A 57,671-nucleotide genomic window follows, 5' to 3' on the forward strand; every position below is an offset into this window, starting at 1 on the left:
TTGATGAATATTGTAGAACAAAACTGGGATTTGATATTAAATAAGATGAAACTTGAATACTGCTCATCTAATATTTCTTATACTACTTGGATTGCGCCTTTGACAGTTTATGAAGTAAAGGACAATACCGTTTATATTCTCGTCCAACTAAGGGCAAGCCTTGAACATATCGAAGAAAAATATCTTCTTCCTTTTAAAGTCTGCATTGCGGAAGTAACCGGAATTGAATTTGAAGTTGCTTTTGTTACAGACAATGAAGCGGTTATTCAGGAAAAAAAGGAAAATATTATTAAGAAAAACCGTGTTAACGCGATTTATGAAAAAGCGAACCTGAATCCAAAATATACATTTGATACTTTCGTAGTCGGAAGTAACAACAATTTCGCGCATGCCGCTTCACTTGCAGTTGCGGAATCACCCGGAGAGATTTACAATCCTCTCTTTATATACGGAGGCGTCGGATTAGGTAAAACTCATCTTATGCATTCCGTCGCTCATTTTATACTTGCAAACGATCCGTCTAAAAAAGTATTGTACGTTACAAGTGAAACTTTCACGAATGAATTGATCGACGCTTTGAAAGCCGGTAAAACGGGAAGTGAACTTGCCATGACAAAATTCCGTGAAAAGTACAGAAATAACGACGTTCTTTTAATCGACGATATTCAGTTTATAATAGGAAAAGAAAGTACACAGGAAGAATTCTTCCATACTTTTAATCATCTTCATGTATCGGGAAAACAGATTATCATATCAAGTGATAAACCCCCGAAAGATATCGAGACACTTGAAGCCCGTCTTAGGACAAGATTTGAGTGGGGACTTATTGCCGATATCTCGTCGCCTGATTATGAGACAAGAATGGCAATTCTAAGAAAAAAAGAAGAACTTGACGGACTTGAAAAATACCATATTCCGGACGATGTTATGCAATATATTGCCAATAATATCAAATCGAATATTCGTGAATTGGAAGGCTCTCTTAATAAGCTGATCGCTCTTTCTAACCTTGAAAATAAAAAGATCGATATCCCGCTTGCGGCGGAGGCGTTAAAGGATATGATCTCTCCGGATAATAACCGAGAGGTGACGCCTGAACTTATCATTGATATTGTATCTGAACACTTTAATATTCCGATTTCAGAGTTAAAAGGAAAGAAGCGAAATGCAGAAATCGTCCTTCCAAGACAGATCATCATGTATCTTTGCCGTACTCTGACGGATACGCCTCTTAAGGCGATTGGCGCTATCTTAGGCGGAAAAGACCATGCTTCTGTCAATCACGGCGTTAAGAAGATCGAAAACGAATTAAAAACCGATGAAGCTCTTAATAATACCGTCAACATTATAAAAAAGAAGATAAATCCGATATAATTGTGGATAACTATGTAGATTACTTCTTAAAAACTATGGGAAAAGATGTGAATAACATAATATCGACCTGAAGAGGTTCAGATTTATACCCACACTTTCCTCATCGTTTCAACTCGAATCCCACACAGTTATCACAAGCAGAAAACCTTGATTTTTCAAGGGGTTGAGATGGTTTTCAACTTATTCACAGCCTCTAATACGACGAATGCGGAATTGATTTTATATAAATCTATATTATTTCGTGCGCGTCTGACTTTTCCACACAGATCGAAAGGAGTTACTTTTTTATGAAAATCATATGCACAAAACAGAATCTGGCAAAAGGAGTGAGTATCGTTTCCAAAGCTGTTCCGTCAAAAACAACGATGCCAATTCTCGAATGTATTTTAATAGACGCATCTACAGACGTCATTAAACTTACAGCTAACGATATGGAACTTGGAATCGAAACGTCTATAGATGGAGAGATCATTGAAAGAGGTATTTTGGCTCTTAACGCAAAAATATTTGCAGAGATCGTCAGGAAACTTCCCGACAACGAAATTATCATAGATACACAAGGCGATAATCAGGCGCTTATCACAGGTGGAAAAGCAAAATTTAAAATCGCATCACTTCCGGGAGATGAATTTTCTTATCTTCCGAACATTGAGAAAGATGATTTTATAACAGTGTCGGAGTTTACACTAAAAGAAGTAATCCGTCAGACGATCTTTTCGATCGCCGACAGCGATACGAATAAAATGATGACAGGAGAACTTTTTGAAATCGAAGATAATATTTTGAAAGTCGTATCACTTGACGGTCATAGAATTTCAATCAGAAAAATAGAACTGAAAGATTCTTATGCGCCTAAAAAGGTAATCGTTCCCGGAAAAACACTTCAGGAAATCAGTAAGATCATAGGCGGGGAAGCAGAAGCCGATGTAGATATTTCATTTACGAAAAATCATATCGTATTTGAATTCGACAGGACGATCGTAGTATCAAGACTGATAGAAGGAGAATATTTCCGTATAGATCAGATGCTCTCAAGCGATTATGAAACGAAAGTAAAAATAAATAAAAGAGAGCTTCTTGAATGTATCGACCGCGCTACCTTGCTTATCAAAGAAGGAGACAAAAAACCGCTTATTATCGATATCAGAGACGAATCAATGGAATTTAAAATAAAATCACAGGTCGGTTCAATGGATGAAGATATTATGTGTATCAAAGAAGGCAAAGACCTTCTTATCGGATTTAATCCGAAGTTTTTGATCGAGGCGCTCCGAGTGATCGAAGATGAAGAAGTAGATCTTTATTTCATGAATGCAAAGGCGCCGTGTTTCATAAAAGACGAGGCACAAAGTTATATTTATCTTATTCTTCCTGTAAATTTTAACGCAGCAGTATAAAAGGAGTAAAATATGGAATTTTTTCATTTGAGAGCCGGAGAAGAATTTATCCGGCTCGGACAGGTTTTAAAAGCAGCCGGATTTGTTGAGAACGGCGGGCAGGCAAAAGAAGTAATACAAGACGGATTTGTCAGTGTAAACGGAGAAGTTGAGACGAGAAGAGGTCGTAAACTGTATCCGAACGACGTTGTATCTTACGAAGAAAATGAGTTGACGGTCAAACAATAAAGGGTGAATCCGAACATTGAAAAAAATGTAAAAAGCGTGTAAAATAAATTAGATGGGAAAGTTATGGTTATCAAATCTTTGAAGCTTAAAAATTACAGAAATTATGATCTTCTTGATCTGAAATTTGATCCGAAGACAAATATTCTGTATGGTGATAATGCTCAGGGAAAAACGAATATACTGGAAGCTTTATATTTATCGGGCACAACAAAGTCTCACAGGGGAACGAAAGACAGAGATGTCATTCAATTCGGGTATGATGAGTCACATATAGAGACGATCATTGAGAAAAGGAACATAGATTTTCAGATAGACATGCATCTTAAGAAAAACAGTCCAAAAGGGATTGCCATCGATAAAGTTCCGATCAGAAGAGCAGGTGAACTTTTCGGGATCGTTCATTTTGTGTTCTTTTCACCGGAAGACCTGAACATCATAAAAGAAGGACCGGCAGGGAGAAGAAGATTTATTGATCTGGAACTTTCACAGCTCGATAAAATTTATCTCAATAATCTTTCTAACTATAATCGAATCATTAATCAGAGAAATTCCTTGTTAAAAGATATATACGGACAGAGAAATCTGATAGAGACATTAGATATATGGGACATGCAGCTTGCGGAATATGGAAAAAAAATATTAGAGCGGCGTAAACAGTTTATAAAACAGGTCAATGATATTATTGCCGATATTCATTACAAGCTGACGGGAGGAAAAGAGCGGATCACATTGACATATGAGAGCAGTCTCGGAAATATAACGTTTGAAACTGCTTTGAGCAAATATAGGGAACGTGATCTGCGAATGAAGAGTACGACAGTCGGTCCGCACAGAGACGATATCTGTTTTACGACAGATGCGGGACTGGATATTCGGAAATTCGGTTCGCAGGGACAGCAAAGAACAGCGGCTTTATCGCTGAAATTATCTGAAATTGAACTTGTAAAAGAAGAATTAAATGATACGCCTATCCTGCTTCTTGACGATGTATTGTCTGAACTGGACAAACATCGGCAAAACTATTTATTGGATAGTATCGATAATATACAGACGATCATAACATGCACAGGGCTGGATGAGTTTGTCAATCACAGATTTTCTATTAACAAGATATTTCACATAAAGAACGGACATGCAGTAAATGCAAATTAGGAGGGTATTACATGGGTGCATCAAGTACAGAATTTGACGCGGAATATGGAGCGGATCAGATCCAGATACTGGAAGGTCTGGAAGCCGTAAGGAAAAGGCCCGGTATGTATATCGGCAGCACTTCTACGAGAGGACTTCACCATCTTGTATATGAGATCGTGGATAATTCCGTAGACGAAGCTCTGGCGGGATATTGCGATGAAATACAAGTAAATATTAACAAAGATAATTCTGTTACAGTGTGTGATAACGGAAGAGGTATTCCGGTCGGTATTAATCACAAAGCGGGACTTCCGGCAGTTGAAGTTGTATTTACTGTACTTCATGCAGGAGGAAAATTCGGCGGAGGAGGATATAAAGTATCCGGAGGACTTCACGGAGTAGGTGCATCTGTAGTAAACGCACTTTCGGAATGGCTTGAAGTAGAAATATATCATGACGGTCAGATATACAAGCAACGTTATGAAAGAGGAAAAGTTGTATATAAATTAAAAGTGGTCGGCGAATGTGAACCTGATCGCACAGGAACGACGGTTACGTTTTTCCCGGATGCAGAAATATTTGACGATACGGTGTTTGATTATGATACGTTGAAACAGCGTTTCAGGGAAATGGCGTTTTTAACAAAAGGTCTGAAGATTGTATTAAGAGACTGGAGAGGCGAAGAATTACGAGAGCATACGTTCCACTATGAAGGCGGAATCAAAGAGTTTGTCACATATTTGAATAAAAGTAAAACTCCGCTTTACGAGCAGATCATTTACTGTGAAGGGATGAAAGACGGCGTTGCAGTGGAAATTGCGATGCAGCATAACGATTCTTACAGTGAAAATACTTATGGTTTTGTAAATAATATTACAACGCCGGAGGGCGGAACTCATATCGAGGGATTCAGAGGCGCTCTTACAAAGACGTTTAATGATTATGCAAGGAAAAATAAACTGCTTAAAGATAGCGAACCGAATCTTTCCGGAGACGATATCAGAGAAGGGCTTACTGCAATCGTAAGCGTGAAGATCGAAGATCCTCAATTTGAAGGTCAGACGAAACAAAAGCTTGGAAACAGCGAGGCAAGAGGTGCGGTAAACAGTATTCTGTCTACTCAGCTTGAAATTTTTCTGGAACAAAATCCAAGCGTTGCCAAAATTACGGTTGAAAAATCAGTTATGGCTCAGCGGGCAAGAGAAGCTGCAAGAAAAGCAAGAGATCTTACGAGAAGAAAATCGGCGTTGGAAGGAATGTCTTTGCCGGGAAAACTTGCAGACTGTTCCGACAAAGATCCTGTAAATTGTGAAATATACATCGTAGAGGGAGATTCCGCCGGAGGTTCGGCGAAGACGGCTCGTGATCGTGCCACACAGGCAATCCTTCCTCTTCGAGGAAAAATTTTGAATGTAGAAAAGGCGCGTCTCGATAAAATATATGCAAATGCCGAGATTAAAGCTATGATAACTGCATTCGGAACCGGAATTCATGAAGACTTTGATATTTCAAAATTAAGATATCATAAAATCATTATTATGACCGATGCCGATGTAGACGGAGCACATATAAGCACATTGCTGTTGACGTTTCTTTATCGTTTCATGCCCGATCTTATCAAAGAAGGTTATGTATATCTTGCACAGCCGCCTCTTTATAAGCTGGAAAAAAATAAAAAAGTATGGTATGCATACAGCGACGAAGAATTAAATCAGATACTTACAGAAGTAGGACGAGACAGTAATAATAAAATTCAGAGATATAAAGGTCTGGGTGAGATGGATGCAGACCAGTTATGGGAAACAACAATGGATCCTGAACATAGAATTTTGCTGCGTGTAACGATGGATGAAGAAACGTCATCTGAACTCGATCTCACATTTACGACTCTCATGGGAGATAAAGTAGAACCAAGACGCGAATTCATAGAAGAAAACGCAAAATACGTTAAAAATTTGGATATATAGCACTTTACAGCGACTATTCATGGAATTGATTGAGGTAAAAAATCAGGTTTACTTGATTTTTTACAGAAAAGCAATTCTATGGTTTGGCATTGGAAATGCCAAACCGGTAAGAAAATCAAGGAACGAAGATTTTCTTACCGGATAGGAGCGGAAGCAAACTAAAAGTAATTCTATGAATTTAATCAGTAAAAAGGAGATAAAGAATGGAAGATAATATTTTTGACAAAGTCCATGAAGTCGATTTGAAAAAGACAATGGAAACTTCCTACATTGATTACGCGATGAGCGTTATTGCGGCAAGAGCTCTTCCGGATGTAAGAGACGGACTGAAGCCGGTGCAAAGAAGAATTTTGTATTCCATGATCGAGTTGAATAACGGTCCGGATAAACCGCATCGTAAATGTGCCCGTATCGTCGGAGATACAATGGGTAAATATCACCCTCATGGAGACAGTTCTATATACGGGGCTTTAGTAAATCTTGCACAGGAATGGTCAACAAGATATCCTCTTGTTGACGGTCACGGAAATTTTGGTTCTGTCGACGGAGACGGAGCTGCCGCGATGCGTTATACAGAAGCACGTTTAAGTAAAATTTCAATGGAAATGACGGCGGACATCAATAAAGATACGGTTGATTTTGTCCCGAACTTTGACGAGACAGAGAAAGAACCTGTTGTACTTCCGTCAAGATTTCCTAATCTTCTTGTAAATGGTACGTCAGGTATCGCGGTTGGTATGGCAACAAATATTCCTCCGCATAATCTGCGTGAAGTCATCAATGCCGTTGTAAAGATCATAGACGATCAGATTGATGAAAACGGAGAAACTTCGATGGAAGATATTCTTCAAATTATCAAAGGACCTGATTTCCCTACAGGGGCAGAGATACTCGGTACGAGAGGAATAGAAGAAGCATATAGGACAGGCCGCGGAAAAATCAGAGTAAGAGCTGTGACAAATATCGAGCCGATGCAGAACGGAAAAAACAGAATTATCGTTACAGAACTTCCGTTTATGGTAAATAAGGCACGTCTTATTGAAAAAATAGCAGAACTTGTAAGAGACAAAAAAGTAGATGGAATTACGGATTTAAGCGATCAGTCAAGCAGGGAAGGAATGCGTATCTGTATCGAACTTCGCCGTGATGTAAATCCAAATGTTATCCTAAATCAACTTTATAAACATACACAGCTTCAGGATACGTTCGGAGTGATCATGCTTGCACTTGTAAATAATGAGCCGAAAGTCATGAACATTCTAGATATGCTGAAATATTATCTAAAGCATCAGGAAGAAGTTGTTACAAGAAGAACAAAATACGATCTGAATAAGGCGGAAGAAAGAGCTCATATTTTGCAGGGATTGCTCATTGCCTTAGATAATATTGACGAAGTAATCAAGATTATTCGTGGATCGAAAAATGTTCAGGAAGCAAAAGCAGAGTTGATCTCTCGATTTGATCTTTCAGAAGTGCAGGCACAGGCAATCGTGGATATGCGTCTGCGTGCTCTTACAGGTTTGGAAAGAGAAAAACTGGAAGCGGAATATGCTGAATTGATGAAAAAAATCGAAGAATATAGGGCAATTCTTGCGGACAGAAAACTTCTTCTCGGAGTTATAAGAAAAGAAATTCTTGTTATTTCCGAAAAATACGGAGATGAAAGAAGAACTCATATCGGCTATGATGAATTTGACATTTCGATGGAGGATTTGATTCCGAGAGAAAATGTTGTCATTACTGTGACAAATATGGGATACATTAAGCGGATGAGCATGGATACGTTCAAGAGCCAGAACAGAGGTGGCAAAGGAATTAAAGGAATGCAGACGCTTGAAGAAGATTTTATAAGAGAATTATTTGTTACAACGAGCCATCATTATATTATGTTCTTCACAAATAAAGGTCGTGTGTACAGGCTGAAAGCATATGAGATACCGGAAGCTGGAAGAACGGCAAGAGGAACGGCTGTTATTAATTTACTTCAGCTTATGCCGGATGAAAAAATTACGGCGACAATTCCGATCAAAGAATATGAAGACGGAAAGTATCTGTTTATGGCAACAAAGAAAGGTCTTGTTAAAAAGACTCCGATCCAAGATTATATGAACGTGAGAAAGACCGGACTTGCGGCAATCTCATTAAGGGAAGACGATCTTTTAATCGAAGTAAAAGTAACAGATAATGCACAGGATATTCTTCTTGTTACAAAATATGGACAGTGTATCCGGTTCAACGAAAAAGACGTTCGTTCCACAGGCCGTGTTTCTATGGGTGTCAGAGGAATGAATTTGAGCGATAATGATGAAATCATCGGTATGCAGATGAGCAGTCAGGGCAAAGATATGCTGATTGTTTCGGAAAAAGGTATGGGAAAACGTACAAGCATGGAAGAATTCACAAAACAAAATCGCGGCGGAAAAGGCGTGAAATGCTATAAGATTACAGAAAAGACCGGAAATGTAGTCGGTATGAAAGCTGTAGATGAAGAAAGCGAGATCATGATCATCAATACAGAAGGAATCGTAATCCGAATGAAATGTTCTGATATTTCTCAATATGGAAGAATAACATCAGGAGTAAAATTGATTAATCTTCCTGAGAAAGAAAAAGTGGCAAGTGTAGCAAAAGTAAGAACAGCTTCAGCGGAAATTGACGGTGAAGAAGTTGAAATCAAAGAAGAGGACGACTCGCCGGAAAATACATCTGAAATTATAGTGGATAATTCAGAAGATAACGTATCAGATGATGTGGAAAACAAATAAAAACAGAGAAAACATTGTTGATAAATAGTTTAATCTGTGTGAAAAGATCGATAATGAACTGATTTTTCAATCGTTAGAAGTTTGCGATAAATAGATTGAAAAAAAGTTCATTGTCGGTCTTTTTTTGCGGCGCTGCGAACAGAAGTACGGATGATGTTCTATTAAGAATACGATGTAATAATGGGTGATGATATAGAATAAAATAATTTATAAAAAGTATTAAAGTAAAAAGGTAATACGTAAAAAGAAAGGGAGCGGGACAACTGGGAAAGAAAGTTTTGTACATGGCAGTGAATTTTATGATCCGTGCGGTGATAGGAATGGCGCTTATTTTTTTTATAAATCAATACGTTATTCCACCTGAATCTTCAATTAATGTAGGTTTGAATGCAGTCTCTTTTTTGACATCGGGAATGCTTGGAATTCCTGGGGTTGGACTGCTTTATGGGATTGTTTGTTATCAGATTTTGTGAGTTTTTTACAAAAAACAGCAGATTTAAAATTTGTTGTAGACAAAATAGAATCTGCTGTTTATAATGCATTTTACCGACAGAGATCAACTGTTGGAACATCTGTTTTTGAGGGAAAGCAGATATTCAAAAATCCGGGAGTAAAAAAGACCGGATATCGTATATTTTTATTCGTGCTGTATAGTTCACGGCAAAATTCAAATTATGACGGAAAAACAATATAAAGGCATTGCAGGTAATTTTTTGATTTGTGATGTGCAGAAAGAATATGCGGAACATTTATTAAGCATATTAGTAAAACGTTTCGGAATGCGTTTTCAATTTCATTTTTTCAGTAATGTGAAAAAGATAGAGCAGTTTGCGGAAAAAGCAGAGATAGAAATTCTTTTGATTGCGGAAGACTGCGTCTCTGAAATAAGGGGGAATGTAAAAGCAAAAAAGAAATTTATATTGTCAGAAAGTATGAAAAAAGAGGAAAAACAGGGAGAAACGACGATATTCCGATATCAGTCGGCAGATGAGATTCTTAAGATCATTCAATCGGGGATAGGAGAAGAAGAGGCGAAAGCCGCACATAAGCCGCAGAAAAAAACAGAAGAAAAATATGATGCGGTTCAAAGTGATTTTACTGCTCCAAAAAGAAAAATAGGAATACGTGACGAACCTGAAGAAAGCGGTCTGATCGGTATCTATTCTCCGATACACAGAATCGGAAAAACAGAGTTTGCACTTTGTTTAGGCGAAAAAATATCGGAAAAAGTTCCGACTCTTTATATCAACATGGAAGGATATTCGGGAAATGATTTTTATTTCAAAGGTGAAAAAAATCAAGATTTAGGAGATCTTCTGTATTACTTAAAGCAAGAGAGAATTGATTATGGTTTGAAAGCAAGCCTTATGACAGGGCAATATAAGCAATTGGATTATATCATGCCTATCTCAAATGAGAATGATCTAAGAGAAGTGACGAAGAAAGAATGGATCTATTTTTTGGATACGATTATGGACCAATGCATATATAAGGCTGTAATCCTTGATCTTGGTGATTGTGTTTCGGGGCTTTACGACATATTGAAAAAATGTAGTCGTATATATACGCCTTATATACAAGATGAAATTTCTATGGCAAAAATGAGGCAATATGAAGAAAATTTAAAAACAGCAGGATATTCGGACATATTAAAACGAACCATGAAGCGACAGATGAGAGTGAAGTGACATAGTATGATATCTGCAGAATTGATGTATGAGAAAGTTATGCATCGCATGGATATGACAAAAGAAACAAAGGAAGAAGAACTTCAGGAAATTATAAGGACTGTATTAGAGGATGAGTCTAAAAAAGAATTTATCCCCTTAAGTGAAAAAATCAGATTGAGCAGGGAACTGTTTAATGCTTTTCGCAGACTGGATATATTACAGGATTTGATTGAAGATGACAGTATTACAGAGATTATGGTGAACGGAACGGAGAACATTTTTTATGAGAAAGAGGGAAAGTTATATCGGACAAACAGACATTTTTTCTCAGAGTCAAGATTGTGCGATGTGATACAGCAAATTGTAGGAGAGGCAAACAGGTATGTCAATGAGACTTCACCTATTGTCGATGCAAGATTAGCTGATGGATCTAGGGTAAATGTTGTATTAAAGCCAGTGGCAGTGAACGGACCGATCATGACGATCAGAAAATTTCCGTCAAAAGCGATTAAGATGAATGATCTGATCAAAATGGGAAGTTTAACGAAAGAAGCGGCAGAGTTTATCAGGAAGATCGTCCGTTCAAAATATAATATTTTTGTGAGCGGTGGAACAGGAGCCGGGAAAACAACTTTTTTGAATGCAATGTCGGATTTTATCCCAAAAGAAGAAAGGATTATTACGATAGAAGATAATGCAGAACTTCAGATTCAGGGAGTTGAAAACCTTGTCAGACTTGAAGCGCGTGAAGCGAATTTGGAAGGAGAAGGAGCAGTTACGATTCGTGATCTGATCAAATCGGCTTTAAGAATGAGACCGGATCGCATTATTGTAGGTGAAGTCAGAGGAGAAGAGACTGTAGATATGATTTCATCGGCGATGCTGAACGGACACAGCGGATCAATGTCAACCGGTCATGCAAATAACCCGAAGGACATGCTTCACAGAATTGAAACGATGATGATGATGGGAATAGACCTGCCTTTGCAGGCGATTCAAAGGCAGGTTGCATCGGCTCTGGACATTATTATTCATCTTGGAAGAATCAGGGATAAAACGAGAAAAGTTCTTATGATTGAAGAGATACTCGGATATGAGGATGGGAAGATACAGACAAAAACATTATATGAGTTTAAGGAGGTGGGAACAGAAAATGAAAAAGTTAAAGGAAGCATTATGAAGGTTGCTGAACTTGAAAATACCGGAAAACTTGTGGCTGCAGGATATTAAAAAAACAGAATACATTTTTTTGGCAGTAAAGTCGATAGCGGTCATCCTTTTGATCACATATGTATTTTACGAATCTTTTCTTCCGATATTTTTTATGATTCCCATATGGGTTATATATGCAAGAGACGGACTTCGTGATTTGTGCCGTAAAAAAGAAAAGGAATTCAGAGTTCAATTCAGTAATGCGATACAGGCAATGGGAGCGGCATTGAAAGCGGGATACTCTGTAGAAAATGCGATAAGAGAAGCAGAAAAAGATCTCGCACCTATGTATGAAGAAAATGTAAGGATCAGAAAAGAATTTAGAAAAATGGTACATCAGCTTGATATGAAAATGCCGGCAGTCAGCGTGATGGAACAGTTTTCCGAAAGAATGAAACAAGAGGATACAGAAGATTTTGTCACTGTATTTTCATCTGCGAAGATGAGCGGAGGAGACAGTATTTCAATCATACGAAATGCAGTAAAGATTATAAGCGGGAAGATTGATACGGAACAGGAAATCCAAACGATGTTCGCTTCAAAAAAATTAGAATTTGAAATTATGTGTGCAGTTCCGTTTTTTATTATTTTATACATGAAGCTGACATTCGGAGAATTTCTAAGTGTTTTATACGAAAATGCAGCGGGGAGGTGTTTCATGACAATTTGTTTAATCGTATATATTGCAGCGTACAGCTTTGGAAGAAAAATCATTCATATTGAGGTATAGGCTATGAACAGAGCAACAGTAAATAAAATATTCCAAAAGCATCCTGTTTATGTTAAAGCAGGGATGATCGCGGTCATTTCGATTATTATTTTCGGATGTGTATATAGTAAAGATAATGGGAAAAAGCTTGAAAAAGATGAGAAAGGAAGGGAAATATTAAGACGGAATGAGAGCGGAAAAGATGAACTCAAAAACATGAAAGTAAAGATTGATGAAAAACAGGAAGACATCAGTATTTCGGTTTCAGGGAAAAAATATGATGAAGAAGAGCTGAAAAATGCATTTTCAGAAGCTGAAAAAGAAGTTGAACAAGCTGTTCTCGGAAAAAATAAAAGTTTGGATGAAGTAAGATCGGACTTGAATCTAATCACATCTGTTCCGGAAAAAAATATGAAAGTTTCATGGGAACTGGATCGTTATGACGTTATGGATATACAGGGACATTTACAGCAGGATAATTTATCGACAGAAGGAACATTGATAAAACTTACAGTGATTTTAACATATGAAGATGAGGAAGAACGATATGAATTTTATGCAAAAGTATTTCCGTCGGAATTAAGCGCTGATAAAGAAGAGATGAGGCAGCTTCAAGAAAAGGTTGAAGAAGCTGATAAAAAGACAAAAACAAAAGACTATATCGTTCTTCCCGAACAGGTAAACGGAAAAAAAGTTATATGGGCATATGGAGTTCAGACGAGAGCATATGGAATTCTTGTTATGGGAATCGGATTTGCAGTTTTTGTGATTATATCATCATCACAAAAAGAGAAAGAAGAAAAGAAAAAAGAATTCAGAGAAATGAAACTGGACTATCCGCAAATTATTAATAAATTTAATCTTTATATCAAATCCGGAATGACGATCAGAAAAGCATGGTTTAAAATTGCCGGAGAATATGAGAAAGATCAAAAAGAGAAAGAACAGATATCCGCTAAAGCGTGCGGCAGGAAAAAAGCTTATGAAGAAATGGTTAATGTAATGTATAAGATCAGCGGAGGAGCTTCTGAGGGAGAATGTTATGAGGAATACGGTATAAGATGTAATCTGTCCGAATATCGAAAATTCGGAATGATGTTGTCTCAAAACTTAAGAAAAGGAACGAGAGGACTTACAGAATTACTTGAAAGAGAAGCGGAGGATGCGTTTGAGCAGCGAAAAAATCTGGCGAAAAAAGCAGGAGAAGAAGCAGGAACAAAATTAATGATTCCGTTATTTTTAATGTTGATCATTGTTTTTGCGATTGTAATTGTTCCGGCATTTTTCTCAATCAGAATATAAAATCCGAATAAAAGATAGCAAGTAAGAGAAAAAGCAAAGTTTAAAAAGTCGGGAAAAAATGCCGTAGGAAAGGAGAAAATATGGAAAAAAAGATTATGAAAATAAAAAGCTGTGTAATTTCCGGTCAAAGAAACTTAAAAGAAAATATTTGCAGATTTTTCACGGAAAGAAAATATATATCGGGAATTACAGTGATAGAACTCGTGCTGATATTAGTTATTGTCATAGCGCTTCTGTTGATCTTTAAAACAGAACTGATCAATCTGATCAATTCGATTTTCGATAAGATCACATCTGAAAGTTCAGGCATTTAATTAGAAAATATGAAAGTAAAGAAAGCAGAAATAACGGCATTTTTAAGTCTTATAGTTGTTCTTCTTATTTCGTTTATATTTGGAATTATAGAAATTACTGTGATACAGACAGAAAAGAATCTTAGCAGGATATGTGCTGACGGAGCAATATTTTCCGTATTCGGAGAATATGAAAGCCAACTGATGGAAGCGTACCATATATTCGGACTCGATGGGAGTTATGGAACAGGAGAGTTTAATGAAGATAAGATAATAGGCAGGATGCATTATTACAGTAATAAAAATATAGATTATAAGATAAACGGGATTCAATATCTTACTGACAACAAGGGACAGGCTTTTAGGGAACAGGTTCTTACATATATGGAGCAAAAATATGGAATAGGACTGATAGAAGATCTGGCAGGCAGGACATCTGTATGGGAAGAAGAAAGCATACAAGGAGAAGAAATCCGGCAGGTGGAAGAAACGATACTTGATGAGTTTGAAGAAATAAAATCATCTGGACAATCAGAGAATGAAGGAGCGGATGAAGAAGAAACAGAATCTGAAGATTTGGCAGAGTTAGAAGAAAATCCCTTTCAATGTTTGGAGCAGATAGAAAGAACAGGAATTTTATCTGTTGCAATGCCGAAGGATATGCCGCTTTCAGGGCGTCAGATCGATCTTGATCTGCAGGCTTCAAAAAGGAGTCTGCAGACAGGAAGAGGCAAGTTTCCTATGAGGAAAAATACAGATAAGGCGAAAGAAAAATTGTTGTTTAACGAATATATTATGCAGAACTTTACGCAGGCTTCCAAAGAAAATATTTCGGAATATCCAGACTCAGACGAAAAGAACAGATCTCTTGATTACGAGATTGAATATATTATTTCGGGAAAATCTTCTGATAAAGAAAATCTGGAAAGTGTCGTTACAAAAATATTTTTCATAAGGATGGCTTTAAATTATGTTTATCTTATGGGAGATTCTGTGAAAAAGTCGGAAGCAATGGCATTGGCAGCGACAATTTCAACTTTATTATTAATTCCGGAAGCAGCGGAAGCTGTAAAACAACTGATCCTGTTAGCATGGGCGGCAGGAGAAGGTGTTATAGATATAAGATCTCTTCTTTCAGGAAATAAAGTTCCGCTAGTAAAAACATCGGATAACTGGCAGTTGACGCTTGCGTCATTATTCACACTGGGAATAGGAGATGACGGTATTTCAGGTGCGGATGCAGAAGAAGGAATTACATATAAAGAATATTTGAGGGCATTTTTGTTTTTACAACCGGAAGAGGAGACAACAATGCGTACGATCGATCGTATAGAAGAAAATATGCGGTTAGAACAAAACTGTGAAAAATTTAGAGCAGATCACTGTGTAACGAAGTGTGAGATAAGAAATAAGGTTGAAATATTCGGTGATCTTGCGTATACATTTCCGTCATATTACGGGTACGAATAAGGTTATCTTTGGTGCAGATGCTCTTTCTCTCTCCCGCACTCCCTCATGCGGAAAAATCATCTTATAAAAAAATGAAAGGAAAAGTCGGTTGCGATGAGTAAATACAATACGAATAAAAATAAATACTTGGCAAAATCTGAAAGAGCATCTGTACCAAAGATAACCAAAAAACAAAAAGGAAGCATTACGATTGAAGCCGCATTTGCGATTCCGTTGTTTCTTTTCGCAGCACTTTGTCTTATATGGATGATCGAAATACAGAGCATTAAAATAGGCGTAAAACAGGCTGCTTATAGTGCTGCTAAAAGTGCGGCGGAAGATACAGCAGTCATTCCGGTTCTAAATACAATCAAGTTAAAATCAGATATTATTCGTTTACTTGGAAAAGAGAGAATTGAAAGAAGTATCATTGTTGATGGAAGTGAAGGAATTTCTTGTTGGAATTCATATTTATCCTCGAAAACAGGAGAAATGAATATTCATGTTAAGTATGAGGTGAGAGTTCCGCTTCCTTTATTCGGAAATCCATCGGCAAAGATGGAAGAAACATTCAGAATCCATGGATGGACAGGGTATGGAAAGGACAAAAAAACCGAAGATTCGGAAATTGTTTATATAACAGAAAAACAATCGGTTTATCATGAAGATTATCATTGTTCTTATTTGCAGTTGTCTATTAGATTTGTTCCTTATGAACAGTTGGAAGAAATACGCAATGAAAACGGCGGAATATATTATGCCTGTGAAAAATGTGTATACGGTGATGCATCGACCGGGGTGTATATTACCGAAAATGGAAGTAAATACCATAATTCATTAGGATGCAGCGGGTTAAAAAGAACGATCAGAGCAGTGAAAAAAACGGAAGTACAAGGTATAGGAGGGTGTTCGAGATGTTCAGGGAAATAAATGTTGCAGGTTTTGTGTTGAAGAACGGATGGGTGTTCTGCCAGATTACATTTTTGATCTACATGATAATACTTGCCGTCATGGATATAAAAAGAAGACAAGTGCATCTTGGATTTTTGTTATCAGGAATTATATGGGTAATTTTATCGGTAATATGTGAAAGGACAGTTTCAACAGGAGAGATTATCGCAGGCATACTCGCAGGAGCATTTTTTCTTTTAATTAGTAAATTAACAAAGGAATCTTTTGGTTACGGAGATAGTATTTTAATAGTTATTATGGGAGCATTTCTTGGCTTTTGGAGTCTTATGTCAGTACTTTTTATGGCGTTTTTTATGGCAGGATTGTTTTCGGTTATTATGCTTCTAAAAACAAAATTTCATAAAAAATCAAAGTTTCCGTTTATTCCGTTTTTAATGGCAGCATATGCAGGAGGGATCATTTTGAATGGATACTAAAAAGATGAGATGGGTGAGTGGAAATTCGGTAATAGAAATGTCATATATAATGCCGCTATTTTTCAGTCTTTTTGTAATTATCATTCATACGGTGTTTTATTATCATGATAAAGCGATTATAGGAGGCGCTGCGGCTGAGTCTGCCGTTATGGGAGCGCAGTATGTCAGAAGATATGATAAAAATTATGATATAGAAGCATTTTTTCAAGAGAAAATTCACGGGAAATTAATTTATATGACAGATGTTAATGTTATTGCAGAAGTAAATAAAGAGGAAGTTCAAGTATTTGCAGAGGCGAAAAGATCATTTATGAAAACAAATGTAAAACGTACGGCTGATATTGTAAATCCTGAAAAAAAGATCAGATTGCTAAAATAAGACAGTAAAAAGCGGAGTTGTTTTAATTGAGAAGAAAAAGCGGAGTGGAAAAGAAAATGCAGATTACATATCAGAATGAATGGGAATATACCAATATACATGTAGATCTTCCTATTCCGTATGAGGAAGATTATCAGATTAAGATGATACATTATAATAAAATAAAGGGAATGCTGCCGGTACAAGGTATCGGACGCGACGGGCAAAGCCGATATACATTTCGTCTGGAAAATGGAATGAGTATGGATAAAATTTATGAAGAAGCAGAAATAAGCGGAAAAGAAATTGAAGATTTTATGGAACAACTTTCTGTTATAACAGAACAGATAAAAATATTTTTTCTGAATAATAATCATATTATTTTGGATCCGAAATTGATTTTTAAAAAGGCAGAACAATACTATTTCTGTTATCTGCCGATTATAAAAAAAGAAAATGAACCGACAATGTGTGAAGCGTTTCATGAACTTACGGAATACTTTGTAAAACATCTTGATTATAAAGATACAGAAGGTGTTTTTCTTGTTTCAAAAATACACAGGGAAACATTAAAAGAAAATTATGACCTTAAAAAGGTGATAGAAACTTGTAAAAAAGACGTAAAAAAGCAGAAACAGGCAGAAAAGCAAAAAAGAATACGAAAAATAGAAGAAAAGAAGAAAAGAGACGAAGCACAGGAAAACATTTCGGAAAAAGCAATATTTTCCCCTGCGGAAGAGCGGATAAGTACAGATAAAATATCAGAAATATGTAAAGAAGAGCAAATCTACATGAAGGAAAGCACAGTAAAAAAAGTAATAAATAGAATAAAAGGTGACAGATGGGGAAAGTGGGATGATTTGATTACGGAAATGGATGGACACAGCACATCGGGTATTTTATAATTAAAAAAGAAATATATTGTAGTAGAAAAGAGGACTTGACGTGAGAAGAAAACCCGAAGCTTTTTGTACAACTGTTTTGATAGTTATTAATGTTGCAGTATTTTTAATCTTGTCAATGTTAGGAGATACGGAAGATGCAGCCTTTATGCTTCAGCATGGGGCGATGTATGAACCGTTTATTACAGAAGGACAGGAATATTATAGAATATTTACGTGTATGTTTCTTCATTTTGGAATTACACATTTAATGAATAATATGGTAATGCTCGGAGCATTAGGTTGGAATCTGGAACTTGAAATAGGAAAGCTTCGTTTTATTATAATTTATTTTCTCAGTGGAATCGGAGGAAATATACTTTCTTTGATTGCAGCAATTTCTGCAGGAGAATCTGCGGTTTCTGCAGGAGCTTCGGGAGCGGTCTTCGGACTGATGGGAGCGCTTCTCTATGTAGTAATTGCGAACAGAGGAAGATTAGGACAGCTTTCGGGAAGAGGAATGATTTTTATGGTTGTTCTGAGTCTTTATTTTGGGTTGACGAGCAGCGGGGTTGATAATATGGCTCATATAGGGGGGCTCATATGCGGATTCATTTTTGCTGTTATTTTATACAGACCGAAAAAAATACATTATAACGAATACTGATATTCGATCAGACCGGCAATGTTATAGTGAAAACAGTTCCGGTTTCATCAGAAGAAGTTACGATTAAAGTGCCTCCGTGAGCTTCTATAATCTTTTTTGAAAGAGCAAGTCCCAGTCCGGTTCCATTTGTTTTATATGTGACGAACGGATCAAAAATAGTATTAACGATATCATCGGAAATTCCGCATCCGTTGTCGGTACAAGAAATTACAATAGAATCAGATATTTTTTCGGCACAAAGAAAAATAGATCCTTTTGAGTCGGTAAAAGTTTTTTCAGAGACAGCGTCTTTTGCATTTTGCAGAAGATTTAAAATAACTTCTTCAAATTTTATCTTATCACCTGTATAGTTGTCGGAATTAAGTGATATTTTTGATGTGAACTCAATATTTGAATTTATCGAATCAAGTGACATTGCAAAGGAAACGGCAATATTTTTGAGAAGTTTTTCCAGTGAAAAGACAGAGTGGTGCAGCGTACTTCCGTTGTTGAAATCTGAAAGTTCATTGAGCAGGTTACACATAAATTCAATATCTTCGATTGCCTGAGACCAACCGTGAAAGTTAATAACTTCAGGATGCTGTATCTCTATAATCTGCAGAGCAGAGGATACGAGAGTCAGAGGGTTTCTGATTTCATGGGAAATCATGGATACAATCGTCTGATGGTTTTCAAGGAGTTGTGAAACGATTTGTTTTGCCGTTTCGTTTTCACTTGTTAATTGGTTCATTTTGTTAATATTGATATTAGTAAGCATAAATATTTTCTCGCTTTCATACTGAAATAAATATGCGAAACAGTGTACGCATAAATTAAGTCTAGCATGAGAAAAATTCTTGTTCAATATAATTCATACGACGAAATTCGACAAAAAATGCAACAGAAAGTATACTACAAAATAAATAGGAATTTTTGATAAAGTTTTTCTTTTGTGGTAAAATGAGGTATATGTAATCATAATAAACAAAGGAAAAGAGGCGTTATTTTATGAAAGAAAAAGATTGTATTTTCTGTAAGATTGCGGCAGGTGAAATTCCGTCTGCAACGCTTTATGAGGATGATGATTTTCGGGTAATACTGGATCTTGGACCGGCATCAAAAGGTCATGCATTGATTCTTCCGAAAGAACATTACCGCAATTTATATGATATTGATGAGGAAGTAGTTGCAAAAGCGATGATTCTTGCTAAAAAGATGGTAAATAAATTAACAAAAGTTCTTGATTGCGACGGATATAATATTGTTCAAAATAATGAAGAGTGCGCAGGTCAGAGCGTATTCCATTTTCACATGCATCTGATACCGAGATATAAAGGGGATCAAGTCGGTCTTGGTTGGAAGATGGGAGAGTTGTCGGAAGAAGATAAAAAAGAAATTTTGGATAAAATGAAGTAAACCGGAGAAATTATGTTAACAGGTAATCGTGAATACAACGAGATTTATAAAAAGTATAAAAATCTCGTCCTGAAAGTTGCGTATATTTATTCAGGTGATAATTACGATGCGGCAGAAGACATAACTCAGGATACATTTCTTAAACTATACATAGGATTTGAAGAGCTGAAAGATGGAAATGTTTCGGCATGGTTATATACAACAGCAAAAAATTCTGCGCTGAATTTTAATAAGAAGTTCAAAAGGGAAGTGCTGTCTGAAGATGATGAATTGTATAAAAACAAAGAGCAGTTTGGAGAAAGCTTAGAAACGGAATTTATAGAGAAAGAGGAAGTTTTATACAAAAAGCAATTCCATGAGAAAATAATGGCAGCATTGTCAAAGAAGAATCCAAGATGGTATGAAGCAATCATACTTGTTTATTACATGGATATACCGCAGGTAAAAGTGGCCGAAATAATGGAAATTAGGAAAGAAGTCTTACATGCTTTGCTGCATAGGGCTAAGAAATGGATACGTAAAAAGTTCGGTGCGGAGTATGAAGAGATGCAGGATAAAGATGGTAGAATTCCTTAGAAAATAAGCAGCAGCTACTTCTAAGATAGTTGCTGCTTAAATAAGAGTCAGGATGAATGTTTGGATAAACGCTTGGAATAATATATTGTTTTTGAAAACATTTATTTGGATGCCTGAGTGATCATAGAGATGATCGTGTCAATCGAATCTTGTTGGTTGGAATTACGCATTGCATCGACGTATGAACCACGTTTTTCAAACAGTTTATATACAGTGGAAGTAAGGGTTTCTTTTGTAAGATCTTCTTCCTCTAAAACCATACTGAATCCCTGACGTTCAAAAGAGCGGGCGTTTAATATCTGATCTCCACGGCTTGCTTTGGCAGAAAGCGGAATCAGAAGGTTTGGTTTCCTAAGAGCAAGGAGTTCGCATATTGCGTTTGCACCGGCTCTGGAGATGACAATCTCGGATAATGCAAAAATGTCGCGAAGCTCATCTTTTACATATTCAAATTGACAGTATCCTTTTGTGTTTTTTAAAGATTCATCGGTTTTTCCTTTTCCGCATAAATGAATGATTTGGAAATCTTTCAGCAGACATGGAAGGCTCTCTCTGACCGCATTGTTTACAACAACAGAACCAAGACTTCCGCCGATTACGAGGATAACAGGTTTATCTGCAGTGAATTTGCAGAGATCCATTGCTGCGATTTTATTGCCTGAGAGAAGTTCCTGTCGGATCGGAGAACCTGTAAGGACGGCTTTCCCTTCCGGAAGGCAATCCAATGTTTCAGGAAAATTACAGCATATTTTTGCTGCGGACGGAATTGCGATTTTATTAGCAAGACCGGGAGTCATATCTGATTCATGAATAATCACCGGAACTTTACATTTTTTTCCGGCGAGTACAACAGGAACAGATACAAATCCGCCCTTTGAAAAAATGACATCGGGTTTTAAATTTTTAATCAGTTTGCGGGCTTCTCCAAAACCTTTAATAACACGGAAAGGATCGGTAAAATTTTGTAAACTGAAATAACGGCGAAGCTTCCCGGAAGAAATTCCGTGATATGGAATGCCAAAAGGCTCGATCAGATCTTTTTCAATACCGTTATAAGAGCCGATATAGTGAATATCAAAACCAAGTTCCCGAAGTTTTGGAATTAAGGCGATATTAGGAGTTACATGTCCGGCAGTTCCGCCGCCGGTTAAAATGATTCGTTTCATAAAGTTACCTCCGGTAATAGTAGCACATGGCTAAAGCTAATTTCATCTTAACCTTATTTGGTGAAATGTCAAGGAAAAATATAGGACAGAAAAAGGGGTAAGGAATGAAAAAACTGAAAAAATTATCACTGAAAAAAGAAATAGAAAGAGAAGCAGAAGCACTTGAAAAAGAAGTTTCAGGACGAAAAGATCTTGACCATATAACCGTATCTGAAGATATGGAAGAAGCTTTGTTTCAAAAAATACAAGATTATGAATATGAAAAACGGGCAAAAGTTGTATATCGTAAAAAGAAAAAGAGTTATGCAATAATTGCTGTTGCGGCTGTGTTTATTCTTGTATTTGGAAGCGTGATGACTGGAGTAGGAAGTAAATCATATTGGAAAGTATGGTGGGATAGGGATGTGGGGGATGAAAAGGCATCTGTTATCAATGTGGATGATATGAATTCACAAAAAACTGAAGATTTAGATGAAGTTCATATTTATAAGAAAATTAGATCAGAATTAGGAATACTTCCGGTAAGATTAGTTTATAGCCCTGAGGGAATGGAAATTGAAAAGTATGAGTTAAATACCGATTTACAAAAAGCTATGTTATTGTATAAGTATAAAGAACAAACAGTAAAATATACAATGTATATGAATAATGCAGATTCTTCTTTTGGGGAGAAAGAGACCGATAAGTTAACAGATGAATTTTTAATCATTTCAGATAATGGAGTAGAAATCAAGGTAAAAGAATATGAAGAAAAGGATAAAAAAGTAAAAAGATATGAGGCAGAGTTTGAATATGCAGGCGCTCAATATGAGATTAAAGGAGTAGTTGAAAAGGAAGAATTTGAAAAAATTTTAAAAAATTTATATTTTTCTAAGTAAAACGCGTAAGTTTTTTCCTATTTAGTTGTTTACTTAATAGAGAAGCAAAAAAAGAGTAGAACATCAAAGAGGAATGAGAAAAGTTATGAAGAGACGTATTTTATCTATATTAGGAAGCGCTGTTCTGTTATGCGGAATCGTTGCAGGGTCTGTGACAAATGTCAGTGCATCAGGAAAAGAGTTAAAACAAGTTGACGGTTCTTATCTTACGACTGAGGAGAAGTCTATAGGATATACATCTTCTCCTGATCTAAGGGGAGTACATCTGATGGATGGAGAATCTATCATATCAAAAGCCGGAATCTCCCGCATATATGCGTATGGCTCAACGACTGCGAATCATGATGTGAAATATATTGCAACGATTGTCTATGTTGACCGATATAACGAAGAAACAGGAAGATGGGGGCAGATAGACGCATGGGTTGCGGAAGATGAGAATACGGCATATATGTCTACTGCAAGATCATTAAAAGTAGATAGAGGATATTATTACAGAGTTCATTGTAATCATATCGCGGGAAATGAATATCCATATGAAGAAGATGCATCATTTACAGATGGAATATTAATCCCATAAAGTGCATATAATGAATTATCCCCTTTTTAAGTCTTGAGAGCAGCCGTCACATTGACGCTTCGGCAACTAATAATCAGTACATGATTTGAGAACCTGTTCCGAAAAACACCACATATTATTCGCGTACATATGACGGCTGCTCTCAGGATTTAAAGAGGGGGTTGCTTTTTATACATTATACGATATGAGCTGAAAAACTTCTACTTGTAAATGAAAAAATGTAATGACAGAGTAAGATAGGGATAAGACCGAGTGCATAATGCACCCGGTTTTTTACTGTATCAAAATAATAAAGCTATGTAAAATATGCACAAAATTATTTAAAAACAGGTGGAAATATTAAAAAGTGTAGACAAAAACAAGTTGAAAGGATTATTATAGAAATAACTGTATCCGTGTGTCCGGATGATTAAAGCTGGGCTGAGAGATGGATACATAGAAGGAGAAAAAGAATAATATGAAAAAGAAAAGAGTAGCGGCGCTTGTAATGGCAGCAATACTCGGTGTGACAGGATTTTCTGTTCCGGGTATTGGAGTTGTGCAGGCAGAAGAAGCTCACACAGAAATGAGTGGAGAGGCTGAACAGCAAGAAATAAATCTTGCGGCAGACAGGGGAAGCACTGCGCGGGCATCTAAGTTTCTTGCGGCATCGGGCAACCTTCCCGCAAGAGAACCGGGGCTTGCGTTTGACGGAATTTCCGATAATAACGGAGAAGCGGATAACAGCAGATGGCAAAGTGGAGAGGACGCGGAGTTTTCAGAGCAGTGGCTGGAAGTAGACCTGGGAGGAATTTGCGTTGTATCAGAGATCAAGGTTGATTTCTTTGCAAGGCTGTACGGAGATTTCCGTGTGGAAGTTTCTGATTCCAATGCAGAAGACGCAGTGTGGACAACGATTGCGACTGCAGACATGCCGGAAGGTACAGATCTGAACTTGAAAAAAACTGTTGATGTGAAGGAAAACGGAAAAGCGAGAGAGATTCCACGCTATATAAGGCTTTACTTTACATCAGGAAACAGTCAGGCGGCAAACCGCAGTATCGGGGTGCGGGAATTTCAGGTGATTGGAACGAAGAAAAGTGAAAGCGGTTATGAGACGATCACAGGAAATATCGCATTGAATAAGACGGCGTCTGCGTCAGGAGTAGAGGCGGCAATGCCGAATCTGACTGCAAATCTTGCAGTTGACGGACAGAAGTCGGATACTTCCAGATGGTCTGCACCTACAATGAAAAACGGAACTTCACCAAATCAGCAGCAGACCCCGCAGTGGCTTGAGATAGATCTGAGAAATGAGGTTACGAATATTACAAGCATCGACCTTTATTTTTATAAACTTGTATATTCGATCGACTATGAGATTCAGACAAGGGCTGATAAAAAATCAGAGTGGAAAACTGTTAAACATGTGACATGTCAGCCGGGAAATGAGCAGAATAAGCATGATAGTATCACAGATGTAGAAGGAAAGCGTCTTGACCGTTATGTGCGTTTCTATTTCAATAAAGTAAATACGAACGCGGGCGGCAACAGTGTTTCTGTTCAGGAAATTGAGATACATGGGGATCAGGTACAGACACCCGAGGTGACAGATCCGGCGCCGAAAAATGCAAAAGAAGCGATGGATTCTGTAAAAGCGCTTGAGGCGATCACGGTAGATTCTGAGACAGTTCCGCTTCCGAAGATGCCTGATGGATTCAGTATTAGTGTGAAGGGAAGCGAATATCCTCAGGTTATTTCTGATGAGGGTCAGATCAGTGATCATAATATGTATGATTATGATATGGATGTGATATTGGAAGTTGTGAATGAAAATGATCCTGAAGATACGGCAGAGAAAACATTTCAGGTTCATGTGCCGAATAAAAAATCAAAACATGCAGAGATTTATCCAGAGATAAAAAATCAGAATGAAGAACCGGAAGTGATTCCAAGTCTTCAAGAATGGTATGGATATGAGGGAGAAGTTAAGCTTACGGAAAATTCCCGTATTGTTTTAAAGGACGGCGCAGGAGTCGGACTTGAGAAAGTAGCGTCTCAGTTTAAGAGCGATATGAAAGAAATTACCGGAATGGAACTTGAGGTTGTCAGCGGAGAAGGCGGAGACGAAGACGATATCTTGATTGAGTCACTGCCGGAAGATACATACGACACAGGCAAGGAAGGATATTTACTGAAAGCAGACGACGGAGGAATTCATATCAGCAGTAACGGATACACCGGATGTCTGTACGGAACAAAGACGTTAGAGCAGGTGTATTATACACAAGACGGAACGTATTCTTTCCCTAAAGGTGTGACAAGAGATTTCTCTCAATATGAAGTACGCGGAGTAATGATCGATATCGCGCGTGTTCCGTATCGTTTGGATGCTTTGAAAGATATTGTGAAGACGTTTTCATTTTATAAAATTAATGAAGTACATTTTCATCTGAACGATAATCGTCATTCGGGAGCTACGACAGGACGCGAAGATTATAATAACTGGAAAAATTATAAAGGAATGTTCCGTTTGGAAAGCAAAACGTTTCCGAGTTTAAAGACAGATCCTCAGCAGAATGCATATTACAATGATGAAAACGGAGCTTACGGCGGAGAACCGCAGTATACAGCAGAAGAATATAAAGATCTCCAGCAGTTTGCGATGGATTGCGGCATGAATCCGATTTCGGAAATCGATGCGCCGGGACATTCGTTGTTATTTAACAGATATGTGAGAAACAATATCGAGGAAATCAGAAAAGTACAAGGTTTTGAAAATATGCCGGAAGACGGAATTAAAAGCGACCGGGACTGGGAGCTGCTTTCTGTAAAAGGAGAAAGCGGACAGTGGGCGTTAAAGTTTCTTAAGGCGCTGTACAGCGAATATCTGAACGAAGCAGATCCTGTATTTTTAGGAGACACGGTTGATATCGGAGTGGACGAATACTGGAGTATTAAGAACGATGAATTTGACGGAATGCGTAATTACATCCGTGAGATGGCTGACACCGTTCAGGAAAGCGGAAAAAAAGTACGTATGTGGGGATCTATGAAGCAGTATTTTGATGATAAAGGAATTTCCACAAAAGATTATACAGATATCGAAATTGATTTCTGGTCAAATTCATGGGATAATGCGGCGAAACGAAGCGCCGAAGGATTTAAGATCGTCAATGTGGATTCTTTCCATTTGTATGGAAATACAGGAAGGGATAAACGCGATGTTGTCAATGTAGAGCATATTTTCAATAACTGGACACCGGTTACATTCAGCAGCAGCGGTACGGTTCAGCCGGCAGATCCGAATCTTCTCGGAGCAAAGACTGCGATGTGGGCAGATATTGCAGACATGGGTGTGACAGAACGTGATAATTACGAACGATTGATGCGTCAGGCTGCTGTTCTTAGTGAGAAAACATGGGGCGGAACGGATGAAGACCAGACATATGAGGAGTATAGCCTCAAGTTTGAAAAATTAAAAGCAGGTCCGGGAGTGGAACTGGCATCCGATATTCCTTCAGAGACATCGCTTGTATTAGATTATGATTTTAAAAATGTAAAATCAGGCGAGGACGGAACAGTCGTATATGATGCGGCAGGAAACGGATATAATGGAACAGTTATAAACGCAGATGTGAAAGAAGAAGATGGTAAAAACTGGCTTGACTTGAACGGAGATGGAAGTCTTACGACAGGGTTAAGATCTGTTGATTATCCATATACAGTTCAGTTTGATCTGAAAGTGGATAAAAAAGGAGACGCACAGTTGTTTGATGGACGAGACGGTCGTTTGTCGATCGGATCAGACGGAAAATTAAAGATCAACCGTTCTTATTTTGAGCAGAAGTTTGATTATACAATTCCTGAAAATAAGAGTGTAAATGTAACGATCGTCGGAACACAGCAGGTAACAAAACTTTACATCAACGGAGAATTTAAACAAGCATTGACGAGAACAACAAATTCAGAAACGGATTACAATCATCTTTTATCTACATTTGTATTTCCGTTGACAACGATCGGAAACGGATTTGACGGAAAGATCGCAGACTTGAAAGTTTATGACAAAGCATTGTCCCCAAAGACGATTAAATTGGCGGCAAAGGGTAAAGCAGTGACAGAAGTCAATGTAGCGCAGGACAAAGCTGCAGCAGGAACAGCGCAGCATAAAGGCGATAATAATTACGACAATGCAAATAAAAAGCTTCGTGTAGGCTGGAAGGCGATTGATGGTGACGGAAATACGGCAGACGGAAAACATGGAACAGATGTCAGTGAGAAAGACTCTTTCTTTGAAGGTCTTTATGCAGACAGCAGTTTTGCGGTAGATATGCTTCAGACACATCAGATCGATCATCTTGTCCTTCAGTGGGATAAAGCGCCGGCGACATTTAAACTTCAAGTTTCTTCAGACGGAAAAGTTTGGAAGGATATTGAAGGAAAAGCATCTATAAAAGGCGAATCAGTAAATACAATCAAGTTTGAACAGCCGCTTGAGACACGTTATATTAAGATGCAGGGCGTTGACGGAACATTCCAGTTAAGAGAATTTGAAGCATATGAAACGGTAAATAAAGATCATTTGAAAGAGACGCTCAAAGCAGCAGATGATAAGTTAAAAGAGTATGGTATCCAGTACGGTGATGAGAAGTATAAAGAGTTCTTTGCAGCGTATATGGAAGCAGAATCAGCGTATGAAAATGCATATGCATTAAATCATAATGTTTCTGAAAAAGCAGACGCATTGAAAGCTGAGACAGAAAAACTTGAAAATCTGAATCCGAAACCAGAACCGACGCCGGAGCTTAAGAGTGTAACAGTAACGGCAGAGAGTAAGAAACTGAAAGTCGGAGAGGAAACGACAGTGACAGCAAAAGTTGATCCAACAGATGCAAAAGATGTTACAATCACATGGAAAACGTCTGATGCGACGGTGCTCAAAGTAGATGAAGCAGGAAAAGTAACAGCGTTGAAAGCCGGAAAAGCAACGATCATGGCAACGGCAGTGCAGGGCGAAAAGAAAGTTACGGACAGTGTGGAAATCGAAGTTGAAGAAGAGGTAAAACCAGAACCGACGCCGGAGCTTAAGAGTGTAACAGTAACGGCGGAGAGTAAGAAACTGAAAGTCGGAGAGGAAACGACAGTGACAGCAAAAGTTGATCCGACAGATGCAAAAGATGTTACAATCACATGGAAAACGTCTGATGCGACGGTGCTCAAAGTAGATGAAGCAGGAAAAGTAACAGCGCTGAAAGTCGGAAAAGCAACGATCACGGCAACGGCAGTGCAGGGTGAAAAGAAAGTTAAAGTTACGGACAGTGTGGAAATTGAAGTTGAAGAAGAAACTGCGACTCCTACTCCAAATCCAGATCCACAGCCGACACCGGAGAAGAATGACGGAGCAGTTCAAACAGGAGATAATGTTTCTCCGATGCTGTATGCAGGAGCAGCAATGACAGCCGCGGCAGTACTTGCTTTGATTCAGAGAAAGAGAAGAAAAGGATAGAAAGTACATTATCCTTTGTACACTGCGGATAGGAAAAGCAAAGAAAAAGTGCTAAGATAAAAGAAAAGACTGTATATCAAACAGAAGAAATTCTTGTAAGATATACAGTCTTTTTTGCAACGTTAATTTGTTGTATTAAAGTTTAACTCAAGATGACTGGAATAGATCGATTTATTTTTAGTAGAATAGATGGATCTATTTTTTAATGTACGGAAGTATGTGAAGCAAGTACATGATCTATAATGCGGATCGTATCAAGCGAATATTGTAGGTATTCGTGCTCGATTCCATTGTTTTCAACAAGTGAAAGAAAATTTTTTATTTCATAAATCATATTGTTGTTTACAGGTGAATAAGGCAGTATTTCTTTGATTCCACCGTTGATCGGATCACGAGAGCCTTCCCGCAGTCTGAGTTCTATTTGTGTCGGATGACTTATGTAGTCGATCAGGATAGAACCGTTTTCTCCTTGAATGACGCTCGGACGATAGGAAACCGTAACTTTGGAATAGATTGCTTCTGCGATCATATCGGGATATTCCATCAGAACAATGCCGCTGCATTCAAAATTGTTTTCCAATGAGGAAGACATAGAATGAATGTTTTTAGGTGTACCGAAAAGGCGGACAAGGGAATGAATACAATAAACTCCGATGTCTGATACAGCGGCGTTTCCGAGTGCAGGATTAAATGCATTTTCTATAATTCCGTCTTTGAAACGATCATAGCGGCTTGAATACTGGCAAAATTCAAAAGATGCTCTTCGAATTTTTCCAATGCGGGGAAGCGCGTTTTTGATCATATCAAATGCGGGATCAAAATCGGGACGCATTGCTTCTAAAAGGACAACGTGATTTTTTTTGGCACACTCGATCATGGAAAGAGCCTCTTGTTCATTTGATGCCATTACTTTTTCACAGAGTACATGCTTTTTCTTTTCCATTGCTTTTATAGATTGAGAGCAGTGTGCAAAATTAGGAGAAGCCACGTATACTGCGTCGATCGGTGAATCAAGAAACTGTTCATAGTCAGTGAATACAGTGGGAATATTATGTCTTTCGGCAAAATGATTTCCTGTGTCAGCGGATCTGGAATATACAGCGTACAGCTCTATCCCGTCAACCTGCGCAGCGGCATCGCAAAAATCATCACTTATAAAGTTTGTTCCGATAATACCTATTTTTAAAGTCATTTGTATCCTCCTTCTTTATTTTGGAATATTTTTATATTTTTTGATTTCTTTCTTTGCTCAACTGAAAAATTCGGCTGCAGCTTTGATAAAATAGTCGGTATCGTATACTCCTGCCGTCTCGTAGGGAGAATGCATGGCAAGCTGAGGCAGCCCGATATCGACTGTGTCGACTGCAACTTGGGTGTTAGATATATTTCCGAGAGTTGATCCTCCTGCCATGTCGGAACGGTTGACAAATGTTTGGACAGGAACATTGACTGTGCGGCACAGATCACGAAATACCGCAGAAGAAAATCCGTCTGTGCAGTATTTTTGATTTGCGTTAAATTTAATGACGATCCCACCGTTTAGATACGGATGATTGACCGGATCAGAGCAGTCTTGATGATTCGGATGGATCGCATGAGCATTGTCTGCGGAAATCATAAAGCTGTCTGCAAGCCGAATAAGGTAGTCTTCATCAGAAAGTCCGAGACAGGAGTTAGTGCGGGTAAGTGTGTCATATAAAAATGTAGATGCAGCTCCCTGTTTTGTCTGACTTCCAACTTCTTCGTTATCCAGAACGGAGAGAATCGGCATATAAGTTTGTTTTTGTCCTGCAAGAAATCCTTCAACAGAGGCAAACACACATTGCAGATCATCAAGCCGCGGAGCAGATACAAATTCGTTGGAAGCGCCCCATATGCTTGCTTTTTGTCTGTTGTAAAGAAAGAGGTCATGTCCGAGAATGTCCTGTTCGGACACTTCGGCTGCATCGGCGATTTGTTTCATAAAAGTGTCTTTTGCAGAAAGATTGCCGTAAAGAGGAAGCAGATCTTTTTGTGGATTATATTGATATCCGCTGTTAATATCTCTATTCATATGAATTGCGAGATTTGGAATTAAAACAAGATCTCTGTCGATGTTTATTAATTTCGATTGTAATTTATTTGTTTCTTTATCTTTAATAATCACTCTTCCGGCAATAGAAAGCGGACGATCGAGCCAAGGTGCGTAAATCATTCCTCCATAGCGTTCTACATTTAGTTTGACATAGTGATGACCGCATTCCATTTCGGGATTTTCTTTGATTTTAAAAGTCGGTGAATCACTGTGGCTTGCGATAATACGCATTCCTGCAAGTGGATTTTCGGGAATGGAAAATGCGATCAGTGATGAATTATTTCGTGTCACAAAATAATTTCCTCCGGCAGTTATGTGCCAGTGTTTGTTCTCACACAATTCCGAGAAATTATTTTTTAAAAGAAGAAATTTAATTGTTTCTACCGTATGAAAAGCTGATGGGCTGTTTTCAATAAATTGGATAAGCTTTTCACTTGTTGTTTTTGAATTCATAAAATCGGCTCCTTTTATATCTTCTCTGATGTTTTCAGAATATAAGTCGCGATGCCTTCTGTCAAGGGAAAAGAGGGAATTGATTTGATCCGATGATTTTCATATAATAAGACAAACAGAAATGAAAGGTCGAAGTATTGTAGTAGGGAGTTGATAAAATGAGAATTTTGCTTGCGGAAGATGAAAAGGACCTGAACAAAATTATAACAGCGCGTCTGAAAGATGAGTATTATAGTGTGGATTCATGTTTTGACGGGAAGGAAGCCGAGGAATATTTGACTGCCGTAAAATACGATGCGGTAATTCTTGATATTATGATGCCGAAAAAAGACGGATTATCCGTTTTGAAGGAAATGAGGAGGAAAAAGGATTCTACACCGGTTATATTACTGACTGCAAAAGACAGTGTGGAAGATCGGGTGGCAGGGCTTGACGCAGGTGCAAATGATTATCTTGTAAAGCCGTTTGCATTTGAAGAGCTGCTTGCCCGGGTACGGGTGCTTTTGAGAAAGCCGGAGGAAATGCCGAAAACATGTTACACGATTGCGGATCTGGAAGTACATCTTGATACGCATAAAGTAATAAGAGGTAAAGAAGAAATCAGACTTTCGGGAAAAGAGTTTGCGCTGCTGAGATATATGGTCCAAAATGCGGGAATTGTTCTTTCACGAGACAGATTGGAGCAGCATCTGTGGAATTATGACTATATGGGAAGTTCAAATGTTATAGATGTGTATATCCGGTATTTGAGGAAAAAAATTGATGACGGAAGAGAGAAAAAACTCATTCATACAGTAAGAGGAGTCGGTTATGTGTTAAAGGAGGAAGAATGAAAAAAGTTTCTTTAAAGATAAAATTAACTCTTTTATATACGATATTTATTCTTGTGGTTGTCGGAACGGTTCTTGGAATATTGTTTTCTTTGAGTGGACGTGAGATACTTGCGTCTACGAAAATGTCACTGGAAAGAAGAGTAGAGGAGAGTCTGGAAGAAATTGAAATGCAGGACGGAGAATTAAAAATTGATTCGGATTTTTATTCTGTGGAAAACGGAGTCTATCTTTCCATGTATGACTCAACCGGATATTTTTTATATGGAAAGATTCCCGGGGGATTCGATCGGCAGCCGGACTTTTTGGATGGAGAAGTAAGAGAGATTAAAGATAAGGCAGGAGAAGAAGACTGGTATATATACGATCTTTTTTTCAGACCGGGAGAAGGTAAGGAGATATATGTACGCGGAGTGATATCTGTGACGGAATCGGAGGAGAGTTTTCAGACGATACTTCGCATCGCGTTTATTCTTCTTCCGCTGCTTGCCGCAGCGACAGCGTTCGTAGGATATCGCTTCACAAAAAGAACGCTTAAGCCTGTGAAAGATATTACGGATACTGTGTGTAAGATACGGATGGATGCGGATCTTTCGAGAAGAATTGACAATATCGATACAGTAAGAGAAACAAAGGAAAAGAGATACAAAAAAAACAGAGATGAGATTTATATCCTTGCGGAGACGTTTAACGAGATGCTGGATGAGCTGGAAGCCGTGTTTAAAAGAGAAAAGCAGTTCACTTCGGACGTTTCGCATGAATTAAGAACGCCGATAAGCGTTATGATGGCTCAGTGCGGTCAGCTTTTAAAAGATGAAGCGTTAAAGCCAAAGCAAAAAGCACAGGTGAAACTGATCGAACAGAAAGCGGAAAATATGTCAGATCTGATCGCGCAGCTTCTGTTTTTATCAAGAGCCGATCAGGGGCGTCAGCAGATCGAGAAAGAAAACGTTAATTTAAGTGAACTGACGGAAATGATCGTCGGTGAACAACAGTTTCTTGCTGAATCAAAAGGAAACGCCGGTCAGATCATATGTCACATTGAACCTGAAATATGGGCGGAAGTTGATGAGACGCTGTACATTAGAATGATGATAAATCTTCTGTCTAATGCGCTGCGATACGGGGAAGGACGGGATATAGAAGTGAGTTTATCCGTGCATAATGATTCGGATATTATCGGAAAAGTAAAAGATCATGGCATCGGCATTTCAAAGGGGGATATTCCTCATATATGGGAACGGTTTTATCGTGCGGATAAATCCAGAACAGGAGGAAGTCACTGCGGGCTCGGTTTGTCTATGGTGAAATGGATCGCAGAGGCACATGGAGGAAGTGTAGAAGTTGTCAGTAAAGAAGGCGAAGGAAGTGAGTTTGTTTTTCATTTAAGAAAATCGAAGTCATGACAGGACAATGTAAATTTGTTTTCGTTCTTTAATGTTATTTTAATCTTTTTGGGATATAGTAATCTCATCAAAGAAAATAAAGGCATAAACCGAAGTTTGGAATCGAATGTTTTCAAAGTAAAAGTAAATGCTGATGTGAAATAAAGAAAGGAGAATAGAAATGAAAAAATTTACAAAAATAGCAACGGTAGCAGTGATGACTATGGTGACAGCAGGTGTATTTGCAGGGTGTGGACTAAAAGGCGGCAAAGATATCGGAAAAGAAGCGGCATTGGAAGCGGCATTGGCTGATGCGGGAGTAAGAGAATCAGATACGACCCGTCTGAGAGTGTCTTCGGAAATCGACGATGGCAGGAAAGTATATGAAGTGCGGTTTGACGTAGAAGGAACAGAGTATGATTATGAAATAAGCGGAAGAGACGGTCAAATATTAAGCGCAGATACAGAGCGGATTTCAACTGTAGATACAACAGACAGAGCAGGCACAACAGATACAGCGGGCACAGCGGATACAGCAGGCACAACAGATAAAGAAAAAAGCGGAAATTCTCAAAATAATGCGGAAGCTTTGGGGATCAGTATAGAGGAAGCAGAGAAGATCGCATTGGAAAGAGTTCCGGGGGCATCGGAAAACGATATTCGCATTCAATCAGACTACGATGACGGAAAATATAAATACGAAGGCGATATCATTTATGACGGGAAAGAGTATGAGTTTGAAATAGATGCGTCTACAGGAACGATTCTTGAGTGGAGTGAGGAACGATACTGATCAAAGGAAAATTGTGATTAGATGTGATAAAAAAGACGATAAAAAATATTTTCGGAGTATCGGAATAAAAGAAAGAGAGAAGAGAATATAATTCAGAAAGAATGAAAAATGAATCATAGACAGCGGAGAAGTGTATGAATTATCTATGGGCAGGCATGATTTTGATCGGAATTATATTCGGAGCGTTTAACGGCAGGATGGAAGTTATTACAAATGCCGCGCTCGATTCTTCAAAAGAAGCGGTGACACTTTGTATTACGATGATAGGGATTATGTCGTTTTGGTGTGGGATCATGGAGATTGCGGCACAGGCAGGGATCATCGGAAGTGCGGCAAAAAAAATGCGTCCGGTGATCCGTTTTCTTTTTCCTGATCTGCCGAAAGAACATAAAGCGCAGGAGCATATTACAACAAATTTTATTGCGAATATCCTCGGTCTTGGGTGGGCGGCAACTCCGGCAGGATTAAAGGCGATGAAAGAACTTGAAACATTGGAAGAGGAAAGGCGGGCAGGAAAAGCGCCCGGTCCGGTGAGGCGCAAGGGAGTCGCAAGTAATGAAATGTGTACGTTTTTGATCATGAATATTTCTTCTCTTCAGTTGATCCCGATGAACGTGATCGCATATCGAAGTCAGTATGGAAGCGCGAACCCGGCGGCAATCGTAGGCGCGGGGATTTTAGCTACGGTGGCAAGTACGGGGGCTGCAGTCATATTGGTTGAGTGAATAAGTAAATTCCATATGTAAAAGTAAATTCCATACAGAAGACTAAATTCGATATTTTAGGGTTTGACGAATTGTGTCAAATCCTTTAAAGTGGAATTTAACCAGATAATAAATGCTTTTCTGCAATAAAAATGTATGCTAATGAGACAACTGGAATCTGCTCTGTAAGACTAAATTCCACTTGTCTGGTATGTGTGATATGGAGCCTTTATCCGCAGATTTGTTTTATTATCTGGTTTTATTTTTTCAATAATGCAGGCGTTAATACGATCTCATCTGCCGGTATTTCAGTGAGAGCAAAAAAATTTAAAAGTTCATGTGGGAGCATGATTTTTGCAAGAGCCATAGGCGACAATCCACCAAGGCTTTGTCTTGGAGTACTGTTGATATGGCTCATCATCAGATTGATCTCTTTTTGCGAGTAATCGTCAAAGGATGTTCCTTTCGGGCATATTTTTCGGATATATTCATGGTTCTTTTCACAATGCGGCTTTTGCCAGGAACACATCGGATCACAATAATAAATACTTGTCCGAATCAGGTTGTCTTCACCACATTCCAATGCATCCGGAATCTGAAATTCACCGCCTCTGTCCGTTAAAATCAGCGAAAAAGCAGAGGCAAAAGAAAAGGTTCCAATCGCATGCTCAATGGAGTCAAATACATTTTTTATATGATCGGATTCTTTGCTGTCAAGAAGATACGCCATCATAAAAGAACATTCGGAAAAGTGGAAAGTGAGTAACACCTTGTGGGAACCTTCACAGCCGAGAACGGTATCCATTTCAGTAACTCTTGTATCCGGGAACTCTTTTAAAAATGCCTGAAAGTCTTTGTAAGTACGACCTTCATAGATTGTTTTATCAACTAATTCAGAAGAGCCGGAAGAACGGAGCTTATATTTTACTTTTTTAGGCAGATCGATATTTTTAACACTCAAAGCTCCGGATTCAATGTAATTGTAAAGCGTTTTTTCTGAGTAAGGGATCTCCGGATGATTCTGTAGGATCATGTAAGGGGACTGCCCCTGCATAATCAGTGGGGAAACCAGTTCATCCAGCCTTATCAAATCTTCAGGAGAAATGTTGATACCAGTTCGCGATTCAATCAGAACGGTTCGATATTCCCTGTGAGCAATCGTGGCTCTATAATAAGCCTTATCCAAACGGCATCCGCTTTTTTTACTGCAAGCATTGCATACAAAGGGAGCTTTATCTAGTTTGGAACAATGATAACTGCGAGGAATGAAATCATCGCAATGGGAATTACAGTGGTTGCAGAGTTTACACATTCTTTTGCATATCGGAGCATAGATTTCACAGATATTCTTTTTTTTGCAGTCTTTTATTAGAGCACATTTATTTTTTGATTCATTGAAGTGGCTATGTTCCTGAATAGTGCGGTGCTTTTTAATTTCTTTGGAGATAGTGGTTGGATCTTTTCCTAACTGTAGCGCAATGCTATGGAGGGAGTTTCCTTGATCCAACCTTTTTTCAATTATAATACGCTGATCCATTGTCATATGCTTTTGATTTCCAGGGATAGATTTACACATAAGTACCTCTTTTCTACTGCGGATAGAAGGTACTAAAATAATATAGGATATAGAAGAAGAGAGTAAGACTAAATTCAGCATGATGGTGGAATTTAGTTTTTCATTTAAGGCAAATATAACGAAACTGATATTAGATGTATCGAAAAAGAGGGGAATATGTTATCATAAAATAGATGCAGACTGTGAAAAACATAACAAATTCACGGGAGAAAGGAGAGATTATTATGAAAAAGAAATTTTTCAGTGCAGCGCTCGCAGCAGCTATGGTTGTGACGAGCGTCTTCTCCACAACATCAGTTGCCGGAGCGGCAGAAAATGAAACTGCAGTTCCGTATGGTAAAGTAACCGTTGAGCAGAAAGATAATACTGTTACAATCGGAAACGGAGCCATCGAAAGAATATTTTCAACAGCGGACAAAAAATTGTCTACGACTGAAATTGTGAACAAAAGAACTGGTGGAGAAGGAACAACCTTCACTCCGCAAAAAGGAAGTGAAGAATTCGTTGTTAAGACAACGAAAGAGAAAAAAGACCCTATTACCTTACCGGGAATCAATCGGACGGGTTGGGAAGCAACAGCAGACAGCTACCAGAATGCGAGCGGAGACTCAGATGGACCGGCATCTAACTTGTTAGATGGAAGAACAGAGAGTATCTGGCATTCAAATTATGGGGGGGCTGGACAAGGTGATCAGGACTATCCGCATAATGTAGTAATCACATTCGGAAAAGATGTGACATTCCAGTCCTTCTCTTATACACCGAGAAAAGAAGGAGAAAACACAAACGGAAATATCAAGGGATATGAACTGTATGCATCAACAGCATCGGAAAAACTTGATTATGCTTCAAAAGATTGGGGAGAACCGATCGCAAAAGGCAATTTTGAGTACAATGGTGTAAATCCGATTTATGTAAACTTGAAAGAAGCATGTACTGCGAAACAGATTAAGTTCGTAGCAACATCTTCAAACAATGGGGAAAGATTTGCCGGCGGAGCAGAGTTTAATCTCCATGCAGAGAAAGCTCCGATAGATACGGATGACCGTGCGTTTGAGACAAGCGATTTAGAGCTGAAAGACGGCAATGAGGCAGTCAAAGTCGAAGATACAACGGCAACGATCAACGGTAAAGAGAAAACAGGTAAGAAAGTAACATTTTCTTTCAAACCGTACACTCACAAAAACGTAGAGTATTCAATCGACGAAGTAATCGTAATGTACGAAGGCGATCACTTCATGCGTAAATTCCTTGAGATCGACGTGCCGGATGACAAGATGGCAGATGCTGAGATCGACTATATCGACCTTGAGTCTCTGAAAGTGGCAGAGTCCGATGCACAGTGGACAATTCCGAGAGGTCAAGGCGGCGTTGTTCAGATGGAAGAGTTCAAAGCGAACCTCGGACAGCCGATCTACATTCAGGGAATGTTCTTCGGATGTGAGTTCCCGGCAGCGGATACAGAGATCGTAAACGGAACAGGATTTATGCGTTATTACAGTGGTAAGACGTTCAGCAGACTGAAAGAAGATAATCAGTTGACAACAGACGATAAGTATGTGACATGGCAGACAGTTGCAGGTGCGGCAAGAAGTACAGAGCAGGAAGTTATTCAGGCAGACTTCTTCGAGTACATCAAGTCAATCGCAACTCCGTCAGAGTTCCGTACACAGTACAATTCATGGTTCGACAACATGATGAAGATCAGTGATGAAAATATTTTGGCTTCGTTCATTGAAATTGATCGTGAGTTGAATAAAGCAGAAGTTCGTCCGTTGGATTCTTACGTTGTAGATGATGGATGGAATGCGTATAATGATGGTTCGATAGGAGCAGGGTCACACGCACAATCGGGAGCAATAGAGAATACCGAAGGTTTCTGGACATTTAATGAGAAATTCCCGGAGGGATTGACACCGTCCAGCGAACTTGTTAAGAAGTTCGGAAGTAACTTTGGAGTATGGGTTGGACCGAGAGGCGGATATAACTTCTACACTACATTAGCAAATATTATTGAGAGGGCACAAAAAGGAAGTAAAGCAGGACATTCTATCGACGTTGCAGACCGTGTATATGTAGAGAATTTTAAAAAGATGGCGATTAAATGGCAGCAAGATTGGGATGTCAACTACTGGAAATGGGATGGATTTGCAGATACTGCTCAGTATAATCATTTCAACAATTTAGGCGGAGCAGACGGCGTTCCGGTATACAGTGAGTCTAATCACCATATGACAGGCGGTTATCACCAGATGTATCATGTGACTGATCTGTGGGAAGCATGGATCGATCTGATGGAAGCGGTTCGTCAGAGTGAAAAAGAGGACGGAATTAATAAACTCTGGATCTCTCTTACATGTTATGTAAACCCGAGTCCGTGGTATTTACAGTGGGCGAACTCTGTATGGATTCAGTGCGTACATGATCAGAAGGATGCATCTTTCGGAACAACAAAGATGAATAAGCAGATTACATATCGTGACGCTTGTTACTATGACTTCCTGAAGAATCATCAGTTCCAGTTCCCGCTTCAGAATCTGTACAACCATGATCCGATTTACGGAAAAGAAGGAACAGGAATGACAGTTAATACTGCTACAGATGAAGATTTCCAGAACTATCTGTACATGTTGTCTACTCGTGGAACGGCATTTTGGGAGTTGTACTACTCTGACAGTATTATGACAGATGGAAAATACGAGATCACAGGAGAATTCCTTGAGTGGGCAGAAGAAAACTATCATATGCTCAAAAATTCCAAGATGATCGGAGGGAAACCGGATATTACAAAACTGAGTAACGGAGATCTGTCAGACCAAACGCAGGCAGAAGCATACGGATTCTCATGTTTCGACGGAACGGACGGAATTATTTCACTCCGTAACCCATCTGCAAATGCAGATAAGACAATCAAGTTCACATTCGACCGTACAATGGGCGTTGCAGAAGGTGCAGGCACATTAAACTACTACTTAGAGCACAGCTATCTTCTTTCCGATAAGTCTGCTCAGACAGGTACATTAAAGTATGGTCAAGAATACACAGTGAACTTGAAACCGAACGAAGTGCGTATCTTACGTGTTTCAGCAGAAAAAGACACAACAGCGCCGAAGATCGACAGAATCATGACAGACGGTGCGAAAGAACTTACAGTAAAATTCGATGAGAAAGTATCAGGAAACCTCTTTAAAGTAGAAAACGCAAAAGTTTCTTCTATTAAGAAGAGCGCAGACGATACAACATATCATATCGTATTAGCAGAAGCTCCGGCAAACGAAGCTACAGTAAAAGTAATTCCGCAGGATATTAAAGACATGTCGGGCAACAAAGCTACTGAAGCTGCATCTGTTGTATATCACAAAGACAGTGTGATCGTTGAAAAAGAAGCGATTGCAGAAGCAGGAGAAATTGCAGCAGCGGACAGATCACTGAATTCCAATAATGGATTCACAGTATATGCGGCTGTAAACACAACGGCAACAGATAAGTCACTCGTAAGCCAGAATGGTCAGTACGAACTGAAAGTAACAGCAGAAGGAAAAGCATCCTTCACACTGAATGGTGCGACAGCAGTTTCCGGCAAGTCAATCAATGACGGAGCAGAGCATAAAGTAGTAGGTGTGAAAGAAAACAACGGTATGCTGAAACTTTATGTAGACGGAACACTGGAAGGATCTGCTTATAATGAAAAGAACAGATTTCATGAAGTTAAGAAAGCTGCGATCACAGCAGGTGAAGGTGTGACAGCGGCGGCAGTATATGATATCGCATACGGTTATAATGAAGTGGCTAATCTCGGAGAGCAGGAAGGACTTCCGAAACTTAAACTTACAAATGATATGATCACAGTTTCTGAGACGAGCGAAGGAAGTAAAGATAAAGTCTTAGATGGAGATAACACGACATACTGGACAAGTCAGAAAGTGGAAGAAGGTACTGTAAGCAGCGATAATGCATGGCTGCAAGTTGACTTGGGTGCGACGTATAAATTGGATCAGGTTGACTACACACCGCGTTATTATAATGATGCAAAGAACTACTGGCATTGTACAGGTAATATTAAGAATCTGATTGTAGAAATTAGAAAAGACGGAGAGGATACATGGACTTCGGTAACAGGAGAAAACGGGCTTGATCTTTCGGACAAGATTGTGAATAAGAATGATCAGACACTTTTCCCGGCAGAAGTTACATTTGAGGCACAGGAAGCTAGATATGTACGTATCAGTGGAACGTCTTCTTATCACTGGCAAGCAACTGATGAAAATAAGTATATTACAGTCGGTGATCTTGCGATCTATGGAGAGAAAGTAGAAGCAAAGAACATTGCAAAGGATGCAAATGTAACGGCAAAATGGACGGCAGATGACACAGATGCAGCAAAAGGCGGCGACAGACCGATGTCTATGGCTGTTGACGGAAACAAAACTGATTTTGGTTCAAACTATGCCGAGTTCGGTGCGGACAATAGACGTGAATCATCTTATATGCAGGTTGATTTAGGCGCTGTATGTGATGTGAACTCTCTGTCACTGTATCGTTACTGGGGCGATGGTAGAACATATGGCGATACAGTAGTAGCTGTAGCAGAAAAAGAAACAGACTTTGCAGAAGGAAAAGCTACAATCGTCTATAATGCGGATGATCAGAATGTTCATAAACTGTATACACAAGCACCGGAAAAATTCGATGAAGACTATGCAGAAACTGCACAGGGTAAATCATGGACGCTTCCGGAAGGAACGAAAGCACAGTTTGTTCGCGTTTACATGTACGGAAGAGCAAACAATGACACAACAACAAACCACGTTGTAGAGCTTGAAGTATACGGAACAAAACCGGAAGAAGGCGAGACACCGGGCGTAGACATTACAGCCTTGATCGAAAGATTGAGCGTATTGTCAGCGGTAGATACGTCTAACGCAACAACAGATAGCGCAGCAGCGTTTAATGCTCTTCTTAAAGAAGGATATGATCTTGTGGCGACAGGAGCACAGACACAGGAAGAAGTAGCTGCTATGATTAAGAAACTGGAAGGCGCAGAAGCTAAACTTGTAGATGCATCCGCTCTGAAGAAAGCAATCGCAGACGCAGAGAAGAAAGTTGAAACAAGTACAGTAACAAGTGCAGAGCCGGTAAAAGCTAAAATTGCAGAAGCAAAACAGCTTCTTGTAAACGGTACAAAAGATGCGATCGACGCAATGGTTGCAGAATTAACTGAAGCTGTGAAAGGACTTGTTGCTCGCGGAGATGTAACAGATCTGAAAGCTTTGATCGATCAGTACGCAAAAGAGAATTTGAAAGCAGAGGATCATACAACATCTACATGGAGCGCTTATGAGACTGCTCTGAATGCGGCAAACGCAATCGTAACAGATAACAGCAACAGCGATCAGGCGGCGGTAGATGCAGCGAAGAAAGTGTTAGAAGATGCACATGCAGCATTGGCAAAACGCGGAAACACAGATGCATTGAAAGCTCTTATTGAAGAGTACAAAGAACTGAAAGAAGCGGATTACACACATGAGACATGGGTGAAATACGAAGAAGCTCTTGAAGCTGCAAATGGAATCGTGGCAGACAACAGCAATAAGACACAGGCAGAAGTAGATGCGGCGAAAGACGCATTGAAAGCGGCAAAAGAAGCTCTCGTAAAAGCTCCGGTAGATCCGCAGCTTGATAAGAGCAAACTGCAGGCAGCAGTAGATGCGGCAAAAGCAAAAGACGAAAACGCATATACAACAGCTTCTTACAATGCAATGGAAAAAGTTCTTGCAGAAGCAGAAGAACTTCTGACAAACGGTAAGGATCAGGCGGCAATCGATGCGAAAGCAAAAGATTTGAATGATGCGGTTGCTGCGCTTGTAGAACGTGGAAACACAGATGCGTTGAAAGCTTTGATCGCAGAATATAAAGCAGAAGGTCTGAAAGAGGCAGACTACACAACAGATTCCTGGAAAGCGTACACAGATGCGTTGACAGCGGCAGAAAAAGTTGTGAAAGACAACAGCAATCTTGATCAGGCAGCGGTAGACGCAGCGAAGAAAGCGTTAGAAGATGCTCATACAGCATTAGTAAAAGTAGAGCAGATCAATAAAGAGGCGTTAAAAGCAGCAATCGATGCAGCGAAAGCGGCTGATGCGAACTTGTACACAACAGATTCTTACAAAGCAATGAAAACAGTTCTTTCAGATGCAGAAAAGGTACTGAAAGACAGCAAAGATCAGACGGAGATCGATGCAGCAGCAAAAGCGTTGAACGATGCGGTTACAGCGCTTGTACAGCGTGGAAACACAGATGCATTGAAAGCTTTGATCGAAGAGTATAAAGATCTGAAAGAGGCAGACTATACAGCAGATTCTTGGAAAGAATATGCAGATGCGCTGAAAGCGGCAAAAGCAATCGTGGAAGACAACAGCAACAGTGATCAGGCAGCGGTAGACGCAGCGCTTAATGCGTTAAGAGACGCTCGCGTAGCATTGAAGCTTTCCGGAAAACCGTCTGTTGATAAGAGCGAGCTTCAGGCAGCTTACGACAAGTACAAAGATAAGAAGAACGACGGTTACACAGCAGAGAGCTGGGCGAAGTTTGAAAACGCTCTGAAATCTGCTAAGGCAATCTTGGATAACGAGGCTGCAACAGCAGATCAGGTAAAAGCTGCTTTGGCACAGTTGAATTCAGCGGCAGAAGGTTTGACGAAGACACAGACTCCGCCGAAGAATGATCCGCAGACTCCGTCAACTCCGTCACAGGGCGGAAGCGTACAGACAGGAGATACGGCACATGTAGCTCTGTGGCTTGTACTTGCGGGAATGTCGGTAATTGCTTATGTAGCGGTTAGAAGAAAAAGAGCATAGTGAAAACTTGTCTTTTGATTAAGGCAGTAAACATTTAAGCTTTTATGGAATAGGGCGTTCGGTAACGGACGCCTTATTCTTTTTTGCAGAGACAGCAACATTGTCAGAAAATTCATACAATATAAAAGTAAAATGTAATTATTTAAAGTTTTTTATAAAAATGTATTGACAAAATAAAACTCAGGTGATATTATAAAGACATCCAAAAGAGATACAACAAAATAAAAACAAAAGCATCTCAAAAGGATATTTAACTAAGAAGGCATCGTATCAGTTGCCCGATTAGATTAAAAATAAACGGATAGCAGGAGGGAAAGACCAATGGACAGCGTGATTTCAGTGAATCATCAATATGTTAGTGGTACGGCAAGTGTAAGTTCCTGTGGAGAAGAGACCTTTGCTCAAGGATAGATGATCCGGAATAAAAATAACGAAAGAATTGATCGGAGAGTTGGAAGTCCGGATAGAGATCAGAAAGATTTAACATTTGCAGACATATTGAATATAGATACCACATATAGCAGAATTTCAAAAGATGTGTAAAGAAACATTGAGTAGATTATCATTCGTGCATATCGGGTTTAATATGTGTGGTGGTACCGGAAACAAGGAACGTAAGTGATATGTGATAAGGATACTGTTATGAACTCGAATTTGTTAATTGAAGGAGGGAAGATTTAATAAGCAGGTCTTAATAAATCGACCGCAGATCAAATAACAATGGCAGAGGTCTTACAGGAACAGAATCTAATATTTGCCTCCGATTTAAAAATAAAGAGAATATGAAAAAATTAAATAGATTATAAAAATGCATCTTCAATGTTAATTGAGGGTGCATTTTTTTGACATTGCGAAATGCATATGATAAAATATTGAAAGATATAGTATGTAAAGAAACATAGAAGGAAAGACACTGCTCTGTACAAAACTATTTTTTAATGAGGTGAATGCGGTGGATAAATACGAATATAAATCAAAGACTGAACGGATGCTCGAACTTATGGAGAGCGGCGCGTACAGCAGAGCGGCGGCGATCGCAGATGAAATTGACTGGAGGCGCGTGCGCAATGCAGTGATGTTGTCAAACGTCAGTGAAATTTATGAAAAAACCGGAGAATATCAGAAGGGATATGACATTTTGACGCTTGCATATCAGCGGGCGGAAGGAAGCCGTAAGATTATCAGCCGTCTGTGCGGATTGGCTCTTAAGACGGGAAATGTCGATGAGGCGATCGATTTTTACGATGAGTTTATGCAGATCGCGCCGAAAGACCCGAATCAGTACATTTTAAGATATAAGATTCTCCGCGCGCAGAGGGCGCCGATCGAGCAGCAGATCGAAGCTCTTGAAGAATATAAGAAATCCGAATATATTGAAGAGTGGGCATATGAACTGGCGAAGCTGTATCAGGAAGCCGGTATGACATCAGAATGTCTGGAAGAGTGTGACGATTTGATTCTTTGGTTCAGCGAGGGGCAGTATGTCTATAAGGCGATGGAACTGAAGATGCAGTACAAACCACTGACTCCTTCCCAGCAGGAAAAGTACGATAAGCGTTATGCAAGGACGTCCGAGGAGACAGAGGAGATTCCTGATATTTTTTCTTATGCAGAGGCAGATGAATCCGAGCAGGAGGAAGAAGAAAACGGTTTGCCGGGAGCTGAACTTATGGCTGCCGACTCCGAAGTTGCCGATGCTGATTTCGCTGCCGAACAGCAGGTGAACGCACGAGTTCCGAAGGGAATGGAGGAACTTGTTCCGGACATGATGCCGGAAACGATCTCAGAAGGAGTAAGAGAGATCACTTTGCCGAACGACCCGGTGGAAGTAGATACGGAAGCGTGGGAAGCCGACGAGATCAAGGCGTTAGAAGCGGATTCACCGGCGGAGGATGCAGAGGATCATGTTGAACAGGACGAGCAGGTGCCGATAGATGCGGAAGATGCCGGGCAGACAGAAGACGCATATCTGCCGACGGATGTTTCCGAAGCAGAAGGAGTCGATGAGCCGGAGGAGCGCGTACCGGAAGGAATAAAAGGACCGGATGTGCTGGAGACAACCGCAGAGCCGGAAGAAGAAAGGCAGCCTGCTAAAAAGAAACTGGGAGATACGATGCCGTTAGACGTTGCATTGAGAAAACTTCTTCATCCGGAGTTGGAAGAATTGACGGCAGATGATTTCCAAGACGAGACAGCTCCGATGGATTTTAATTTTGAAGATGAAGAAGAGTCGGAATCTGATTTGACGGAAACGGGAGCGATGGACTTTGACTTTGAAGATGAAGAAGAGCCGGAGTTTGATTTAACGGAAACGGGAGCGATGGATTTCGACTTTGAGAATGAAGAAGAGCCGGAGTTTGACTTGACGGAAACGGGAGCGATGGACTTTGACTTTGAAGATGAAGGAGAGCCGGAGTTTGACTTGACGGAAACGGGAGCGATGGACTTTGATTTTGAAGACGAAGAAGAGTCGGAGTTCGATTTGACGGAAACAGGAGCGATGGATTTTGACTTTGAGGATGAAGAGGAGTCGGAATTCGGCAAAGAAAAGGATATGGGAAATACATCCCAGATCAAATTCCGTCCGGTAAGAAAAGATGAGATCGAGGATGAAGAAGATCTTGCGGATCTGGAGCAGGCGATCGGAGAGATTGAGTCGGTTGCAGATATAGACATGGTAAGTCGTTTGAAAGAGGAAAAACGCCGCGCCGCATTACAGGCAGAAGAAGAGGAGAAAGCGGAAGAAGCCGCAAGAGCAGAAAAGGCGGCACAAGCAGAAGAAGCCGCAAGAGCGGAAGAGGCGGCACAAGCAGAAGAAGCCGCACAAGCGGAGGAGGCAGCGCAAGCGGAAGCGGCCGCTGAAATAAAAGAGGACGATCAGATTACAGGTCAGATCAGTTTGGAAGATATCCTTTCGGGATTTGAAGAAAATGCAGGAGAGGATGAGCCGGTTGAAGAGGGGACGGATGCAGAAGGAGCATCCGAATCGGAACAAGAAGAAGTTATAGATTCAGCAGGGGATACAGCAAAAGGGGATACTATGGAGACGAATAAGAAAACAACACCGATTTTACCGCCGGATATTCAACGTATGATTGATGAAATTGAGGGAATTATCCCGCCGGAAGAAGAAAAGAAAGAACCTACAGGAGTATATCTTAAGAGAAAAGAAGAACCAAGCGAAAACATGGGTCAGGTTGCGGAGGATCTTAGAATCGACGATGATTTTGATGATGACTTTGACGAAGATTTCGACGAGGAGTTCGAGGAAGATTTGGATGACGATTACTTTGAAGAAGACTACTATGAGGAAGCAGACGAAGTGATCGAAGAGCCGGAAGAAGATTACTATGAAGAATCAGAGGAAGTGATCGAAGAACCGGAGGAAGATTACTACGAAGAAGCAGACGAAGTGATCGAAGAGCCGGAAGAAGATTACTATGAAGAATCAGAAGAAGTGATCGAAGAACCGGAGGAAGATTACTATGAAGAATCAGAGGAAGTGATCGAAGAACCGGAAGAAGATTACTATGAAGAGTCAGAAGAAGTGATCGAAGAGCCGGAAGAAGATTACTATGAAGAGTCAGAAGAAGTGATTGAAGAACCGGAAGAAGATTACTACGAAGAAGCGGATGAAGTGATCGAAGAGGCGGAAGGAAACGCAGATGACGAGTATTTCTTCGGGGAAGATGACGCGGAAGAGATTCAGGACATTGAGGATGAGTTCACAGTAAATCCTGATTATTCGGGAGAGGATGACGACAGAGAGATTCCTGATGATGACGAGCCGATCGACATTATGTCGGCGACGACACCGCTTAGCCGTAAAGAGACTGCGAAGCTGATTGCGACAGGTAAGACTGCGCCGCTTCCGCTCGATGAGATCTCGGATGCATTGTCAATGGATACCGGTTTTGTCGTACATGGAAGATATGACCTTGAGATGCAAAGCGGTATCGGAACGAGAGCCGGACTTACAGAGGAACAGAAGAAACTGTTTTCTTACTTTGTTCCGGTGCGCGGAATGAGCGAACAGCTTGTCGATGTGCTTGAGCAGGATAAGAACTGTACGAACAGAAAAGGGACTTCGAGAACGGGCAACTTGCTTATCATTGGAAATAAAGGCAACGGAAAAACGGTTCTTGCCGTTGACGTCGTGAAAGCGATCCAGAAGCAAAGAGACATCCGTCAGGGCAAGGTCGCGATCGTGACAGGAGATTCTCTGAATAAGAAGAAGATCAGCGATATTGTCGAAAAACTTTACGGCGGCGCTCTGATCATTGAGAAAGCGTCCAAAATGAATGAAAAGACAGTTGCGCGTCTTAATAAAGCGATGGAGCAGGATACAGGCGAGATGCTGATCGTCTTGGAAGAGCAGAGAAAGCCGCTTGACAGACTGTTGTCATCGAACAGAGAATTCAGGAAAAAATTCACATCAAGACTGGAAGTGCCGATTTTCATCAACGATGAGCTTGTTACGTTCGGTCAGACGTATGCGAAAGAAAACGGATATCACATTGACGAGATGGGAATTCTTGCGCTGTATAGTAAAATTGATTCTCTGCAGAGGGAAGATCATTTTGTGACGGTTGCGGAAGTGAAAGAAGTTATGGATGACGCGATCCGTCATTCTCAGAAGGCGTCCGCGAAGAAATTGATGCGGAAAGTTTTTGGAAGAAATACAGACGAGTCAGACCGTATTATTCTTTCTGAAAAAGATTTTAATATATAAAGAAGCACGATAATAGACTATAATTTAAAATGTGTGCATAAATAGACAAAATACAAGAGAAACGGGCGGGAAAGAGCTGTCTGTTTCTCTTTATTTTTTGGACGGAATCAAGTATAATGAAACTATCACGGAAGCGGGCAGAAACGCTTCGATATTTTATTATGAGGAAACGGCGAGGTGGGCTTTTATGGCAAGGAGAAAAGGTGCGGGCAGAAACGCGGCAAAAAGTGCAGGCAAAGGCATCGTGAATCATGCAGCCGGCGGTATGGCGGGCAGTGCGGTGAAAAAGGCGTCAGGCGGCGCAAGCCGGAACAGGGCGAACAGTCCGGCGAAAAACACTGCGGCGGATGCGGCAAGTATGAAAGCGAATGAACATGCCTATGAGATAGGAGAATTGGATCATTACCTGTTTGGTCAGGGAAACCATTACGAGATCTATAAAAAATTAGGCGCACATAAAGTAGTGAACGACAAAACGGAGGGCGTTTATTTCGCGGTATGGGCGCCGAATGCGAAGAATGTGTCTGTAGTCGGGGAATTTAATGACTGGAATTTGGAAAGAGACAGAATGGAGCGTCAGGAGCCTCTAGGTATTTATGTGAAGTTTGTACCGGAAGCGAAAGAAGGACAGCTTTATAAGTTCTGTATTGAGACGCAGAAAGGCGAGCTTCTTTATAAGGCGGATCCGTTTGCAAATTATGCGGAGCTTCGTCCGGGAACGGCGTCTCGTATTACGGATCTTTCCCGTATAAGATGGACGGATGACGCATGGATGAAAGCGCGGAAGACATGGAATCATAAGAAGAATCCGATGTCGATCTATGAAGTTCATATGGGTTCGTGGATGCGTCACCCGGGAAGGGAAGATGAAGGATTCTACACATACAGAGAGTTCGCCAAGGCGATCGTAAAATATGTAAAAGAGATGGGATACACTCATGTAGAACTGATGGGCATTGCAGAGCATCCGTTTGACGGTTCGTGGGGATATCAGGTTACGGGATATTATGCGCCGACTTCAAGATACGGAAGTCCTGAAGATTTTGCATATCTGGTTGACCTTCTGCATAAAAACAATATAGGAGTGATTCTTGACTGGGTTCCGGCGCATTTTCCGAAAGATGCTCACGGGCTTGCTGATTTTGACGGAACTCCGACATTCGAGTATGCAGATCCCAGACTCGGAGAACATCCGGATTGGGGAACGAAAGTATTTGATTACGGAAAAGCGGAAGTGCGCAACTTCCTGATTGCAAACGCATTATTCTGGATCGAACATTTCCATGTGGACGGGCTCCGTGTGGATGCTGTTGCGTCGATGCTCTATCTTGATTACGGAAAACAGGACGGACAGTGGGTCGCGAACAAATACGGAGGCAACGAGAATCTTGAGGCGATCGATTTCTTTAAACATTTGAATTCGGTTGTTCTGGGACGGAACAAAGGCGCTGTGATGATCGCGGAAGAATCGACGGCATGGCCGAAGGTGACAGGATCGCCCGAAGACGACGGCCTTGGTTTCAGCCTGAAATGGAATATGGGATGGATGCACGATTTTACGGAGTACATGAAACTTGATCCGTATTTCCGTAAAAATGCACATCATATGATGACGTTTGCGATGCAGTATGCATACAGTGAAAATTATATTCTTGTGTTGTCGCATGACGAAGTTGTTCATCTGAAGTGTTCGATGATCAATAAAATGCCGGGACTTGGGTTCGATAAATTTGCCAACCTAAAAGCAGGCTATGCGTTTATGATGGGCCATCCGGGAAAGAAACTTCTGTTCATGGGTCAGGAATTTGCACAGCTTAGAGAATGGAGCGAAAAGAGAGAGATCGATTGGTTCCTGCTCGCCGAACCTGAGCACAGAGATATTCAGAACTGGTATCGGGATCTGCTTCATTTGTATAAAAACAATAAAGCTCTTTATGAAATGGACAATGATCCGGCGGGATTTGAGTGGATCAATGCGGATGATATTTTCAGAAGTATTTACAGCTTTGTAAGACATTCCAAGAATAAAGAAAAGAATTTGCTTTTCGTCTGCAACTTTACTCCTGTGGAAAGAGAAGATTACAGAGTCGGCGTTCCGACGAGGAAAACGCTGAAGCTTGTTTTGAACAGTGATGAGGAAAAGTACGGAGGAAAAGGGGAAAAACGTCCGCTTACTTACAAACCGGTGAAAAAGGAATGCGACGGTCAGGCGTATTCGATCGCATACCCGCTTCCGGCCTATGGTGTGGCAGTGTTTGAGTATTAAGATGTCAGGCAGCTTCTGACTTGAAACCGGAACCCCATTGGATTTAACCGGTGGGCGGTTCACTATTATATAAAAGGTAAAAAATGCAGAGCAAACTGCCGCAAAGTAGATGGGGGATTTTTTGAAATAGCCTGTCTGTTTTGCGGCGGTTTTGTTTTTACCGGCAAAGTGAGGAGGAACAGCAGATGAAAAATTATTCGGAAGATCCGAACAGACAGTATCATATACAAACTGCAAAAGGGGAAATCGGGAAGTACGTCATTATGCCCGGAGATCCGAAAAGATGTGTGAAGATCGCGCAATATTTAGATAACCCGGTGTTGATTGCAGATAACAGAGAGTATGTGACATATACAGGAACGCTCGATCAAGTGAAGGTAAGCGTTACATCTACGGGAATAGGAGGACCGTCGGCAGCTATTGCAATGGAAGAACTTTGTAGGTGCGGTGCGGATACGTTTATCAGGATCGGAACTTGCGGCGGAATGCAGACAGATGTGAAAAGCGGAGATATCGTTGTGTCAACAGGGGCAATCAGGATGGAAGGAACGAGCAGGGAGTATGCGCCGATCGAATTTCCGGCAGTGCCCGATCTGACAGTGACGAATGCGCTTGTGAAAGCTGTTAAATCAAAAGGATATCCGTTCCATACGGGAGTTGTACAGTGCAAAGATTCGTTTTACGGTCAGCATGAACCGGAGAGAAAGCCGGTAGGCTACGATCTGCTTCATAAGTGGGAGGCGTGGAAACAACTCGGCTGTCTTGCCTCGGAAATGGAATCGGCGGCTCTGTTTGTTGTGGCGAGCAGCCTTGGGGTGCGGGTCGGCTCGTGTTTTCTTGTGATCGCGAATCAGGAACGTGAGAAAGCAGGACTTGAGAACCCGGTAGTGCACGATACGGACATGGCGATCCGGGTGGCAGTGGACGCGATCCGCAGATTGATTTCCGAAGAACGGAAAAAAGAGTAGAATGCATATAAAGAAAATGACAACGAGAAGAAAAGAGCGGGAGAAAAGAAAAACGGAAAAATGAATGGGGGAGATAAGCGGGAAAAATAAATGAAAGAAAATAAACGCGAGAAAAGAAATGAGGGGAAAAAGCGGGAAAAATAAGTGAAAGAAAATAAATGCGGAAAATAAAGAGAGGAAATAAACGGTCAAATGAAGGATATGAATGAAAAAGAAATTTTACGGCATGTGGATCACACATTGCTGTCGCAGGAAGCTGTGTGGGATGAGATTCGTCAGGTATGTGATGATGCGGTGAAATATGATACGGCGTCAGTCTGTATTCCTCCAAGTTATGTGAAGCAAGCGGCGGAATATGTAGGCGGAAGAGTTCCGATTTGTACTGTGATCGGTTTTCCGAACGGTTACGAGACGACTGCCGTAAAGGAATTTGAGACAAAAGATGCGATCGCAAACGGAGCGGATGAGATCGATATGGTTATCAATATCGGATGGCTGAAAGACAGAAAATACGATCAGATCGAAGAAGAAATCCGCATTCTGAAAAATGCGTGCGGCAGTAAAGTTCTTAAAGTGATCATAGAAACATGTCTTTTGACAGATGAAGAAAAAGTGAAAATGTGTGAGATCGTCACTCGTTCGGGAGCGGATTATATTAAAACGTCCACAGGTTTTTCAAAAGCAGGCGCGACTTTTGACGATATCAGCCTGTTTGCGGATCATGTCGGCGGTAACGTGAAGATGAAAGCGGCGGGCGGCATTTCCTCGATGGAAGACGCGGAAAAGTTTCTGGAGCTTGGGGCAGACAGACTCGGAACGAGCCGCATTGTAAAAATCGTGAAAACGGAAGAAGAAAACCCGGCGGAAGGAACTTGTGAAATGGAATTATCGCAGGGAATGATCGCAAAGTTAATTGAGACAGCGACTGCACAACTGGCGTATTCATACAGTCCCTACTCGGGATTTAAAGTAGGCGCAGCTCTTTTGGCTGAAAGCGGCAGGATCTATACCGGATGCAATATAGAAAATTCTGCATTTTCACCGACAAATTGTGCGGAGAGAACTGCGTTTTTTAAGGCGGTGAGCGAAGGAGAAAGGAAGTTTCGCGCAATTTGCATCATCGGTGGAAAAGATATTTCAGAAACAGTATGTACGCCTCCTTGCGGAGTGTGCCGTCAGGTTATGGCAGAATTTTGCGATCCGAAGAAGTTCAAGGTGATATTGGCATCAGGCAGGGAAAAGTATAGAATCCTTCGGTTGGAAGAACTTTTGCCGTTTGGGTTTGGGTCGGAGTATCTGTAGGAACGATTGACAAGAAAAAGAAAACATGACATAATAAATTAACCAAAAGGTTAATGTGAGGGTGATGTATTGAGTGGAAATAACATATGCGAATGGAAAAGTTGAAAAATACTTTAAAGATTATAAAAAGATGCAAAAGAAACTGCCTTTTGAGTGGGTGAAAACAATAAAAAAGCATATGGACAGACTAAAAGCGGCGGAATGTTTTGGAGATTTTTTGAAATTGAGATTAGGAAAGCCTGAACAGTTAGAAGGATGCGAAAGTATTCGATATTCGTTGCATGTAGCGGCAAATGTAAGATTGATTATCGAGCCGAATGCCGAACAGGATACGGTTATGATTTGTACGGAAATAGAAGTGGAAGGAGTGAGTGATTATCATGGCAGCAAAGAAAATTGGTATATCCCGTGATTTAATAATTCACCCGGGAGAAACGATTGCAGACGTCTTGGAAGAACGTGGAATCACACAGAGTGAACTGGCGTCGAGTGCAGGCGTTTCTCCGGCTTACGTAAGCAATGTTATTGCCGGAAAGAAAGGGATATCTGCAAACTTTGCCAGAGGATTAGAGTATGCAATCGGAGTACCAAAGTCTTTTTGGCTGAATCTTCAGGCGAACTATGAGGCGGAACTTTTGGAAGCAAATGAATTACAGACGATTACGGAAGAAGAGCGTATCGTGAGGGAAGACTTAAAAGAAATTGTGAAATACTTTAGAGAAAGAGGCATGATGCCTAGTCGTGAAAATAAAGATGATTCGATACTTTCTCTTCGTAAAATTCTGCAGATTAGTAATTTGGTAAATTTAAATGAAATAATTCCCGGGGGAGCATTTCGGATGTCCGGAAACTTATCGGTAAATAGAAATGTGTTGGGGGCATGGATTCGTTTGTGTCAAATTTTGGAGAATAATCAAAATGTTTCAACAAAGTTTGAAGTAGAGCATATAAACGAATTGATAGGTAAAATAAAAAATGTTATGTGTCAGAAGAATGTGGATTTTCAAAATCATTTGAAAACTGTATTGGGAGAATATGGCATAGATTTTTCTGTTGTGAAAAATTTTAGAGGAGCGCCTGTGCAAGGGTATATTTTTCGGCGGAGCGATGGGGTGTATCAAATGGTTTTGACGATAAGGGGAGCGTTTGCGGATATTTTTTGGTTTTCTTTATTTCATGAACTGGGACATATTGTAAATGGAGATATAGGTAAAAGTATTAAATTTATAGATGACGGGAGTGATGTGGATAAGGAGACGGCAGCAGATCTTTTTGCGAGAGATAGACTTTTGTCACCGGAGAGTTATGCAAGTTTTATCCAAAAAGGAGACTTTACATTTGAAGCAATCTGTAGTTATGCACGGACTCAGAATGTGATGCCTTACATTGTTATCGGAAGACTTCAAAAGGAGAAATATCTGGATTATCATCAGTATAGTAATTACAAATTGCGGTATAAATGGGGAGACTGTTCATAAGAATAAAGTGGATACAGTATTGATTTATTGGGAATAAGGGCAAGATATAAGAGTGTTGTACAGGGAGATGGGATAATGGAAATGTATAAAAGAATATTTGTAATCGTTCTTGATTCTCTCGGGATCGGGGCGATGCCGGATGCGGCTCGGTTCGCAGATGAAGGCGCGGATACGTTCGGACATATTTTGGAGAAAACAAAAACTTTGAATATTCCGAATCTTCGCAGGCTTGGGTTTCTGAACTTAAAGTGCGGCGGAGATATGAAAGGCGTCGAGTCTCCCGAGGGGCGCTTCATGCGGATGCGGGAAGCGAGCAACGGAAAAGATACGATGACCGGACACTGGGAGATGATGGGGATTAAAACGGAAAAGCCGTTTCGGACTTTTACGGAACATGGATTTCCGGCAGAATTGATCAAGGAGCTGGAGAAACAGTGTGGGAAAAAGGTGATCGGAAATAAAAGCGCGAGCGGTACTGAGATTATAGAAGAGCTGGGCGAGGAAGAGATTCGTACAGGATCTATGATCGTGTATACGTCGGCGGATTCGGTTATGCAGATCTGCGGAAATGAAGAGACTTTCGATCTGGAAGAACTGTATCGGTGCTGTGAGACTGCAAGGCGGATCACGATGAAAGATGAATGGCGCGTAGGAAGGGTGATCGCAAGACCGTATATCGGAATGAAAAAAGGTGAGTTTAAAAGGACGAGCAATCGGAGAGACTACGCGTTGAAGCCGCCGGCGCCCACTGTTTTAAATGCTCTGAAAGATGCGGGGAATGATGTGATCGGCGTGGGAAAGATTCATGACATTTTCTGCGGGGAAGGGATTACGAAAACATATCATTCGGAAAGTTCCGTTCATGGGATGGAACAGACGATCGATGTGTGCAAAGAGGAATTTACGGGACTGTGTTTTGTAAACCTTGTTGATTTTGACGCATTATGGGGGCATCGGAGAAATGTAGAAGGGTATGGCAAAGAGATCGAAAAGTTTGATGAGAAACTCGGCGTTTTGCTGGAATGTCTTTCGCAGGATGATCTATTGATCCTGACCGCAGATCACGGGAATGATCCGACATACAAGGGAACGGATCATACGAGAGAGTATGTTCCTTTCCTTGCATACAGCAAAAGAATGCAGGCGGGAGGTCCGCTTCCGGAAGCAGAGACGTTTGCGGTGATAGGGGCGACTGTAGCAGAGAACTTCGGAGTAGATATGCCGAAAGGAACGATAGGATATTCTGTTTTAAGCAGGCTGCAGCAGTAGTAAACCGTGAAAATGTAAAAAAATCAAAGCGGAAGTAGGATGAAAAACTGTAAAAATGTAAAAAACCGGACAGTTAAAGCTGTGAAAACTTATAGAAATATGAAAAGTTAAAAAGCCGGAAGTCGGAAAAAATGTAAAAAATGAAAAGCCGATGAGAATACAGGATAAAAATATAGGAAAATATAGAGAGAAAAGTGAAAATTAAGGATTGTCGGAAAACTTAATTTATTGTATAATATTCGATTGAGAAAATGAAATGAGAACATGGGACAATACAGGAGGAAGAAAGATGGCAAAAAGAAATGATATCCACAAGGTACTTATCATCGGCTCCGGCCCGATCATTATCGGACAGGCTTGTGAATTCGATTATTCCGGAACACAGGCTTGTAAAGCATTGAGAAATTTAGGATACGAGATTGTATTGGTGAATTCAAACCCGGCGACAATCATGACGGATCCGGAGATTGCTGACGTTACTTATATTGAACCTTTGAATGTTGACAGAATAGAACAAATCATAAAAAAAGAAAGACCTGATGCATTACTGCCGAATCTCGGTGGACAGTCCGGTCTTAATTTATGCTCAGAACTGGCGCAGGCGGGCGTTTTGGAGAAATATAACGTAGAAGTTATCGGCGTACAGGTCGATGCGATCGAGCGAGGAGAAGACAGAATCGAATTTAAGCACACGATGGATCAGCTCGGTATAGAGATGGCTCGAAGCGAGGTTGCATATTCTGTAGACGAGGCTCTTGCGATTGCGGAGAAGCTTGGATATCCGGTAGTTCTTCGTCCTGCTTATACGATGGGCGGCGCAGGCGGCGGTCTTGTATATAATGTAGATGAATTGAAAACAGTATGCGCCAGAGGTCTTCAGGCAAGTCTTGTAGGTCAGGTTCTTGTAGAAGAATCTATCTTGGGATGGGAAGAGCTGGAACTTGAAGTTGTCCGCGACGCAGAGGGCAATATGATCACTGTATGCTTTATCGAAAATATCGATCCGCTCGGCGTTCATACAGGAGATTCTTTCTGCTCCGCTCCGATGCTTACGATCTCAGAAGAAGTTCAGCAGCGTCTGCAGGAAAAATCTCATAAAGTAGTAGATTCTGTTAAGGTGATCGGCGGCTGTAACGTACAGTGGGCGCATGATCCGAAGACAGACAGAGATATCATTATCGAGATCAACCCGAGAACGTCTCGTTCTTCGGCGCTTGCATCGAAAGCGACAGGATTCCCGATCGCGCTTGTATCCGCAATGCTTGCGACAGGCATGACGCTGAAAGATATTCCGTGCGGAAAGTACGGTACATTGGATAAATACGTTCCTGACGGAGATTATGTTGTGATCAAGTTCGCGCGCTGGGCATTTGAGAAATTCAAAGGTGTGGAAGACAAGCTTGGAACACAGATGCGTGCGGTAGGCGAAGTAATGAGCATCGGTAAGAACTTCAAAGAAGCGTTCCAGAAAGCGATTCGTTCTTTGGAGACAGGAAGATACGGACTCGGTCATGCGAAAGATTTTGACGGAAAAACAAAAGAAGAGCTTCTCAAGAGTTTGCGGTATGCGACAAGCGAGCGTTACTTTGTTATCTACGAAGCGCTGAGAAAAGGAGCTTCTGTAGAAGAGATCCATGAACTGACAAAAGTAAAACACTATTTCCTTGAGCAGATGAAAGAGCTGGTGGAAGAGGAAGAGGCTCTGCTTGCGTTTAAGGGAGGTTTGCCGGAAGACAATGCTCTTATCGCGGCGAAAAAAGACGGATTCTCTGATAAATATTTAAGCCAGATTCTTGAAGTGGATGAGGATGAGATCCGCAATAAGAGAATCAGCCTCGGCGTTGAGGAAACGTGGGAAGGCGTTCATGTAAGCGGAACGCAGGACAGAGCATATTACTATTCGACATATAACGGAACGGACAAAAACCCGATCAGTGAAGAGAAACCGAAGATCATGATCTTAGGCGGGGGACCGAACCGTATCGGACAGGGAATCGAGTTTGACTATTGCTGTGTACATGCGTCTCTTGCTTTGAAAAAGCTTGGTTTCGAGACGATCATTGTCAACTGTAACCCTGAAACGGTATCTACAGACTATGACACATCT

General features: G+C 40.2%; 41 protein-coding genes and 1 pseudogene (1 of these 42 running past the window's edge). 37 read left to right on the forward strand and 5 right to left on the reverse strand.

All coding sequences use genetic code 11. The features are described 5' to 3' along the window. The first annotated feature begins 3 nt into the window (after positions 1-3). The 18 genes from dnaA (at position 4) to ACH9UM_RS00090 (ending at position 18,794) form a co-directional block, all read left to right on the forward strand. Positions 4-1,374: a chromosomal replication initiator protein DnaA gene (gene dnaA, locus ACH9UM_RS00005; RefSeq protein WP_004847681.1), complete on the forward strand. Its 1,371-nt coding sequence runs from the start codon at positions 4-6 to the stop codon at positions 1,372-1,374. 287 nt (positions 1,375-1,661) lie between these two features. Then, on the forward strand, positions 1,662-2,771 hold the full coding sequence (dnaN, locus tag ACH9UM_RS00010) for a DNA polymerase III subunit beta (RefSeq protein ID WP_004847682.1): 1,110 nt from the start codon (positions 1,662-1,664) through the stop codon (positions 2,769-2,771). Between the two features lie 12 nt (positions 2,772-2,783). Further along, positions 2,784-2,999: an RNA-binding S4 domain-containing protein gene (locus ACH9UM_RS00015; protein ID WP_004847683.1), complete on the forward strand. Its 216-nt coding sequence runs from the start codon at positions 2,784-2,786 to the stop codon at positions 2,997-2,999. Between the two features lie 63 nt (positions 3,000-3,062). Continuing rightward, positions 3,063-4,151 (forward strand): DNA replication/repair protein RecF, encoded by a 1,089-nt coding sequence (recF, locus tag ACH9UM_RS00020; protein WP_004847684.1) that lies wholly within the window; start codon positions 3,063-3,065, stop codon positions 4,149-4,151. A gap of 11 nt (positions 4,152-4,162) precedes the next feature. Next, on the forward strand, positions 4,163-6,100 hold the full coding sequence (gene gyrB, locus ACH9UM_RS00025; RefSeq protein WP_004847685.1) for a DNA topoisomerase (ATP-hydrolyzing) subunit B: 1,938 nt from the start codon (positions 4,163-4,165) through the stop codon (positions 6,098-6,100). A 203-nt stretch (positions 6,101-6,303) separates the two neighbouring features. After that, positions 6,304-8,865 (forward strand): DNA gyrase subunit A, encoded by a 2,562-nt coding sequence (gyrA, locus tag ACH9UM_RS00030; protein WP_009242960.1) that lies wholly within the window; start codon positions 6,304-6,306, stop codon positions 8,863-8,865. Positions 8,866-9,128: 263 nt separating this feature from the next. Then, complete coding sequence (locus ACH9UM_RS00035) at positions 9,129-9,338, forward strand: pro-sigmaK processing inhibitor BofA family protein (protein WP_081017317.1); 210 nt, start codon at positions 9,129-9,131, stop codon at positions 9,336-9,338. A 201-nt stretch (positions 9,339-9,539) separates the two neighbouring features. After that, the gene (locus tag ACH9UM_RS00040; RefSeq protein WP_004847693.1) at positions 9,540-10,553 is read left to right on the forward strand and encodes a hypothetical protein; all 1,014 of its coding nucleotides are present in this window, start codon (positions 9,540-9,542) and stop codon (positions 10,551-10,553) included. Between the two features lie 6 nt (positions 10,554-10,559). Further along, positions 10,560-11,765 carry a CpaF family protein gene (locus ACH9UM_RS00045; protein WP_004847694.1) on the forward strand — a complete coding sequence of 402 codons (1,206 nt, stop codon included), beginning with the start codon at positions 10,560-10,562 and terminating at the stop codon, positions 11,763-11,765. Further along, positions 11,728-12,477 (forward strand): type II secretion system F family protein, encoded by a 750-nt coding sequence (locus ACH9UM_RS00050; protein ID WP_022003182.1) that lies wholly within the window; start codon positions 11,728-11,730, stop codon positions 12,475-12,477. Before ACH9UM_RS00045 ends, ACH9UM_RS00050 begins: the two co-directional genes overlap by 38 nt. 3 nt (positions 12,478-12,480) lie before the next feature. Continuing rightward, on the forward strand, positions 12,481-13,758 hold the full coding sequence (locus tag ACH9UM_RS00055; protein WP_004847696.1) for a type II secretion system F family protein: 1,278 nt from the start codon (positions 12,481-12,483) through the stop codon (positions 13,756-13,758). Between the two features lie 80 nt (positions 13,759-13,838). Next, positions 13,839-14,072, forward strand: coding sequence for a Flp1 family type IVb pilin (locus ACH9UM_RS00060; protein ID WP_004847697.1), 234 nt, complete (start codon positions 13,839-13,841; stop codon positions 14,070-14,072). Between the two features lie 9 nt (positions 14,073-14,081). Further along, positions 14,082-15,521 carry a DUF5702 domain-containing protein gene (locus ACH9UM_RS00065; RefSeq protein ID WP_004847698.1) on the forward strand — a complete coding sequence of 480 codons (1,440 nt, stop codon included), beginning with the start codon at positions 14,082-14,084 and terminating at the stop codon, positions 15,519-15,521. A gap of 93 nt (positions 15,522-15,614) precedes the next feature. Continuing rightward, positions 15,615-16,430 carry a hypothetical protein gene (locus ACH9UM_RS00070; protein ID WP_004847702.1) on the forward strand — a complete coding sequence of 272 codons (816 nt, stop codon included), beginning with the start codon at positions 15,615-15,617 and terminating at the stop codon, positions 16,428-16,430. Further along, a complete protein-coding gene (locus ACH9UM_RS00075; protein WP_004847706.1) occupies positions 16,415-16,888 on the forward strand; it encodes a prepilin peptidase in 474 nt (157 codons plus the stop codon). Before ACH9UM_RS00070 ends, ACH9UM_RS00075 begins: the two co-directional genes overlap by 16 nt. Continuing rightward, positions 16,878-17,267, forward strand: a complete 390-nt coding sequence (locus ACH9UM_RS00080; RefSeq protein WP_004847708.1) for a TadE family protein — start codon at positions 16,878-16,880, stop codon at positions 17,265-17,267. The genes ACH9UM_RS00075 and ACH9UM_RS00080 overlap by 11 nt, the downstream gene beginning before the upstream one ends. Before the next feature lie 26 nt (positions 17,268-17,293). Further along, positions 17,294-18,151: a DUF6382 domain-containing protein gene (locus ACH9UM_RS00085; RefSeq protein ID WP_009242953.1), complete on the forward strand. Its 858-nt coding sequence runs from the start codon at positions 17,294-17,296 to the stop codon at positions 18,149-18,151. Positions 18,152-18,191: 40 nt separating this feature from the next. Beyond that, the gene (locus ACH9UM_RS00090) at positions 18,192-18,794 is read left to right on the forward strand and encodes a rhomboid family intramembrane serine protease (protein WP_009242952.1); all 603 of its coding nucleotides are present in this window, start codon (positions 18,192-18,194) and stop codon (positions 18,792-18,794) included. A gap of 7 nt (positions 18,795-18,801) precedes the next feature. Here the strand turns inward: ACH9UM_RS00090 and ACH9UM_RS00095 are convergent, their stop codons facing one another. Next, positions 18,802-19,551 carry a PAS domain-containing sensor histidine kinase gene (locus ACH9UM_RS00095; protein ID WP_009242951.1) on the reverse strand — a complete coding sequence of 250 codons (750 nt, stop codon included), beginning with the start codon at positions 19,549-19,551 and terminating at the stop codon, positions 18,802-18,804. Positions 19,552-19,781: 230 nt separating this feature from the next. Between ACH9UM_RS00095 and ACH9UM_RS00100 the strand changes: the two genes are divergently transcribed. Both ACH9UM_RS00100 and ACH9UM_RS00105 read left to right on the forward strand, forming a co-directional pair. Continuing rightward, positions 19,782-20,189 (forward strand): HIT family protein, encoded by a 408-nt coding sequence (locus ACH9UM_RS00100; RefSeq protein ID WP_004847715.1) that lies wholly within the window; start codon positions 19,782-19,784, stop codon positions 20,187-20,189. 12 nt (positions 20,190-20,201) lie between these two features. After that, positions 20,202-20,765, forward strand: coding sequence for an RNA polymerase sigma factor (locus tag ACH9UM_RS00105; protein WP_004847717.1), 564 nt, complete (start codon positions 20,202-20,204; stop codon positions 20,763-20,765). A 101-nt stretch (positions 20,766-20,866) separates the two neighbouring features. Here ACH9UM_RS00105 and ACH9UM_RS00110 read toward each other — a convergent pair whose 3' ends face one another. Beyond that, the gene (locus ACH9UM_RS00110) at positions 20,867-21,931 is read right to left on the reverse strand and encodes an undecaprenyldiphospho-muramoylpentapeptide beta-N-acetylglucosaminyltransferase (protein ID WP_004847719.1); all 1,065 of its coding nucleotides are present in this window, start codon (positions 21,929-21,931) and stop codon (positions 20,867-20,869) included. A gap of 104 nt (positions 21,932-22,035) precedes the next feature. Here ACH9UM_RS00110 and ACH9UM_RS00115 point away from each other — a divergent pair, with 104 nt between their 5' ends. The 3 genes from ACH9UM_RS00115 to ACH9UM_RS00125 all read left to right on the forward strand — a co-directional run bounded on the left by ACH9UM_RS00115 (position 22,036) and on the right by ACH9UM_RS00125 (position 28,877). After that, complete coding sequence (locus tag ACH9UM_RS00115; protein WP_055158697.1) at positions 22,036-22,809, forward strand: DUF4367 domain-containing protein; 774 nt, start codon at positions 22,036-22,038, stop codon at positions 22,807-22,809. A gap of 85 nt (positions 22,810-22,894) precedes the next feature. After that, complete coding sequence (locus tag ACH9UM_RS00120) at positions 22,895-23,389, forward strand: DUF6147 family protein (protein ID WP_022003184.1); 495 nt, start codon at positions 22,895-22,897, stop codon at positions 23,387-23,389. A gap of 457 nt (positions 23,390-23,846) precedes the next feature. Continuing rightward, positions 23,847-28,877 carry a discoidin domain-containing protein gene (locus ACH9UM_RS00125; protein ID WP_400091606.1) on the forward strand — a complete coding sequence of 1,677 codons (5,031 nt, stop codon included), beginning with the start codon at positions 23,847-23,849 and terminating at the stop codon, positions 28,875-28,877. Positions 28,878-29,079: 202 nt separating this feature from the next. Here the strand turns inward: ACH9UM_RS00125 and ACH9UM_RS00130 are convergent, their stop codons facing one another. Beyond that, positions 29,080-30,069 (reverse strand): Gfo/Idh/MocA family protein, encoded by a 990-nt coding sequence (locus tag ACH9UM_RS00130; protein WP_009242946.1) that lies wholly within the window; start codon positions 30,067-30,069, stop codon positions 29,080-29,082. A gap of 57 nt (positions 30,070-30,126) precedes the next feature. Next, positions 30,127-31,404 carry a M18 family aminopeptidase gene (locus tag ACH9UM_RS00135; protein WP_004848178.1) on the reverse strand — a complete coding sequence of 426 codons (1,278 nt, stop codon included), beginning with the start codon at positions 31,402-31,404 and terminating at the stop codon, positions 30,127-30,129. A gap of 158 nt (positions 31,405-31,562) precedes the next feature. On the opposite strand from ACH9UM_RS00135, the gene ACH9UM_RS00140 reads away from it, so the two are divergent. From ACH9UM_RS00140 to ACH9UM_RS00155, 4 genes are all read left to right on the forward strand, one after another. Further along, entirely contained in the window at positions 31,563-32,237 is a 675-nt protein-coding gene (locus tag ACH9UM_RS00140) for a response regulator transcription factor (protein ID WP_004848180.1), read from the forward strand. Beyond that, positions 32,234-33,640, forward strand: a complete 1,407-nt coding sequence (locus ACH9UM_RS00145) for a cell wall metabolism sensor histidine kinase WalK (protein WP_004848183.1) — start codon at positions 32,234-32,236, stop codon at positions 33,638-33,640. The genes ACH9UM_RS00140 and ACH9UM_RS00145 overlap by 4 nt, the downstream gene beginning before the upstream one ends. Positions 33,641-33,800: 160 nt before the next feature. Further along, entirely contained in the window at positions 33,801-34,412 is a 612-nt protein-coding gene (locus tag ACH9UM_RS00150) for a PepSY domain-containing protein (protein ID WP_004848186.1), read from the forward strand. A 134-nt stretch (positions 34,413-34,546) separates the two neighbouring features. Next, positions 34,547-35,137 (forward strand): nucleoside recognition protein, encoded by a 591-nt coding sequence (locus tag ACH9UM_RS00155; RefSeq protein WP_400091611.1) that lies wholly within the window; start codon positions 34,547-34,549, stop codon positions 35,135-35,137. Positions 35,138-35,375: 238 nt separating this feature from the next. Here ACH9UM_RS00155 and ACH9UM_RS00160 read toward each other — a convergent pair whose 3' ends face one another. Further along, a complete protein-coding gene (locus ACH9UM_RS00160) occupies positions 35,376-36,692 on the reverse strand; it encodes an IS30 family transposase (RefSeq protein WP_004845211.1) in 1,317 nt (438 codons plus the stop codon). Positions 36,693-36,916: 224 nt separating this feature from the next. Here ACH9UM_RS00160 and ACH9UM_RS00165 point away from each other — a divergent pair, with 224 nt between their 5' ends. The 10 genes and pseudogenes from ACH9UM_RS00165 to carB all read left to right on the forward strand — a co-directional run. Further along, the gene (locus ACH9UM_RS00165; RefSeq protein ID WP_400091613.1) at positions 36,917-43,549 is read left to right on the forward strand and encodes a discoidin domain-containing protein; all 6,633 of its coding nucleotides are present in this window, start codon (positions 36,917-36,919) and stop codon (positions 43,547-43,549) included. Between the two features lie 952 nt (positions 43,550-44,501). Next, positions 44,502-48,281 (forward strand): hypothetical protein, encoded by a 3,780-nt coding sequence (locus ACH9UM_RS00170; RefSeq protein ID WP_009320683.1) that lies wholly within the window; start codon positions 44,502-44,504, stop codon positions 48,279-48,281. A 187-nt stretch (positions 48,282-48,468) separates the two neighbouring features. Next, complete coding sequence (gene glgB, locus ACH9UM_RS00175) at positions 48,469-50,547, forward strand: 1,4-alpha-glucan branching protein GlgB (protein ID WP_004846002.1); 2,079 nt, start codon at positions 48,469-48,471, stop codon at positions 50,545-50,547. Between the two features lie 185 nt (positions 50,548-50,732). Continuing rightward, entirely contained in the window at positions 50,733-51,515 is a 783-nt protein-coding gene (gene udp / locus ACH9UM_RS00180) for a uridine phosphorylase (RefSeq protein WP_004846003.1), read from the forward strand. Positions 51,516-51,716: 201 nt separating this feature from the next. Next, a pseudogene (deoC, locus tag ACH9UM_RS00185) lies at positions 51,717-52,367 on the forward strand (deoxyribose-phosphate aldolase); the annotation flags it as partial. A 45-nt stretch (positions 52,368-52,412) separates the two neighbouring features. Beyond that, positions 52,413-52,817 carry a cytidine deaminase gene (gene cdd / locus ACH9UM_RS00190; protein WP_227071237.1) on the forward strand — a complete coding sequence of 135 codons (405 nt, stop codon included), beginning with the start codon at positions 52,413-52,415 and terminating at the stop codon, positions 52,815-52,817. A gap of 73 nt (positions 52,818-52,890) precedes the next feature. After that, positions 52,891-53,229 carry a hypothetical protein gene (locus ACH9UM_RS00195; protein ID WP_009242520.1) on the forward strand — a complete coding sequence of 113 codons (339 nt, stop codon included), beginning with the start codon at positions 52,891-52,893 and terminating at the stop codon, positions 53,227-53,229. After that, a complete protein-coding gene (locus ACH9UM_RS00200) occupies positions 53,198-54,295 on the forward strand; it encodes a HigA family addiction module antitoxin (RefSeq protein ID WP_004846006.1) in 1,098 nt (365 codons plus the stop codon). The genes ACH9UM_RS00195 and ACH9UM_RS00200 overlap by 32 nt, the downstream gene beginning before the upstream one ends. Before the next feature lie 75 nt (positions 54,296-54,370). Further along, positions 54,371-55,564 carry a phosphopentomutase gene (locus ACH9UM_RS00205; RefSeq protein WP_004846007.1) on the forward strand — a complete coding sequence of 398 codons (1,194 nt, stop codon included), beginning with the start codon at positions 54,371-54,373 and terminating at the stop codon, positions 55,562-55,564. A 289-nt stretch (positions 55,565-55,853) separates the two neighbouring features. Continuing rightward, positions 55,854-57,671 carry the 5' portion of a carbamoyl-phosphate synthase large subunit gene (gene carB, locus ACH9UM_RS00210; RefSeq protein ID WP_009320682.1) on the forward strand. 1,410 nt of this gene lie beyond the right edge of the window, so only the first 1,818 of its 3,228 coding nucleotides appear in the window; it begins with the start codon at positions 55,854-55,856; its stop codon lies beyond the right edge, outside the window.

It is taken from the genome of Mediterraneibacter torques (assembly GCF_044591705.1).
In the GTDB taxonomy this organism is placed as follows: Bacteria; Bacillota; Clostridia; order Lachnospirales; family Lachnospiraceae; genus Mediterraneibacter; species Mediterraneibacter torques.

Coding starts and splice junctions, on each gene's coding strand:
- glgB (WP_004846002.1), top strand. CDS start 48,469: ATGGCAAGGAGAAAAGGTGCGGGCAGAAACGCGGCAAAAAGTGCAGGC.
- ACH9UM_RS00140 (WP_004848180.1), top strand. CDS start 31,563: ATGAGAATTTTGCTTGCGGAAGATGAAAAGGACCTGAACAAAATTATA.
- ACH9UM_RS00155 (WP_400091611.1), top strand. CDS start 34,547: ATGAATTATCTATGGGCAGGCATGATTTTGATCGGAATTATATTCGGA.
- ACH9UM_RS00075 (WP_004847706.1), top strand. CDS start 16,415: ATGTTCAGGGAAATAAATGTTGCAGGTTTTGTGTTGAAGAACGGATGG.
- ACH9UM_RS00200 (WP_004846006.1), top strand. CDS start 53,198: ATGGCAGCAAAGAAAATTGGTATATCCCGTGATTTAATAATTCACCCG.
- ACH9UM_RS00105 (WP_004847717.1), top strand. CDS start 20,202: ATGTTAACAGGTAATCGTGAATACAACGAGATTTATAAAAAGTATAAA.
- ACH9UM_RS00110 (WP_004847719.1), bottom strand. CDS start 21,931: ATGAAACGAATCATTTTAACCGGCGGCGGAACTGCCGGACATGTAACT.
- ACH9UM_RS00205 (WP_004846007.1), top strand. CDS start 54,371: ATGGAAATGTATAAAAGAATATTTGTAATCGTTCTTGATTCTCTCGGG.
- dnaA (WP_004847681.1), top strand. CDS start 4: ATGAATATTGTAGAACAAAACTGGGATTTGATATTAAATAAGATGAAA.
- ACH9UM_RS00095 (WP_009242951.1), bottom strand. CDS start 19,551: ATGCTTACTAATATCAATATTAACAAAATGAACCAATTAACAAGTGAA.
- ACH9UM_RS00125 (WP_400091606.1), top strand. CDS start 23,847: ATGAAAAAGAAAAGAGTAGCGGCGCTTGTAATGGCAGCAATACTCGGT.
- ACH9UM_RS00080 (WP_004847708.1), top strand. CDS start 16,878: ATGGATACTAAAAAGATGAGATGGGTGAGTGGAAATTCGGTAATAGAA.
- ACH9UM_RS00070 (WP_004847702.1), top strand. CDS start 15,615: ATGAGTAAATACAATACGAATAAAAATAAATACTTGGCAAAATCTGAA.
- recF (WP_004847684.1), top strand. CDS start 3,063: ATGGTTATCAAATCTTTGAAGCTTAAAAATTACAGAAATTATGATCTT.
- ACH9UM_RS00055 (WP_004847696.1), top strand. CDS start 12,481: ATGAACAGAGCAACAGTAAATAAAATATTCCAAAAGCATCCTGTTTAT.
- udp (WP_004846003.1), top strand. CDS start 50,733: ATGAAAAATTATTCGGAAGATCCGAACAGACAGTATCATATACAAACT.
- ACH9UM_RS00145 (WP_004848183.1), top strand. CDS start 32,234: ATGAAAAAAGTTTCTTTAAAGATAAAATTAACTCTTTTATATACGATA.
- dnaN (WP_004847682.1), top strand. CDS start 1,662: ATGAAAATCATATGCACAAAACAGAATCTGGCAAAAGGAGTGAGTATC.
- ACH9UM_RS00060 (WP_004847697.1), top strand. CDS start 13,839: ATGGAAAAAAAGATTATGAAAATAAAAAGCTGTGTAATTTCCGGTCAA.
- ACH9UM_RS00015 (WP_004847683.1), top strand. CDS start 2,784: ATGGAATTTTTTCATTTGAGAGCCGGAGAAGAATTTATCCGGCTCGGA.
- ACH9UM_RS00065 (WP_004847698.1), top strand. CDS start 14,082: ATGAAAGTAAAGAAAGCAGAAATAACGGCATTTTTAAGTCTTATAGTT.
- cdd (WP_227071237.1), top strand. CDS start 52,413: ATGATCGCAAAGTTAATTGAGACAGCGACTGCACAACTGGCGTATTCA.
- ACH9UM_RS00130 (WP_009242946.1), bottom strand. CDS start 30,069: ATGACTTTAAAAATAGGTATTATCGGAACAAACTTTATAAGTGATGAT.
- ACH9UM_RS00135 (WP_004848178.1), bottom strand. CDS start 31,404: ATGAATTCAAAAACAACAAGTGAAAAGCTTATCCAATTTATTGAAAAC.
- ACH9UM_RS00150 (WP_004848186.1), top strand. CDS start 33,801: ATGAAAAAATTTACAAAAATAGCAACGGTAGCAGTGATGACTATGGTG.
- ACH9UM_RS00120 (WP_022003184.1), top strand. CDS start 22,895: ATGAAGAGACGTATTTTATCTATATTAGGAAGCGCTGTTCTGTTATGC.
- ACH9UM_RS00115 (WP_055158697.1), top strand. CDS start 22,036: ATGAAAAAACTGAAAAAATTATCACTGAAAAAAGAAATAGAAAGAGAA.
- gyrB (WP_004847685.1), top strand. CDS start 4,163: ATGGGTGCATCAAGTACAGAATTTGACGCGGAATATGGAGCGGATCAG.
- ACH9UM_RS00160 (WP_004845211.1), bottom strand. CDS start 36,692: ATGTGTAAATCTATCCCTGGAAATCAAAAGCATATGACAATGGATCAG.
- ACH9UM_RS00045 (WP_004847694.1), top strand. CDS start 10,560: ATGATATCTGCAGAATTGATGTATGAGAAAGTTATGCATCGCATGGAT.
- ACH9UM_RS00100 (WP_004847715.1), top strand. CDS start 19,782: ATGAAAGAAAAAGATTGTATTTTCTGTAAGATTGCGGCAGGTGAAATT.
- gyrA (WP_009242960.1), top strand. CDS start 6,304: ATGGAAGATAATATTTTTGACAAAGTCCATGAAGTCGATTTGAAAAAG.
- ACH9UM_RS00165 (WP_400091613.1), top strand. CDS start 36,917: ATGAAAAAGAAATTTTTCAGTGCAGCGCTCGCAGCAGCTATGGTTGTG.
- ACH9UM_RS00040 (WP_004847693.1), top strand. CDS start 9,540: ATGACGGAAAAACAATATAAAGGCATTGCAGGTAATTTTTTGATTTGT.